The organism is Enterobacter cloacae complex sp. 2021EL-01169 (genome assembly GCF_020733125.1).
GTDB classification, from domain to species: domain Bacteria; phylum Pseudomonadota; class Gammaproteobacteria; order Enterobacterales; family Enterobacteriaceae; genus Enterobacter; species Enterobacter roggenkampii.
The window spans coordinates 226702-283997 of record NZ_JAJFTC010000003.1; the positions used below are offsets into that span (position 1 = coordinate 226702).

At 58.0% G+C, this 57296-nt stretch carries 53 protein-coding genes and 1 riboswitch (2 of these 54 only partly in view); of the genes, 24 read left to right on the top strand and 29 right to left on the bottom strand.

The genetic code is table 11. The annotated features are described in order from the left end of the window. The 8 genes from LLF79_RS12290 to plsY all read right to left on the bottom strand — a co-directional run. Nucleotides 1-127: the 5' portion of a HupE/UreJ family protein gene (locus LLF79_RS12290; RefSeq protein WP_181367552.1), read on the bottom strand. The gene continues 413 nt to the left of window position 1, outside the view; only the first 127 of its 540 coding nucleotides appear in the window; it begins with the start codon at nt 125-127; its stop codon lies beyond the left edge, outside the window. Nucleotides 128-136: 9 nt separating this feature from the next. Continuing rightward, nucleotides 137-601, bottom strand: a complete 465-nt coding sequence (ureE, locus tag LLF79_RS12295) for an urease accessory protein UreE (RefSeq protein ID WP_206805408.1) — start codon at nt 599-601, stop codon at nt 137-139. A gap of 9 nt (nt 602-610) precedes the next feature. Continuing rightward, nucleotides 611-2314, bottom strand: coding sequence for an urease subunit alpha (gene ureC, locus LLF79_RS12300; protein ID WP_227879573.1), 1704 nt, complete (start codon nt 2312-2314; stop codon nt 611-613). After that, nucleotides 2307-2621, bottom strand: coding sequence for an urease subunit beta (locus tag LLF79_RS12305; protein ID WP_024906478.1), 315 nt, complete (start codon nt 2619-2621; stop codon nt 2307-2309). The genes ureC and LLF79_RS12305 overlap by 8 nt, the downstream gene beginning before the upstream one ends. Nucleotides 2622-2631: 10 nt before the next feature. Continuing rightward, on the bottom strand, nt 2632-2934 hold the full coding sequence (locus LLF79_RS12310) for an urease subunit gamma (RefSeq protein WP_003862556.1): 303 nt from the start codon (nt 2932-2934) through the stop codon (nt 2632-2634). Nucleotides 2935-2944: 10 nt separating this feature from the next. Further along, on the bottom strand, nt 2945-3772 hold the full coding sequence (locus tag LLF79_RS12315; protein ID WP_222665208.1) for an urease accessory protein UreD: 828 nt from the start codon (nt 3770-3772) through the stop codon (nt 2945-2947). 208 nt (nt 3773-3980) lie between these two features. Continuing rightward, complete coding sequence (locus tag LLF79_RS12320) at nt 3981-5447, bottom strand: MFS transporter (RefSeq protein WP_139963678.1); 1467 nt, start codon at nt 5445-5447, stop codon at nt 3981-3983. A gap of 90 nt (nt 5448-5537) precedes the next feature. Next, the gene (plsY, locus tag LLF79_RS12325; RefSeq protein ID WP_008502955.1) at nt 5538-6152 is read right to left on the bottom strand and encodes a glycerol-3-phosphate 1-O-acyltransferase PlsY; all 615 of its coding nucleotides are present in this window, start codon (nt 6150-6152) and stop codon (nt 5538-5540) included. A gap of 107 nt (nt 6153-6259) precedes the next feature. Between plsY and folB the strand changes: the two genes are divergently transcribed. Together folB and bacA are read left to right on the top strand one after the other, a co-directional pair. Then, nucleotides 6260-6628 (top strand): bifunctional dihydroneopterin aldolase/7,8-dihydroneopterin epimerase, encoded by a 369-nt coding sequence (gene folB / locus LLF79_RS12330; protein ID WP_008502956.1) that lies wholly within the window; start codon nt 6260-6262, stop codon nt 6626-6628. A gap of 106 nt (nt 6629-6734) precedes the next feature. Next, on the top strand, nt 6735-7556 hold the full coding sequence (bacA, locus tag LLF79_RS12335; protein WP_227879574.1) for an undecaprenyl-diphosphate phosphatase: 822 nt from the start codon (nt 6735-6737) through the stop codon (nt 7554-7556). A 10-nt stretch (nt 7557-7566) separates the two neighbouring features. Here the strand turns inward: bacA and LLF79_RS12340 are convergent, their stop codons facing one another. Together LLF79_RS12340 and LLF79_RS12345 are read right to left on the bottom strand one after the other, a co-directional pair. Continuing rightward, nucleotides 7567-8808 (bottom strand): multifunctional CCA addition/repair protein, encoded by a 1242-nt coding sequence (locus LLF79_RS12340; protein WP_219288507.1) that lies wholly within the window; start codon nt 8806-8808, stop codon nt 7567-7569. A 60-nt stretch (nt 8809-8868) separates the two neighbouring features. Beyond that, a complete protein-coding gene (locus LLF79_RS12345) occupies nt 8869-9489 on the bottom strand; it encodes a TIGR04211 family SH3 domain-containing protein (RefSeq protein ID WP_025912514.1) in 621 nt (206 codons plus the stop codon). 229 nt (nt 9490-9718) lie between these two features. On the opposite strand from LLF79_RS12345, the gene LLF79_RS12350 reads away from it, so the two are divergent. Genes LLF79_RS12350 through hldE form a run of 3 tightly spaced genes read left to right on the top strand, consistent with a single transcriptional unit; the run spans nt 9719 to nt 15368 of the window. Continuing rightward, a complete protein-coding gene (locus LLF79_RS12350; protein WP_021242317.1) occupies nt 9719-11020 on the top strand; it encodes an inorganic triphosphatase in 1302 nt (433 codons plus the stop codon). Nucleotides 11021-11041: 21 nt separating this feature from the next. Next, nucleotides 11042-13897: a bifunctional [glutamate--ammonia ligase]-adenylyl-L-tyrosine phosphorylase/[glutamate--ammonia-ligase] adenylyltransferase gene (gene glnE / locus LLF79_RS12355; protein ID WP_206805392.1), complete on the top strand. Its 2856-nt coding sequence runs from the start codon at nt 11042-11044 to the stop codon at nt 13895-13897. A gap of 40 nt (nt 13898-13937) precedes the next feature. Beyond that, nucleotides 13938-15368, top strand: coding sequence for a bifunctional D-glycero-beta-D-manno-heptose-7-phosphate kinase/D-glycero-beta-D-manno-heptose 1-phosphate adenylyltransferase HldE (hldE, locus tag LLF79_RS12360; protein WP_003862540.1), 1431 nt, complete (start codon nt 13938-13940; stop codon nt 15366-15368). 115 nt (nt 15369-15483) lie between these two features. Here hldE and ubiK read toward each other — a convergent pair whose 3' ends face one another. After that, nucleotides 15484-15780, bottom strand: coding sequence for a ubiquinone biosynthesis accessory factor UbiK (gene ubiK / locus LLF79_RS12365; protein WP_227879575.1), 297 nt, complete (start codon nt 15778-15780; stop codon nt 15484-15486). A 119-nt stretch (nt 15781-15899) separates the two neighbouring features. Next, a riboswitch (FMN riboswitch) is annotated at nt 15900-16050 on the top strand. Nucleotides 16051-16156: 106 nt separating this feature from the next. Between ubiK and ribB the strand changes: the two genes are divergently transcribed. Beyond that, on the top strand, nt 16157-16810 hold the full coding sequence (ribB, locus tag LLF79_RS12370; RefSeq protein WP_008502964.1) for a 3,4-dihydroxy-2-butanone-4-phosphate synthase: 654 nt from the start codon (nt 16157-16159) through the stop codon (nt 16808-16810). A gap of 44 nt (nt 16811-16854) precedes the next feature. On the opposite strand, the gene LLF79_RS12375 is transcribed toward ribB, so the two are convergent. The 5 genes from LLF79_RS12375 to zupT all read right to left on the bottom strand — a co-directional run bounded on the left by LLF79_RS12375 (nt 16855) and on the right by zupT (nt 22854). Next, nucleotides 16855-17916, bottom strand: coding sequence for a type 1 fimbrial protein (locus LLF79_RS12375; protein WP_227879576.1), 1062 nt, complete (start codon nt 17914-17916; stop codon nt 16855-16857). Then, complete coding sequence (locus tag LLF79_RS12380; RefSeq protein WP_206805406.1) at nt 17900-18661, bottom strand: molecular chaperone; 762 nt, start codon at nt 18659-18661, stop codon at nt 17900-17902. The genes LLF79_RS12375 and LLF79_RS12380 overlap by 17 nt, the downstream gene beginning before the upstream one ends. A gap of 9 nt (nt 18662-18670) precedes the next feature. Beyond that, nucleotides 18671-21109, bottom strand: a complete 2439-nt coding sequence (locus tag LLF79_RS12385) for a fimbria/pilus outer membrane usher protein (RefSeq protein ID WP_227879577.1) — start codon at nt 21107-21109, stop codon at nt 18671-18673. Between the two features lie 78 nt (nt 21110-21187). Then, a complete protein-coding gene (locus LLF79_RS12390) occupies nt 21188-21748 on the bottom strand; it encodes a fimbrial protein (protein ID WP_227879578.1) in 561 nt (186 codons plus the stop codon). A gap of 332 nt (nt 21749-22080) precedes the next feature. After that, nucleotides 22081-22854 (bottom strand): zinc transporter ZupT, encoded by a 774-nt coding sequence (gene zupT, locus LLF79_RS12395; protein WP_008502969.1) that lies wholly within the window; start codon nt 22852-22854, stop codon nt 22081-22083. A gap of 196 nt (nt 22855-23050) precedes the next feature. Between zupT and ygiD the strand changes: the two genes are divergently transcribed. Then, nucleotides 23051-23839, top strand: a complete 789-nt coding sequence (gene ygiD / locus LLF79_RS12400) for a 4,5-DOPA dioxygenase extradiol (RefSeq protein WP_032675511.1) — start codon at nt 23051-23053, stop codon at nt 23837-23839. Between the two features lie 82 nt (nt 23840-23921). Here the strand turns inward: ygiD and LLF79_RS12405 are convergent, their stop codons facing one another. The 3 genes from LLF79_RS12405 to tolC all read right to left on the bottom strand — a co-directional run bounded on the left by LLF79_RS12405 (nt 23922) and on the right by tolC (nt 27423). After that, on the bottom strand, nt 23922-25082 hold the full coding sequence (locus LLF79_RS12405) for a glutathionylspermidine synthase family protein (RefSeq protein ID WP_227879579.1): 1161 nt from the start codon (nt 25080-25082) through the stop codon (nt 23922-23924). A 2-nt stretch (nt 25083-25084) separates the two neighbouring features. Further along, the gene (locus LLF79_RS12410; RefSeq protein WP_008502972.1) at nt 25085-25750 is read right to left on the bottom strand and encodes a DUF1190 family protein; all 666 of its coding nucleotides are present in this window, start codon (nt 25748-25750) and stop codon (nt 25085-25087) included. A gap of 194 nt (nt 25751-25944) precedes the next feature. After that, complete coding sequence (gene tolC / locus LLF79_RS12415; RefSeq protein WP_032664451.1) at nt 25945-27423, bottom strand: outer membrane channel protein TolC; 1479 nt, start codon at nt 27421-27423, stop codon at nt 25945-25947. A gap of 204 nt (nt 27424-27627) precedes the next feature. Between tolC and nudF the strand changes: the two genes are divergently transcribed. From nudF to parE, 5 genes are read left to right on the top strand one after another with little or no spacing between them, the layout of a single operon-like run. Next, complete coding sequence (gene nudF / locus LLF79_RS12420; RefSeq protein ID WP_008502974.1) at nt 27628-28260, top strand: ADP-ribose diphosphatase; 633 nt, start codon at nt 27628-27630, stop codon at nt 28258-28260. Next, the gene (locus tag LLF79_RS12425; protein WP_003862516.1) at nt 28257-28679 is read left to right on the top strand and encodes a DUF1249 family protein; all 423 of its coding nucleotides are present in this window, start codon (nt 28257-28259) and stop codon (nt 28677-28679) included. Before nudF ends, LLF79_RS12425 begins: the two co-directional genes overlap by 4 nt. Nucleotides 28680-28706: 27 nt before the next feature. Beyond that, the gene (gene cpdA / locus LLF79_RS12430; protein WP_227879580.1) at nt 28707-29534 is read left to right on the top strand and encodes a 3',5'-cyclic-AMP phosphodiesterase; all 828 of its coding nucleotides are present in this window, start codon (nt 28707-28709) and stop codon (nt 29532-29534) included. Then, a complete protein-coding gene (gene yqiA / locus LLF79_RS12435) occupies nt 29534-30115 on the top strand; it encodes an esterase YqiA (protein ID WP_032675509.1) in 582 nt (193 codons plus the stop codon). Before cpdA ends, yqiA begins: the two co-directional genes overlap by 1 nt. A gap of 28 nt (nt 30116-30143) precedes the next feature. After that, nucleotides 30144-32036, top strand: coding sequence for a DNA topoisomerase IV subunit B (gene parE / locus LLF79_RS12440; RefSeq protein ID WP_008502977.1), 1893 nt, complete (start codon nt 30144-30146; stop codon nt 32034-32036). 83 nt (nt 32037-32119) lie between these two features. On the opposite strand, the gene LLF79_RS12445 is transcribed toward parE, so the two are convergent. Then, nucleotides 32120-34261, bottom strand: a complete 2142-nt coding sequence (locus LLF79_RS12445) for a TonB-dependent siderophore receptor (RefSeq protein ID WP_227879581.1) — start codon at nt 34259-34261, stop codon at nt 32120-32122. A 386-nt stretch (nt 34262-34647) separates the two neighbouring features. On the opposite strand from LLF79_RS12445, the gene LLF79_RS12450 reads away from it, so the two are divergent. The 5 genes from LLF79_RS12450 to LLF79_RS12470 are packed head-to-tail and all read left to right on the top strand — an operon-like array spanning nt 34648 to nt 39321. Continuing rightward, nucleotides 34648-35460: an ABC transporter ATP-binding protein gene (locus tag LLF79_RS12450; protein ID WP_045351661.1), complete on the top strand. Its 813-nt coding sequence runs from the start codon at nt 34648-34650 to the stop codon at nt 35458-35460. Then, the gene (locus tag LLF79_RS12455) at nt 35457-36440 is read left to right on the top strand and encodes an iron ABC transporter permease (protein WP_227879582.1); all 984 of its coding nucleotides are present in this window, start codon (nt 35457-35459) and stop codon (nt 36438-36440) included. The genes LLF79_RS12450 and LLF79_RS12455 overlap by 4 nt, the downstream gene beginning before the upstream one ends. After that, complete coding sequence (locus LLF79_RS12460; RefSeq protein ID WP_227879583.1) at nt 36437-37477, top strand: iron ABC transporter permease; 1041 nt, start codon at nt 36437-36439, stop codon at nt 37475-37477. Before LLF79_RS12455 ends, LLF79_RS12460 begins: the two co-directional genes overlap by 4 nt. Nucleotides 37478-37486: 9 nt before the next feature. Continuing rightward, a complete protein-coding gene (locus LLF79_RS12465; RefSeq protein WP_227879602.1) occupies nt 37487-38437 on the top strand; it encodes an iron-siderophore ABC transporter substrate-binding protein in 951 nt (316 codons plus the stop codon). Next, complete coding sequence (locus tag LLF79_RS12470; RefSeq protein WP_021242303.1) at nt 38434-39321, top strand: MurR/RpiR family transcriptional regulator; 888 nt, start codon at nt 38434-38436, stop codon at nt 39319-39321. The genes LLF79_RS12465 and LLF79_RS12470 overlap by 4 nt, the downstream gene beginning before the upstream one ends. 96 nt (nt 39322-39417) lie before the next feature. Here LLF79_RS12470 and LLF79_RS12475 read toward each other — a convergent pair whose 3' ends face one another. The 4 genes from LLF79_RS12475 to qseB form a co-directional block, all read right to left on the bottom strand. After that, nucleotides 39418-39732 carry a putative quinol monooxygenase gene (locus LLF79_RS12475; protein ID WP_008502984.1) on the bottom strand — a complete coding sequence of 105 codons (315 nt, stop codon included), beginning with the start codon at nt 39730-39732 and terminating at the stop codon, nt 39418-39420. A 31-nt stretch (nt 39733-39763) separates the two neighbouring features. Beyond that, the gene (locus LLF79_RS12480; protein WP_014833281.1) at nt 39764-40345 is read right to left on the bottom strand and encodes an NAD(P)H-dependent oxidoreductase; all 582 of its coding nucleotides are present in this window, start codon (nt 40343-40345) and stop codon (nt 39764-39766) included. Nucleotides 40346-40450: 105 nt separating this feature from the next. After that, entirely contained in the window at nt 40451-41800 is a 1350-nt protein-coding gene (gene qseC, locus LLF79_RS12485) for a quorum sensing histidine kinase QseC (protein ID WP_227879584.1), read from the bottom strand. Beyond that, nucleotides 41797-42456 carry a quorum sensing response regulator transcription factor QseB gene (gene qseB, locus LLF79_RS12490; protein WP_055322133.1) on the bottom strand — a complete coding sequence of 220 codons (660 nt, stop codon included), beginning with the start codon at nt 42454-42456 and terminating at the stop codon, nt 41797-41799. The genes qseC and qseB overlap by 4 nt, the downstream gene beginning before the upstream one ends. Before the next feature lie 138 nt (nt 42457-42594). Here qseB and LLF79_RS12495 point away from each other — a divergent pair, with 138 nt between their 5' ends. From LLF79_RS12495 to ftsP, 4 genes are all read left to right on the top strand, one after another. Continuing rightward, entirely contained in the window at nt 42595-42996 is a 402-nt protein-coding gene (locus LLF79_RS12495) for a YgiW/YdeI family stress tolerance OB fold protein (protein ID WP_106105447.1), read from the top strand. 118 nt (nt 42997-43114) lie between these two features. Further along, nucleotides 43115-45373 (top strand): DNA topoisomerase IV subunit A, encoded by a 2259-nt coding sequence (parC, locus tag LLF79_RS12500; protein ID WP_227879585.1) that lies wholly within the window; start codon nt 43115-43117, stop codon nt 45371-45373. Nucleotides 45374-45536: 163 nt separating this feature from the next. After that, nucleotides 45537-46274: a 1-acylglycerol-3-phosphate O-acyltransferase gene (gene plsC, locus LLF79_RS12505; RefSeq protein WP_008502990.1), complete on the top strand. Its 738-nt coding sequence runs from the start codon at nt 45537-45539 to the stop codon at nt 46272-46274. Between the two features lie 58 nt (nt 46275-46332). Next, nucleotides 46333-47745, top strand: coding sequence for a cell division protein FtsP (gene ftsP, locus LLF79_RS12510; protein ID WP_008502991.1), 1413 nt, complete (start codon nt 46333-46335; stop codon nt 47743-47745). Nucleotides 47746-47776: 31 nt separating this feature from the next. On the opposite strand, the gene LLF79_RS12515 is transcribed toward ftsP, so the two are convergent. Beyond that, entirely contained in the window at nt 47777-49252 is a 1476-nt protein-coding gene (locus tag LLF79_RS12515; protein WP_227879586.1) for a TrkH family potassium uptake protein, read from the bottom strand. 199 nt (nt 49253-49451) lie between these two features. Here LLF79_RS12515 and LLF79_RS12520 point away from each other — a divergent pair, with 199 nt between their 5' ends. Continuing rightward, nucleotides 49452-51626 (top strand): YgiQ family radical SAM protein, encoded by a 2175-nt coding sequence (locus LLF79_RS12520; protein ID WP_046092442.1) that lies wholly within the window; start codon nt 49452-49454, stop codon nt 51624-51626. A 97-nt stretch (nt 51627-51723) separates the two neighbouring features. Here LLF79_RS12520 and dkgA read toward each other — a convergent pair whose 3' ends face one another. Together dkgA and yqhD are read right to left on the bottom strand one after the other, a co-directional pair. After that, nucleotides 51724-52551, bottom strand: a complete 828-nt coding sequence (gene dkgA, locus LLF79_RS12525) for a 2,5-didehydrogluconate reductase DkgA (protein WP_023616907.1) — start codon at nt 52549-52551, stop codon at nt 51724-51726. A gap of 105 nt (nt 52552-52656) precedes the next feature. Then, nucleotides 52657-53820, bottom strand: coding sequence for an alcohol dehydrogenase (yqhD, locus tag LLF79_RS12530; RefSeq protein WP_008502995.1), 1164 nt, complete (start codon nt 53818-53820; stop codon nt 52657-52659). A 194-nt stretch (nt 53821-54014) separates the two neighbouring features. Between yqhD and LLF79_RS12535 the strand changes: the two genes are divergently transcribed. Next, a complete protein-coding gene (locus LLF79_RS12535) occupies nt 54015-54914 on the top strand; it encodes an AraC family transcriptional regulator (protein ID WP_227879587.1) in 900 nt (299 codons plus the stop codon). A 49-nt stretch (nt 54915-54963) separates the two neighbouring features. Here LLF79_RS12535 and yghB read toward each other — a convergent pair whose 3' ends face one another. Further along, nucleotides 54964-55623, bottom strand: a complete 660-nt coding sequence (gene yghB / locus LLF79_RS12540) for a DedA family general envelope maintenance protein YghB (protein ID WP_227879588.1) — start codon at nt 55621-55623, stop codon at nt 54964-54966. Between the two features lie 143 nt (nt 55624-55766). After that, entirely contained in the window at nt 55767-56954 is a 1188-nt protein-coding gene (metC, locus tag LLF79_RS12545; RefSeq protein WP_008499811.1) for a cystathionine beta-lyase, read from the bottom strand. Nucleotides 56955-57205: 251 nt separating this feature from the next. On the opposite strand from metC, the gene exbB reads away from it, so the two are divergent. Next, a protein-coding gene (gene exbB / locus LLF79_RS12550) for a tol-pal system-associated acyl-CoA thioesterase (protein ID WP_021242115.1) crosses the window boundary here: on the top strand, nt 57206-57296 show its start. The gene runs 641 nt beyond the window's last position; the window shows 91 of its 732 coding nt (coding positions 1-91); the start codon lies at nt 57206-57208; its stop codon lies off the right edge, out of view.

Below are 57296 nucleotides of genomic sequence, written 5' to 3' on the forward strand. Positions count from 1 at the left end.
TCAGCAGGTGATCGAGCCCGGTCAGCGGATGGAAAAAACCAGCCTGAAAGCTGTCGGCACCGTGGCCGGGATGCGCGAGCGCGGGAACGGAAAAAGCCAGCAGTAACAGGGGGAGTAACTTGCGCATGATGAGTCCTTAATGTGAATGGGCGTGAGCGTGGCTATGGCTGTGGGCATCGCTGGCATACGCGCCCGCTTCCGGTTCAAACGGCAGGCTGGCGTAGGTCACCTCCAGCCCAAACTGGCGCAGCATATCGTCGAGAACGTGATCGTGGTGATAGCGCAGCTCGCCGGGCATCACCTGCAGCGGCACGTGGCGGTTGCCCAGGTGGTAGCAGGCGCGGGCCAGCAGGAACGGGTCGGCGCAGCGCACCACGGAGACGGACTCAGCCGCTGCGATCACTTCGATCACCTCACTGCCGTCGTCGGTGGTCAGCAGGTCGCCCCCGCGCAGCAGCAGGCCGCGCGGCAGCATCAGCCCGGCTTCGCGCCCGTCGTTCAGCGATACGCGTGCACGGCTTTTCACCCGCACGTCAATCGGCAGCGTGACGCTGGCGGTGATCGGGTGCGCGTGGTCCAGACGTTGGGTTAAATAGATCATCATTACTCCTCAAAACAGGAAATAGCGTTGCGCCATCGGCAGAACGTCAGCCGGTTCGCTGGTAATCAGTTCGCCGTCGACGCGCACCTCGTAGGTTTGCGAATCAACGGTGATGTTCGGTTGCAGAGCGTTGTGGATCATGTCCGCCTTTTTCACCGTCCGGCAGCCTTTCACCACCGCGGTGGCGCTCTGCAGGTTGAGCTGCTGCGGGATGCCGTTCGCACTGGCGGCCTGCGAGATAAACGTCAGCCGTGTGGCGTGGCGCGCGGCGCCCAGCGATCCAAACATCGGACGGTAATGCACCGGCTGCGGCGTGGGGATTGAAGCGTTGATGTCGCCCATCGGCGCGCAGGCGATCATCCCGCCCTTGACGATGGTGGCGGGCTTGACGCCGAAGAACGCCGGGGACCAGACCACCAGATCTGCCAGCTTGCCCGCCTCAATCGAGCCCACTTCATGGGCGATACCGTGGGTCAGCGCCGGGTTAATGGTGTATTTGGCGACGTAGCGCTTCACGCGGAAGTTGTCGTTCTCGCCGGTCTCTTCCGGCAGCGCGCCGCGCTGGACCTTCATGCGGTGCGCGACCTGCCAGGTGCGGATAATCACTTCCCCGACGCGGCCCATGGCCTGCGAATCTGACGAGGTGAGCGAAAACGCGCCGATATCGTGCAGCACGTCTTCCGCGGCGATGGTCTCCCGACGAATGCGGGATTCGGCAAACGCCACGTCCTCGGCGATATCCGGGTCGAGGTGATGACAAACCATCAGCATGTCGAGATGCTCGTCGATGGTGTTCACCGTGTAGGGCAAGGTCGGGTTGGTGGAAGAGGGCAGAATATTCGGGTGCGCGCAGGCGGTGATGATATCCGGCGCGTGGCCGCCGCCCGCGCCTTCGGTGTGGAAGGTGTGGATGGTGCGCCCGCCAATGGCGGCCAGCGTATCTTCGACAAACCCGGACTCGTTCAGCGTGTCGCTGTGCAGCGCCACCTGAATGTCCATCTCTTCGGCCACCTCCAGCGAGCAGTTGATCGCCGCAGGCGTGGCGCCCCAGTCTTCGTGGATCTTCAGCCCGCTGGCGCCCGCGGCAATCTGCTCGCGCAGGGCATCCGGGTTGGAGCCGTTCCCCTTGCCGAGCAGGCCGATATTCACCGGAAGCGTATCGGCAGCCTGCAGCATGCGGGCGATATACCACGGCCCCGGCGTGCAGGTGGTGGCGTTGGTGCCCGCCGCCGGACCGGTGCCGCCGCCGATCATGGTGGTGACGCCGGAGACCAGCGCCTCTTCCGCCTGCTGCGGGCAGATCCAGTGGATGTGGGTGTCGATCCCACCTGCGGTGACGATCTTCCCTTCGGCGGCGATGACTTCGGTTGCGGCACCAATTGGGATCGTCACGCCGGGCTGAATGTCCGGGTTGCCGGCTTTGCCGACGGCAAAGATCCGCCCGTTCTTGACGCCGATATCGGCTTTCACGATCCCCCAGTGATCGACGATCAGCGCGTTGGTCAGCACCAGATCCACGCAGTCGTCTGCGGTCATCTGCCCCTGACCCATGCCGTCGCGGATCACCTTCCCGCCGCCGAACTTGACCTCTTCGCCGTAGATCGTGAGATCGTCTTCCACTTCAATCCACAGCTCGCTGTCGGCCAGCCGCACTTTATCGCCGGTGGTGGGGCCGAACATATCGGCATAGGCCTGGCGCGAAATCTCAGCCATGTTTCACCTCACCCATTACCTCGCCGCGAAAGCCGACAATGCGCTGCGCACCCGTGACCTGAACCAGCGTCACTTCGCGCTTCTGGCCGGGCTCAAAGCGCACGGCGGTGCCTGCCGGGATGTTCAGCCGGTAGCCCCGGGTGACCTCACGGTCAAACTTCAGCGCCGGGTTGACCTCGTAAAAGTGATAGTGCGATCCGACCTGGATCGGCCTGTCGCCGTGATTTTCGACAATCACGGTTTGGGTTTCGCGCCCGACGTTGATCGCAATCGCGCCGGGCTGGATCTGGTATTCGCCTGGGATCATCACGCGCTCCTTAGACGATCGGGTTGTGGACGGTGACGAGCTTGGACCCGTCCGGGAAGGTGGCTTCCACCTGGATATCCGGGATCATCTCCGGCACGCCCTCCATTACCTGGTCGCGCGTCAGGACGTGGCGGCCCGCCTCCATCAGCGAGGCGACGGTTTCACCATCGCGCGCGCCTTCCATGATGAAGGCGCTGATCAACGCGACCGATTCCGGGTAATTGAGCTTTACCCCGCGCGCAAGGCGGCGTTCGGCAACCAGCGCGGCGGTAAACAGCAACAGCTTGTCTTTTTCTCTGGGGGTCAGTTCCATAACGTTTCTCTTATGTCTGCCAGATACGCGGCGAACAGGCGGTTTTGGTGGTGAGGAGCGGGCGAAGCGACTGCCAGATGTCGCGCATCGCCCGCTGGCAAATCAGGTTATCGTGGGAGAGAAAACGCACCGACAGCAGCTCGTCGGTGAGTGTTGCCCCCGCAAAATGGCCCAGAGGCGCGAGCAGCGCGCGCACCGCGTCGAGATGTTCTTCATTGGCCGGATAGAACAGCAGTGTGCCGATCCACGGGTGTCCGGCAACGGGCGTGAGATCGCCGTCGCCGAGGTGCTGGCGCTCTATCAGGCGCGGCTCGTCCTCAACCCAGACTTCAAGGCGGCTCTCCAGCGTGCCGTGGCTGAAGGTCTCGCCGATTACCGGGCGTCCCAGACAGTACAGCTCCCACGCCAGCAGCGTGCTGGAGGCCTTCAGGTGGAAGACGGAGCGCAGCGCGGCATTTGCCCCGGGGAAGATAATGGTGTCCTGCGGCAGCCACTCCAGCGTGGATCCCTCATCGAGATAAAAATGCTGGCTCAGACGCGCCTGCGGGCCGCTGCTGCGATAGAACTTGCTGGCGCCGGGCATGGTGATAAGCGTGTGGCTTTTGGCGTCCAGCCGAACGGAAATGTCCAGCGTATCGCCGCCCACAACCCCGCCCGGCGGGTGCAGCAGGTAAAGGTGGCAGGTCTCGCCTTCAGGGTAAAACGGACGCTGAACGGTAAGCGGCCCGACGTGATGAGCGGAGTGCAGGAGGGTTTTCTCAGGGGTGTGACAAAACTGCAGGGCAAGCGACGCCTGCCAGCCTTTGTACGAATTATCAGTGACCTGAGCTGCTAACATGCTGCATCCATCTGCGCATCATCGGGGTCGTTTCAGTATGCCCTGGCAGAATTGAAGGCTGTCATATGAGTCGCTTATGGATAAAAAACGGCTCATATGAGCCGGTTTCTAACTTTTGATAATCGCCCGGCGGCGCTACGCTTGCACGGGCCTACAAGAGAATGCGCAATGTAGGCCGGGTAAGCGCAGCGCCACCCGGCAGGAAAGGCTAGCGGTAATCCTCCGCATCCACATCATACCCCGACGGCTCCCAGCGGATCGCCAGCAGCGAGGCCAGGCCGATAAACGGCGCCAGCGCAATCACCCAGAACACGGCGGTATCCAGCGAGGCGACCAGCAGCGGGAACAGGAACAGCGACAGCGTCGAGCTGCTGCGCATCAGCGTCTGGTTAAGGCCAACGCCGACGCCGCGCAGCGAGGTCGGGTAGCTCAGTGAGGCAAACGTCATGGTATGCGCGCCCGGGCCGAAGCCCTGGCCGAACAGGAAGAGCGCCAGCATTGCCACGGCAAGCACGCCTTCGGTGGCGCCTTCCGGACGACCAATCAGCCCCAGGCCCAGCAGCGCGACCAGCTGGCAGGCGTAACCCGCCAGCGACATCCGCCATGCGCCGAAGCGCGGCACGTAGCGTACCGCCAGCAGTCCGCCGACGAAGGCAAACAGCAGGTTAAGCACCAGAGAAATCAGGATGGTGGTCAGCATCGACTGGACAAAGAAGCTGGAGATGATCACCGGCAGACCAAACGCCACCGCGTTATAGGCGAACGAAGAGACGACGGACAACAGCGTGGCGAGCGTCGTGCGGCGTAAGTAGACGCCGCGGAACAGGTTCAGATAGTTGGACCATTTCGCTTTATTCACGACGGGAGCTGGCTGGCTGAGCGCATCCTGCGGCACGTGGGCATTGATGTTGTACGACTGACGCAAAATAGACGCCGCCTCCTTCAGGTTGCCCTGATTTGCCGCCCAGACCGGCGATTCGCTCATGTAGCGGCTGCGGATGGCGATAATCACCAGCGCGGGTACCGCGCCGAAGCCAAGGATCAGGCGCCAGAGCCAGTCGCTGTGGCTTTCCGGCAGTACGGCGTAGAAGAACAGCACCAGCAGATAGGAGATACTGATGGCGGCATACCAGGTGGGGCACCACATGGCGACGCTGGAGGCCTTATTGCCGGGGCCTTTTAGCCTGGCGAACTCGCTTAAAAATGCCATCGCCACGGGAAGGTCGATCCCGACGCCAAGCCCCATGACAAAGCGGGCACCCGCCAGTACATATTCGTTCGGGGCTAGCGCACAGGCGATGGCGGCCACCACGAAGAAGAGCATGTCGGCCATAAAGACGCGATAGCGCCCGATTTTATCCGTGAGATAACCGCCGAGCAGCGCCCCGACAATCGCGCCAAACGTAATGGCGGACGCCACCATGCCGGTACCGGCGGGCGTCAGGTTAAATTCGCGGGTGATATCTTTTATGCCGAAGGCCAGCGCGCCCAGATCGTAGGCATCGAGGAAAATCCCGCCCAGCGCGATACCGATCACGATGCGAGCATTGGCCCGGCCCTGAGAACCATCATTAACGAGGCGTGAAACATCCGATGCGCTGCACACCCACTGGATGTCGCCATCGGAACGTTTTCCTGCCGTTGAAAGGGGAGTTGTTTCTGTGATTTCTGCCATTTTCTTCTTATATGGTTGTGTTGTGTCATTAACAGTTACCACAGGCAGAAGGTGACCAAAATCACATTTGGCTATAAGGCATAACTAACCTTACGGGGCGTCTTTTTTCTTCCTCTTGAGCTTCGTCCAGATTTTGGTCTCCTGACGACGCCACAGGCGCTGAATATTGTCGTGATGACGCAGCAGGATAAGGCAGGAGAGCATCGATACCGGGAAGGTGAACTGAGGTTTGAACCACCAGACGTAGAACGGGGCGATCAGCGCGCTGACGATAGCGCCCAGCGACGAATAGCCGCTCAGCAGAATGGTGAGCAGCCAGGTGCCAGCCATCACGCCGGTTAAATCCCAGCCGATAGGCGCAATGGCACCAAAGGCGGTTGCCACGCCTTTGCCGCCTTTAAAACCGAAGAATACGGGCCAGATGTGGCCGACACAGGCAGCAATCGCAATGAGCCCCAGCCAGAACGGCGTGACGCCCAGCGCATACGCGCCCCAGACGGGTAGCATCCCTTTCAGAACATCAAAAATCAAAACCGCTACGGCTGCTCCCTTGCCGCCAATTCGTAGTACGTTGGTCGCTCCCGGATTCCCGGAACCACTTTCACGCGGGTCAGGTAACCCGGCGATGCGGCAGACCAGAATGGCGCTGGAGATTGAGCCGCAAAGATAGGCGAGGAGGATCATTCCAGGCGCGATTGCACTCATAACGCTGTTCCGTTTTGAAAATGTATCTGTATTCTCAGCATCTGTGGATAATACGCATAATTCGCCGGAAGTGGTATCCGGTTTAGCCAAAAAGCAGGCAGGTCGTGATGGATATTGTATTTATAGAGCAACTTTCGGTAATCACCACTATTGGTGTTTACGACTGGGAACAGACCATCGAGCAGAAGCTGGTGTTCGATATCGAAATGGGCTGGGATAACCGCAAGTCGGCAAAAAGCGATGACGTGAACGACTGTCTTAGCTATGCCGACATCAGTGAAACGGTCATCGGCCACGTGGAAGGGCAACGTTTTGCGCTGGTCGAACGGGTGGCGGAAGAAGTCGCAGAATTGCTGCTGAAAAAATTCAACTCACCGTGGGTGCGCATCAAGCTGAGCAAACCGGGCGCGGTGGCGCGCGCGGCCAACGTGGGCGTCATTATCGAGCGTGGCACAAATCTGAAAGGGAAGATTTAACGTCATAATAGCTAAACCATTTTAGGTTATACCGGTCTCAAGACTGTATCTTTATCGGTTGTCCGTACGGGACACCGTTTTTTTATATCTTTTTAGGGGTTTATAGATGAGCGATATGCACTCGCTGCTGGTGGCGGCAATACTGGGTGTGGTCGAAGGATTGACGGAGTTTTTACCGGTTTCCAGTACCGGCCATATGATTATTGTTGGCCATCTGCTGGGCTTTGAAGGCGATACTGCAAAAACGTTTGAAGTGGTTATCCAGCTGGGGTCTATTCTTGCGGTGGTGGTGATGTTCTGGCGCCGTCTGTTTGGCCTGATCGGTATCCATTTTGGCCGTCCGCCGCAGCACGAAGGGATGAGTAAAGGCCGCCTGTCGCTGATCCATATTCTGCTCGGGATGATCCCGGCGGTGGTGCTGGGGCTGGTTTTCCACGACACCATTAAATCACTGTTTAACCCGATTAACGTGATGTACGCGCTGGTGGTGGGCGGCTTCCTGCTGATCGCTGCGGAAGTGCTGAAGCCAAAAACGCCGCGCGCGGAAGGTCTGGATGATATGACGTATCGTCAGGCGTTTATCATTGGCTGCTTCCAGTGTCTGGCGCTGTGGCCGGGCTTTTCCCGTTCAGGCGCAACCATCTCCGGTGGGATGCTGATGGGCGTAAGCCGTTACGCCGCGTCAGAGTTCTCATTCCTGCTGGCGGTGCCGATGATGATGGGGGCCACCGCGCTTGACCTCTATAAAAGCATCGGTTTCCTCACCATGGGCGACATTCCGATGTTCGCCGTCGGCTTCATCACCGCGTTTATCGTGGCGCTGATTGCCATCAAAACCTTCCTGCAGCTGATTAAGCGTATCTCGTTCATTCCGTTCGCGATCTACCGCTTTATCGTTGCCGCTGCGGTTTACGTGGTCTTCTTCTGACCGACTGCCCTCAGTCTTTTGGCTGAGGGCAATGCTTTTCCTTCCACTCTGATACCGCCTGAATCCGCCGTTTCGTCAGTTCTTCGCGAATGTCCGGGCCTTTGAATCCCGCCTCGACAACGTCCTTCGTCGGCACCGCTTTGGCTACCTCCCAGGCTTTACGCAGTAAACGTCCCTGCGGGTAGTCACAGGCTTCAAACCCGGTGCGCCCGCGCACGTCAGCCTCGCTGGTGAGCGCGATCTGCTCCACGCGCTGGGGTTTGCGCCAGGCGTCGATGTTATCGAACAGTTTGACGATGGTGGCCGGTTTCAGGATCGGGAAGGTGTGGATCAGGTCGTGGAACTCGGCCACCAGTTTCGCCAGATCGCGGATTTCGTTCGGCACGCGCAGGCGCTGGCACAGCCCTTCGACGAGCTTCACCCCTGCCGGACCGTGCCCGTGGTGCCGAGGCCAGAGCTCTTTTGGCGTTAAGCCTTTGCCGAGATCGTGGCACAGGGTGGAAAAGCGCACGTCCACGTCAGGGCTGAGCATGGCCGCCATGCTCAGGGTCATCAGCGTGTGCACGCCGGTGTCAATCTCCGGATGCCATTTCGCCGGAGCCGGGACGCCAAACAGTGCGTCTATTTCCGGGAACAGCACCTTTAGCGCGCCGCAGTCGCGCAGCACCTGGAAAAAGACCTGCGGGTTACGCGTGGTGAGCGCATTCTCGGTCTCTTTCCAGACGCGCTCTGGCGTCAGGTGTTCAAGCTCGCCCGCCTCGGTCATGACGGTCATTAGCGCCATGGTCTCATCGGCAATGCGGAAGCTGAGATGGGCGTAACGCGCGGCAAAACGCGCCACGCGCAGCACGCGGAGCGGATCTTCAGAAAACGCCGGGGAGACGTGACGTAAGAGACGGTTGCGCAGATCGTCCTGGCCGCCATAAGCGTCAATAATCTGGCCGTGCTCGTCCTGCGCCAGCGCGTTAATGGTCAGATCGCGACGCAGGAGATCGTCCTCCAGCGTGACGTCCGGCGCGGCATAGCAGGTGAAGCCCGTATAGCCCGAACCTGATTTCCGCTCGGTACGCGCCAGGGCATACTCTTCGCGGCTTTTCGGGTGTAAAAAGACGGGAAAATCGCGGCCTACCTGCTGGTAGCCCGCGTCGAGCATCTCTTCCGGGGTGGCGCCCACCACCACCCAGTCTTTATCTTTGACCGGCAGACCTAACAACGCATCACGTACCGCACCACCGACCAGATAACTCTTCACGCCTGACACTCCCGTTTTCTCTTTTCCAGAATGATACGTAAGTCTGGCAGAGAAGACGAATTAGTTCATCCAGCGATCTTTACGTTTACGGCTTGGGATCAGGTGCGGCAGAACCAGACCCAGCACCAGACCGACGCCCAGCACGCCGCCGCCATACATAAACCACTGCATGATGATGGTGCGCTGTTTGTCATCGAGCTGCAGGTTGGCGGCATTCACTTTCTTCTGCGCGACAATCAGCTCGTTTTTCAGCTTCTGGTTCTCTTCTTTCAGGCCGTTAATCACCCCGTCGCTCTGCGCCACTTTCTGCTGCATCTCGGCGGTACGCTGGTTCCAGGTTCCGTCGATATTGTTCAGCTTGTCGGTCAGGGTTTTCACCTGATTTTCCAGATCCGGTACGCGGGTGCGCAGGCTTGGCACGGTGCTCAGCTCTTTCAGTGGGATCCAGGACGTGCGGCCAGAACTGTCGCGAACCTGACCGTAGTTAGTGTCCGCGTTGGTCTGTAACAGGGTGACTTCCTCGCCGGCATTTACCGTACCCACGAGGCGATAATTATCTCCGGGGCCACTGCGTACCCAGGTGTTCAGTTCGTCAGAAACGTAACGCTTCTCTTCAGCGTGCACTGCGGTTGCGGCGCTAAAAGCGAGTAAAGTAAGTCCAATCAGGCGTAATTTAAGCATCATTAGTCGTTATTTTCATAAATAGTGGAACGATAGTAGTGGCAACAGTGTCTCTACGCAAAGCATTCATCAGCAATCAGAATCATCTGTGTCACGACTCTACACATTTACGCCCGTCAAATTGCTCATTGCATGGCAATTTGGCGCAAAATACTATGTACTGACAAACAAATGGCGAGGAAGTTCGCCCTCATTGACGCGTCTGTGACGCCCGCAAAAGTACAAGGCTATGGCTCAGGAAATCGAATTAAAATTTATCGTCGAAAAAGACAGCGTTGACGCACTCCGCCAGCATCTGCATACGCTCTCCGGCGAACACCATGCACCGGTACAACTGCTTAATATCTATTACGAAACGCCGGATAACTGGCTACGCCGCCACGATATGGGGCTGCGCATCCGTGGCGCGAGTGGGCGCTACGAGATGACGATGAAAATTGCCGGCCGCGTGGTCGGCGGGTTACATCAGCGTCCGGAATACAATATCGACATCAGTCAGCCAGAACTTGAGCTGGAACGTTTTCCGGCGGAAGTGTGGCCGGAAGGCGAGCTGCCTGCCACGCTGGCGGAGCAGGTGCAGCCGCTGTTCAGCACCGATTTCTGGCGCGAGAAATGGCTGGTGACGGAAGGTAAAAGCCGCATCGAAATCGCCCTCGATCTGGGTGAGGTGAAGGCGGGTGAGTACCAGGAGCCGATCTGCGAACTGGAGCTTGAGCTGCTGGAAGGGGACGCAAATGACGTGCTGAAGCTGGCGCGCAGGCTGGTGAACCAGTCCGGATTGCGCCAGGGGAGCCTGAGCAAAGCCGCGCGGGGTTACCATCTGGCCGCCGGAAATGCGCCGCGCGTGCTGAAAGAGACGACCATTTTGCGCGTTGCGCCGAAAGCCAGCGTTGAGCAGGGGCTGGAAGCCGCGCTGGAGCTGGCGCTTTCTCAGTGGCAGTACCATGAAGAGCTGTGGGTACGAAATGTGAAAAACGCCAAATCCCACGTGCTGGCGGCCATTGCCCTGGTGCGCCATACCCTGACGCTCTTCGGCGGTATTGTTCCTCGCAAAGCGAGCGCTCACTTACGTGATCTGCTGACGCAAACCGAAACGCTGATGCTCTCGGACGTATCTGCGCAAACGGCGATCTACAGTCCGCAAGCCGCTTCGGCAAAACTGGCGCTGACCGAGTTTCTGGTGACGCGCGGCTGGCGCGCCTTCCTGGATGCGAAAGCCGAGGCCAAAATCGCGGAAAACTTTAAGCGTTTCGCAGACATTCATCTTTCCCGTCATGCCGCTGAACTGAAGAGCACCTTTGCGTATCCGCTCGGCGATAAGTATGGCGATCAGCTTCCCCGTCTTTCGCGCAACATCGACAGCATGCTGCTCCTTTCCGGTGCCTACGACGGGCCACAGGCGCAGGCGTGGCTGGAAAACTGGCAGGGGCTGAAGCATGCCATCGAAACCCGTCAGCATATTGAAATTGAGCATTTCCGTAATGAGGCCATTTCGCAGGAGCCGTACTGGCTGCACAGCGGAAAACGTTAACTCTGGCAAGGAACCCCTAGAATGCCGCTTTCTTCACCGTTACAGCAGCAGTGGCAGACCGTTTGCGAACGTCTGCCTGAGTCATTACCGGCGTCATCGTTAAGCGAGCAGGCGAAAAGCGTGCTCGTCTTCAGTGATTTTGTGCAGGAAAGCATAGCCGTCTACCCGGACTGGCTGGCGGAGCTTGAGAACGCACCGCCGCAGGCGGACGAGTGGCGGCACTATGCCGGCTGGCTGCAGGCCGCGCTTGAAGACGTCGCGGATGAGGCGACGCTGATGCGCGTCCTGCGTCAGTTCCGCCGTCGTGTGATGGTGCGCATTGCCTGGGCGCAGGCGCTGGAACTGGTGAGTGAAGAGAGTACGCTGCAGCAGTTAAGCGAGCTGGCGCAGACGTTGATTGTCGCCGCGCGCGACTGGCTCTACGCCGCCTGCTGTAAAGAGTGGGGCACGCCGTGCAGCGAGGAAGGGGTTCCTCAGCCGCTGTTGATCCTGGGGATGGGCAAGCTGGGCGGCTGCGAGCTGAACTTCTCCTCCGATATCGACCTGATTTTCGCCTGGCCTGAGAACGGCTCCACGCGCGGCGGCCGTCGCGAGCTGGACAACGCCCAGTTCTTTACCCGCCTCGGTCAGCGTCTGATTAAGGCGCTGGATCAGCCGACGCAGGACGGCTTTGTCTACCGCGTGGACATGCGCCTGCGTCCGTTCGGCGATAGCGGGCCGCTGGTGCTGAGCTTTGCCGCGCTGGAAGACTACTACCAGGAGCAGGGGCGCGACTGGGAGCGTTATGCGATGGTCAAAGCGCGGATCATGGGCGACAGCGACGACGCCTACGCCAACGAGCTGCGCGCCATGCTGCGCCCGTTCGTGTTCCGTCGCTATATCGACTTCAGCGTCATCCAGTCCCTGCGCAATATGAAAGGGATGATCGCCCGTGAGGTTCGCCGTCGTGGGCTGAAGGACAACATCAAGCTCGGCGCGGGCGGCATTCGCGAAATCGAATTTATCGTCCAGGTCTTCCAGCTGATTCGCGGCGGGCGCGAGCCGTCGCTACAGTCCCGCTCGCTGCTGCCGACGCTGAGCGCCATTGAGCAGCTTCACCTGCTGCCGGACGGCGACGCGCAAACCCTGCGCGAGGCCTATCTTTTCCTGCGCCGTCTGGAAAACCTGCTGCAAAGCATCAACGACGAACAGACCCAGACCCTGCCGGGGGATGACCTTAACCGGGCGCGTCTGGCCTGGGGGATGCGCGTGGATGACTGGTCAACGCTGACCGAACGGCTCGATGCCCATATGGCAGGCGTGCGCCGCATCTTCAACGAGCTGATCGGTGATGACGAAAGCGAATCGCAGGACGATGCCCTTTCCGAGCACTGGCGCGAGCTGTGGCAGGACGCGCTCCAGGAAGATGACACCACGCCGGTGCTGACGCATTTAACCGACGACGCGCGCCATCGCGTGGTGGCGCTGATTGCCGATTTCCGTCTTGAGCTGAACAAGCGCGCCATTGGCCCGCGCGGCCGTCAGGTGCTGGATCACCTGATGCCGCATCTGCTGAGCGAGGTCTGCTCGCGGGCAGATGCGCCGGTGCCGCTGTCGCGCATGATGCCGCTGCTGAGCGGGATCATCACGCGCACCACGTACCTTGAACTTTTGAGCGAGTTTCCGGGGGCACTCAAGCACCTGATTACGCTCTGCGCCGCCTCCCCGATGGTGGCCAACAAGCTGGCGCGTTATCCGCTGCTGCTGGATGAGCTGCTCGACCCGAACACCCTGTATCAACCCACGGCGACGGATGCCTACCGTGACGAGCTGCGTCAGTATCTGCTGCGCGTGCCGGAAGAGGACGAAGAGCAGCAGCTGGAGGCGCTGCGACAGTTTAAGCAGGCCCAGATGCTGCGTGTGGCGGCGGCGGATATCGCCGGAACGCTGCCGGTAATGAAAGTGAGCGATCACTTAACATGGCTCGCGGAAGCGATCATCGACGCGGTCGTGCAGCAGGCATGGGTGCAGATGGTGTCCCGCTACGGCCAGCCGAAGCACCTTGCTGACCGGGAGGGGCGAGGCTTTGCCGTGGTCGGTTATGGCAAGCTCGGCGGCTGGGAGCTGGGATACAGCTCCGATCTGGATTTAATTTTCCTGCACGACTGCCCGGTTGACGTGATGACCGACGGCGAGCGTGAGATTGACGGGCGTCAGTTTTATCTGCGCCTGGCCCAGCGCATCATGCACCTGTTCAGCACCCGCACTTCGTCGGGCATTTTGTATGAAGTCGATGCGCGCCTGCGTCCGTCCGGTGCGGCGGGTATGCTGGTCACCTCAACGGAGTCCTTCGCCGATTATCAGAAGAATGAAGCCTGGACCTGGGAGCATCAGGCGCTGGTGCGCGCCCGCGTGGTGTATGGCGATCCGCAGCTCAAAACGCAGTTCGATGCCGTCCGTAAGGAGGTCATGACCACCCCGCGCGAGGGCAGTACGCTGCAGACGGAAGTGCGCGAAATGCGCGAGAAAATGCGCGCGCACCTGGGTAATAAACACCGCGATCGCTTTGATATCAAAGCCGACGAGGGCGGGATTACCGATATTGAGTTCATTACCCAGTATCTGGTGCTGCTCCACGCGCACGACAAGCCGAAGCTGACCCGCTGGTCGGATAACGTGCGCATTCTGGAGCTGCTGGCGCAAAACGACATTATGGACGAGCAGGAGGCGCAGGCTTTAACCCGCGCCTACACCACGCTGCGCGACGAGCTGCATCACCTGGCGCTACAGGAGCAGCCGGGGCACGTGGCGCTGGACTGTTTTGTCGCAGAGCGCGCTCAGGTAACGGCCAGCTGGCAGAAGTGGCTGGTGGAACCGTGCGTAACAAATCAAGTGTGATATTATCGCGCGCAAATTGTGAATCTTTCTGGAGTCAGGAATGAAAGTAACACTGCCAGAGTTTGAACGTGCTGGGGTAATGGTTGTTGGGGATGTGATGCTGGATCGCTACTGGTACGGCCCGACCAGCCGCATCTCTCCGGAAGCACCGGTACCGGTGGTTAAGGTCGACACCATTGAAGAGCGTCCCGGCGGCGCGGCAAACGTGGCGATGAACATAGCCTCTCTGGGCGCGCACTCGCGTCTGGTTGGCCTGACCGGTATCGACGATGCGGCGCGCGCGCTGAGCAAGTCGCTGGCGGACGTGAACGTGAAGTGTGACTTCGTTTCTGTTCCGACCCACCCGACCATCACCAAGCTGCGCGTGCTGTCACGTAACCAGCAGCTGATCCGCCTTGACTTTGAAGAAGGGTTCGAAGGCGTTGATCCCGAGCCGTTGCACGAGCGCATTAACCAGGCGTTGGGCAATATCGGCGCGCTGGTGTTGTCCGACTACGCGAAAGGCGCGCTGGCCAGCGTGCAGACGATGATCCAGCTGGCGCGTAAGGCCAGCGTACCGGTGCTGATCGATCCTAAGGGCACCGACTTTGAGCGCTATCGCGGCGCAACCCTCCTGACGCCAAACCTCTCCGAGTTTGAAGCGGTGGCGGGCAAATGCAAAACCGAGGAAGAGCTGGTTGAGCGCGGCATGAAGATCATTGCTGACTTCGAATTATCTGCGCTGCTGGTGACCCGCTCCGAGCAGGGGATGACGCTGCTGCAGCCGGGCAAGGCGCCGCTGCATATGCCAACCCAGGCGCAGGAAGTGTATGACGTGACCGGTGCCGGTGATACGGTGATCGGCGTGCTGGCGGCGACGCTGGCGGCGGGGAACTCCCTGGAAGAAGCGTGCTACTTCGCCAACGCCGCGGCAGGTGTGGTCGTCGGTAAACTCGGTACCTCAACCGTTTCCCCAATCGAGCTGGAAAACGCGGTGCGCGGCCGTGCTGACACCGGTTTCGGTGTGATGACCGAAGACGAGCTGAAAGTGGCTGTCGCCGCTGCGCGCAAGCGCGGTGAAAAAGTGGTGATGACTAACGGCGTGTTCGACATCCTGCACGCGGGCCATGTCTCTTATCTGGCGAATGCGCGTAAGCTGGGCGATCGTCTGATTGTGGCGGTCAACAGCGATGCCTCAACCAAACGTCTGAAGGGTGAAACGCGTCCGGTGAACCCGCTTGAGCAGCGTATGATCGTGCTCGGCGCGCTGGAAGCCGTGGACTGGGTGGTGTCGTTTGAAGAAGACACGCCGCAGCGCCTGATTGCCGGTATTCTGCCGGACCTGCTGGTGAAGGGCGGGGATTACAAGCCGGAGCAAATCGCGGGTAGCGAAGAGGTCTGGGCCAACGGCGGTGAGGTGATGGTGCTCAACTTCGAGGACGGGTGTTCCACCACCAACATCATCAAGAAGATCCAGAAAGACAGTCAGTAAAAAACGGGCCTATTGGCCCGTTTTTTTATGTCGGGTGGCGGCTGCGCCTTACCCGACCTACGCGTTCATTCAGGCCCGGTAAGGCGTAGCCGCCACCGGGCTCAACAGGCCGCACTTACTCCTGGTTATCCACCGGCGGAATGGCCGGCGCTGGCTTCACTTCTTCCGGCGCATTGCGGTTTTCCAGCTCGGTCAGATGCTGTTCCAGCAGTGCCAGCTTCTCGCGGGTGCGCAGCAGAACCTGGGTCTGCACGTCAAACTCTTCGCGGCTGACGAGATCAAGGCGAACCAACTGCGCCTGCAGCGTCTGGCGGATTTTCTTCTCAACGTCATCACCAAATTCACGAATGCCTTTTGGCATAGACTCGTGAACCTGACGCGCAATTTGCTCAATTTTCTTCGGGTCAATCATTGTCGTTTCCCTTGATGAAAAGGTGTTAGTGTCCATTGTAGCGCGTCATGCCCGGGGTAAACAAAATTGTTTGATGCTTATGCATTGCCCAGGATAATCAATAGCGTTATAGTTATCTCGCTTATTCTCAGGGCGGGGCGAAATTCCCCACCGGCGGTAAATCAGCTTAACGCTGAAAGCCCGCGAGCGCTTTGGGTGAATTCTCAAAGGTCAGCAGATCCGGTGTAATTCCGGGGCCGACGGTTAGAGTCCGGATGGGAGAGAGTAACGATCCAGTCGGGCATGGGCCCGCTCACGTTATCTTTTTGCCGCTTATACGGCGCTCCTAAGACTGCCCTGATTCTGGTAACCATAATGTTAATGAGGTTTTTTTACCATGAATCAGACGCTACTTTCCTCTTTTGGCACTTCAACTCAACGTGTTGAACATGCACTGGATGCACTGCGCGAAGGCCGCGGTGTGATGGTGCTTGACGATGAAAACCGTGAAAACGAAGGCGACATGATTTTCGCCGCCGAAAACATGACCGTTGAACAGATGGCGCTGACCATCCGTCACGGCAGCGGCATCGTATGCCTGTGTATTACCGAAGATCGTCGTAAGCAGCTCGAGCTGCCGATGATGGTCGAAAACAACACCAGCGCCTTTGGTACCGGATTTACCGTGACCATTGAAGCGGCGCATGGCGTGACCACCGGTGTGTCTGCGGCTGACCGTCTGACCACCGTACGTGCCGCGATTGCTGATGATGCGAAGCCATCCGATCTGCATCGTCCAGGCCACGTCTTCCCACTGCGCGCGCAGGCGGGTGGCGTGCTGACCCGCGGCGGTCACACCGAAGCGACGATCGACCTGGTGACGCTGGCAGGCTTCAAACCTGCGGGCGTGCTGTGTGAACTGACCAACGACGACGGCACCATGGCGCGTGCGCCAGAGTGCATCACCTTCGCACGTCTGCACAACATGCCGGTGGTAACGATTGAAGATCTGATCGAGTATCGCCAGGCGCACGAGCGCAAAGCCAGCTGAAATGGCTGATGTGAAAAAGCCGGGGAAACCCGGCTTTTTTGTCTCTAGTGATAGTTAATTTTGAACAGCACCACCGTTTCGAACGGGCCGGACTGGATCGCTTTTCCTTCGACCGGCGACAGCTCTGCGGTGTATTGCTGCTCATGCTCAAGCGTGCTGCCCGTAAAATCCACGTATTCGTTGTAGTGGTTAAAGGTGTAGGGCTCGGTTCCGTTAAGGATCCTCAGCTTCAGGCCATTGCCTATCAGCAGTGCGGTATCGTTGGCGGTAAGCGCTTCATTTGTATAGAACGACGAGTCCATTTTGAAGCCATCTGAACATTGGGCATCCTGCACTTTCGTCGTCTTCACCGAAAAGGTCCGTTTACGCGTCTGTTGATTCACGATATCGCGTGCGCTAAAGGTGCCGAAATCAATCTCCTGGTTCTCAGGGTAAATACTGAACTTTGCCCCGCAGTCCAGAACGGTAATATTTTGCAGCCCGTTGATGTGATATTTGAGGTTTTTCGCATCCGACATCTGGTTCACGCCGCCTTTTCCGTCAAACTGGACAACGATGTAATCGCTCAGCGAGCTGACGTAGCCGTGAGGCGGCATGGCTTTAATTTTTACGTATAAGCGCAGACGAGCAATGAAGGTTCGTGAAGTGTGGATATCATCCGGGTTACCGGAACAGATACGATTTTCCCATCCCATTTGTCGGATCTGCTCGGGGGTATAAATCGTGATGTTTTGGTTGTCCAGACACTGTCGGGTATCGACGCCGTTAGGCTGGCCTTTTGCATCGTAGTCTATCCCTTCATAGGTTACGCCCAGTTCATAATAGGGATCGGAGGTTGAAGGATAAGGATTCACCCAGCCAAAAATATCCTCCGGTTGAAAGCTGCTTGTGACATTGTGGTTGCATGTCACCGGGATTTTGATGTCATCCGATTCCCAAATTTTCTCACCTGCCTGTGCATTACTGGGGATAGCAAACGGCGAGATCGTTTTAGTTTCTTCTACGGGGCCGCCCGAACCGCCCAGGTAGCAGTCGAGCGCCAGCGCTTCTCTTAAAGGCAGCACTGAGAGCAGCACTATGAACAATACGTTAGCGAGATTGCGCATCTTTTTCGATCTTCCGTTCGGTGAGCGAGCACTGCGCCGTTCCCGCGCACTGTACGTCGACCTTTTTCAGCGCGCCGTAATCGTCGATATAACCGATGCTGTAATAGTTACCGTGGTAGTCACCGGTAGAGGTTGTTGCTGTCGCGTAAGGCGCAAGCATCAGGCTGTCGAAGCCCGGCAGCATGGTTCTGGCATTCTTACTGAGCCACGCCAGCGTGATGTAGTACGGCGTCGGGTTATGTATGGTCAGCCCTTTCGCAGTAGCTGAAATTTCCATCCGCATTTCCGCCTGCTCGCCGGGTTTTTTGGTAATCGCTTTAGGGCGCCAGAACAGCTTGATCCTGCTCTGCATCGCCACCTGCATGACGCTGCGTTCATCGCTGGCGCTGGTGCTTTTCGGCGGCACTTCGCGCAGGTTGAAATAAAACAGGGATTCTCTGTCTTTCGGTAACTGACTGGTGGCCGCTTGCTTAACGATCCTGACCTGCGATGCGGAACCCGCTTCAATGCGTTGAATCGGAGGCAGCGCCATGAAATACCTGTCTTCTTTACGGCCTTTCTCATCTTCAATCCAGGAGAGCGCCAGATAGGGCAGCGCTTTACTCTGGTTTTCAATCTTCAGGCTGCTGGCCTTGTCGCTTTCCGGAAAGACAATGCGCGTGCGGTCCAGGTTTACGGCCGCGTGAGTGGTGAATGCTGTGCCGACCAGCATCAGGCACAGGCTTTTGAGTAAGGTTAATTTCATCATGATTTCTTACTGACATGGCAGTATCAACTGCATACTGTTTTCAAGGTGTGAAGGTAACGTGAAGCGGCACTGCTGATTGTCTCCCCACGTCACGCGAAACTGTTGTTCTGGCTCTACGGCGCCGAGCCAGACGTGGCCGTCATCGGCGACCATGGCAATCTGCCGATCGTCTTCCAGCTGGCGAACAACGGCGCCCAGCGGCGGTATGCCAGAGGCAGTTCGTAAGATGCCTGCGATATCATTGCCTGCACGCGTCGCAATCTGACGGTACCCGATGGCACCTTCCGTCCAGGTTGAGGTGACGACGCGGGTGTCAACGTCTACGCCATCGGGCAGGTTGTTCATATTGACCTGCACGCTGGAAGGCGAATAGCTGGAGATGGACGGTAAAACGCCAATCCCGAAGCGATTGGTTTCATCCCGCGACATGTTCAGCGGGATGTTGCCTACGCCATCGGTACTGACCATCACGCGCGGCTCGTTACCGTAGCTGCGGCGGTGCAGCGCAGCGCCTTTAGCCGTCGAGGTGAATGAACCGGTCCAACTGGCACTCAGGGAATTGTATTCGTTAGCCTTAACACTCCCGGAGAGATTCAGGTCGCCATAAGGAGAATAATGTTGATAGTTGCCGCTCACCTGCGCGCCGGCATCTGACTGCTCGCTTTCGGTACCTGCCGAAACGCCCCAGGTGTTGTTGCGGTCTGATGTGTCATACCACGATACGTTCTGGCTCAGACTGTCGCTGTTGCGCAGGTCGTAATTCAGACGATGATCGGGATCGAGCGGTACGCTCAGTGAGAGATAGAACTGCGTATCGTCGTCTTCGTCTTCATAGTGGGTTTTACTCCACGACACGGTGAGGCCCAGATTTTTCCAGCGACCGATATCAAAGTTATAGCCTGCGGTCACGCTGCCCGTCGTGGAGGAGGAATCGTTCCACCAGGTTTGACGCAGCATGTTCACATAGAGGTTGAGCGATAGCGCCGAAATGTACTGGCTTGCCGTCACGCTGAGCGTCTGTTTTTCTGACTGCCGATCGTTATTGTCATCATCCAGAAAACGGGCGTAGCTGAGAAACTGCGGGTCGGAATAGCGATAACTGGCGAGCGTAAGCTGGCTGCCGGTGGTATCGAAACGCTTACTGTAGTTGAAACGGTAGCTGTAACCTGTCTGGCTATTCTGATTGGGCAACTGGCTGGTTGCCTGCGTCACGTCAAAAGAGAGCGCGCCCAGGTACTCCATGTTTTGACCTATTCCGGCGGCAACGGACCGGTAGCGATCGCCATCGGCGAGCGTACCGCCGTAGAGGGAGGTTTGTGACAGCATCCCCCAGGAGAATTCGCCGCTCATAAACGCGTTATCTTCAACGTCATGCGAGGCGTCTTTGCGTGCTTTTCCTGCCGCCAGCTTATAGCGAACCTGACCTTTGCGGGTTAAAAAAGGCACCGATTCCGCAGAAACCTGGAAGGTGCTTACGCGCCCATCTTCTTCTGCCACTTTGACGTCCAGCGTACCCTGTACAGACTGGTTTAGATCCTGAATAACAAACGGCCCTGGCGGAACGTTGCTTTGGTAAATGACACGGTCAGCCAGGCTAACCGTTACCGTGGCGTTAGTTTGCGCGAGGCCGGTAATTTGTGGCGCGTAGCCGCGCAGCGACCATGGCAGCATGCGCTCATCGCTAATCAGGGAGGCTCCGGTATAGGTGAAGGCATCAAAAATAGCGGACTGGAAATCCGTTTCACCCAGTGTGAGTTTGGCTCCGAGCGAGGGGAGAGGACGGAACATATAGAGGCGTGAAAAGCGTCCGTCATTCTCTGAACCTGCGTCGGTATGGGTTTGAGTATACTGATAATCACCGCGCAGTCGCCACGCGCCCATATTCGCGCCGGCAGTGCCATAAGTGTTGACGTTATCCGTGCTGCTGCCATCGTTCGGCTGGTAATGACTGGCAAAAAGATTGTAATCCAGTAGTACGCCCGGCACGCCGTTGTCCCAGGTTGAAGGGGGCATCCAGTCTGCGGCACGGTACTGTAACCAGGCCTGAGGTATCGTGACCTTCAGCGTCTGGCTGGATTGCTCAAAATTAAATTTAATATCCGGTTTTGATGAAAAGTCGACGCACCCATCTTTTTCCGCCAATGCGCTACGGATATTGTCCTGCAGAGCAAATGTATCGGCCAGTTCAGGTGGAATACAGACTTGTACGCTCTTGTCTATCTCCTGCCAGCGGAGCTGCCAGCCATTTGCCAGCGGGATATCATTAATTGAAACGGTAACAAAATAGTCGCCTGGTGTGATCGATATTTGATCTTTAAAAAGAGATAAATCAACGCTGCCACGCTGATCTTTATCGATGGCATTGATGTTAAATTCGGTAGCGGAGGCAAGCTCCACCATAAACAGGGACGTCATAATAATTATGCATTGTAATTTATATGTCATCGCCCTGTTACTCAAATAAATACATTCAACGCCGGCTGACATTAAATGCCAGCCGGTTTAATTTGAAACATGGCGTAGTTATTTATACGCCAGAATATAGTTGGCTGTAGCTTCCACCTGGCCAGCAGTCGCCGTTTTACCCGTTACCACTTCCATTAATGCTTTGAAGTGCAGCGTTTGAGTCGTTGAGCCTGCCAGCAGAGCAACCTCATTAGCAGCACCCAGCGTGATGTTGGCTTCGGCGTTATTCAGAAGACGAACGCCCACGTTCTGTGCACCACTAGCATAGGTATTGGTCATCAGACTGGTGTCGGTCGCGTCTGTCGCTGAGCTGGTAAACGTGACATCGACTTTGGTCACTGGTGTGTCAGTCTCGTCGGCCGGATCGTCGAGCTGGCAGTTTTCCAGATTGATATCAACCGGAACAGCGGAGGACTTCTTGTTGGCATTGATCACGGCTGTGGTCACTTCACCGAGATCGATTTCTTTATCAACGCTGTCTGGTGCAATGCTGCAAGGCGCATCAATAACAACGCCTTTGAATTTGATTTTTCCCGACCCCTGCTCGGCAGCAAAGGCGGAACCCGATACTGCGGCAGCGATAGTTACAGCTAATAGAATTTTTTTACCCATATACATGAAAATATCCTTTTTCAAACGAATTCATACTCTGAATATAAGTTTCAAAACGCAAATGGAGTATATGGGAGGACGAAGGGGAGATGCGATTACTGCATCTTAAAGCTATTTTAAGATTATATTAATATATAATTAATGTTGATTGTAAGCATCGGCTAACATTCATAATATATGCAGTAACTCAGATAATAGACTGATAAAGTTTCATCATTCTATTTCTATGAGCTATATATTTTGCAAGGGCTTTGTAGGCAACAAAATAACGTATCATTTCTATCTATATCTTAACGTTTCGAAAGTCTGCCTCCGTATTATACGGAGGCAGACTAATCCTAACCGATACCTGCAGATTGCAATAACACCAGGCTTAAGCCCATGACCGACATTCCGCACAGCACGCCATAGCTGGGGTTGTTATTGGGATCGATCTCTTTCGCCAGCGGCATTAATTCATCGACGGAAAGCGCCACCATAATCCCGGCAACTGTGGCCATAATGGCGGCCATCACGACAGGGGAGACCAGGCTTCCGAGAATCAACCAGGCCAGGACACCGCCGAGGATTTCAGCCATCCCGGAAATTCCTGCCCAGAATACCGCGGTACGTTTCGAGCCCGTGGCGGCATACACCGGTCCGGCGACCGCCAGTCCTTCAGGAATATTGTGTAAGGCCACCGCCAGCGCGATGCCAAAGCCCATTTCCAGATTGCTGCTGGCCGTCACGTAGGTCGCGACCCCTTCCGGGAAATTATGCAGGCTAATCCCCAGCGTGAGCAGAACCGCCGTTCGCTTAATATTCCGCGGCACAGGCGTTACGTTTTTCTGCATTAAATCCTGGGGATGCGCGTGGGGCAGCATCCGGTCGAGGGCAAAGTAACCCAGCAGGCCAACGACAAACATGCCGTAGCCCAGCAGGGGAGACATCCCGTCGGTGCCCAGCGCAGCAGGGAGCATCTCCATCAGGGAGATAAGCAGCATGATCCCGGCAGCAAAGCCCAGCGAGAAGGCCAGCACGCGGTTTGACGGCTTCTGACCAAGCACGCCGAGGATTGCGCCGATAAAGGTCGCGGCGCCCGCCAGTATGGTCAGGATCAGAGGGACTGACATGGATTGCTCCTTATGATAATGATTATCATTAATATAAATGATTCATTTCTGGCAAAGCGAGGGGCGACCCCCGGCTTTACACATTCCTTACATTCAAAATTCCTGATGATGATCTTCACGCTTATCAGCGTTCATCTTTGTCCGATTGCGCGTAATGTAGCACCATTAAATTGACACCTTCTGTAAGGATATCATCATGACTTCTTCCCGTATGCCAGCCCTGTTTTTAGGCCACGGCAGCCCAATGAACGTTCTGGAAGATAACGTCTATACCCGCGCATGGCGTCATCTGGGCGAGACGCTGCCGCGTCCAAAAGCGATTGTGGTGGTATCTGCGCACTGGTTCACCCGCGGCACGGGCGTGACCGCCATGGAAGCGCCAAAGACCATTCACGATTTTGGCGGCTTCCCGCAGGCGCTGTATGACACGCATTATCCGGCCCCCGGCTCGCCTGAGCTGGCACAAAGGCTGGTGGAACTGCTGGCGCCTGTTCCGGTTGCGCTGGATAAAGAAGCCTGGGGCTTTGACCATGGCTCATGGGGCGTGCTGATAAAAATGTATCCTGATGCGGATATCCCGATGGTGCAGCTGAGCATCGACAGCACCAAACCGGCTGCCTGGCATCTGGAGATGGGGCGCAAGCTGGCGACGCTTCGTGATGAAGGCATCATGCTGGTGGCAAGCGGCAACGTGGTGCACAACCTGCGTACGGCGCGCTGGCATGGCGAAAACACGCCATATCCGTGGGCGACCGCTTTTAACGACTACGTCAAAGCGAACCTGACCTGGCAAGGCCCGGCTGAGGCGCATCCGCTGGTGAACTATCTGGGGCACGAGGGCGGTTCGCTCTCTAACCCGACGCCGGAACACTTCCTGCCGCTGCTGTACGTGCTTGGCGCGTGGGACGGTCAGGAGCCGGTTACGATCCCGGTCGATGGAATAGAGATGGGAAGTCTGAGTATGCTGTCGGTGCAGGTAGGGTGAAAACATGCCGGGTGGCGGCTTCGCCTTACCCGGCCTACAGGTCGCGCGTGGGCCCGGTAAGCGTAGCGCCACCGGGCAAGTTTTACTCCACAAAAATATGCGGGTAGAACCGCGACAGATCCTGCGTGATCAGCGCGCGATCTTCGCGAATGCCAATTCCGGCAGGTTGATCGTTAATGAGCCAGCTGCCAATTAGCGTATAGCTGTCGCCAAATTTCGGCAGTTGATAGAACGCCTGGACGATCATCCCTTCCTCGCCGTAAGGCCCTTCAACCGCTTCCAGCGTTTTACCGTTTTCGATGATCGACACGTTCGCGCCTTCGCGGGAGAAGATCGGCTTAACGACGTATTTCTCCATCTGCGGGTAATCATCTTCCGCAAAGTACGCTGGCAGCAGGTTAGGGTGATTCGGGAACATCTCCCACAGCATCGGCAGCAGGGCCTTGTTGGAGATAATGCTTTTCCAGGCCGGTTCCAGCCAGCGCACGCCCGCATCTTCCAGCTTGGTGGAGAACATCTCGCGCAGCATGTACTCCCACGGGTAGAGCTTGAACAGGTTGCTGATGACCTGATCCTGCATGTCCGTAAACTGACCTTTTTCACCCAGGCCGATATCCTCGATATAGAGGAACTCGGTCGCCACCTCCGCCTCGGCGGCGCAGTCCTGCAGATACTGAACCGTGCCACGATCTTCTTCCGTGTCGCGGCAGCAGGCGAGATGCAGCAGGTTGAAGCCAAACTGCTCGCGCAGCTCGGCAAAGCGCTCGATCAGCTTCTCCTGCAGGCTGTTGAACTGGTCGCTGCCTTCCGGCAGGTTTCCGGCGTTCATCTGGTCTTCCAGCCAGATCCACTGGAAGAATGCCGCTTCATAGAGGGAGGTTGGCGTATCGGCGTTGTTTTCTAAAAGCTTCGGTTCACCCACGCCGTCCCACGCCAGATCCAGGCGAGAGTAAAGCGAAGGCTGATTCGTTTTCCACGACTGGCGGACAAAGCTCCAGGTGTGCTTTGGAATACGAAACTTGGCCATCTGCTCGTCGCTGTCGATGACTTTTTCCACCACCTTGAGGCACATCTGGTGCAGCTCAGCCGTGACCTCTTCCAGCTTCTCAACCTGGGCCAGGGTGAGCTTGTAGTAAGCGTCTTCACACCAGTACGGCTCGCCGTACATGGTGTGGAAATTAAAGCCGTACTCGGTGGCTTTTTCGCGCCAGTCCGGGCGCTCGGTAATACTGACTCGTTCCATGATTAGCCGCCCATTGAGCGAGTAGAGGTGCCTGATGCACTGCGCTGCATGCTGGTCTGTTTCGCCACAGACTCACCGAACCCGCCGCGGGTGATGGTGCTGGTGGTCGCAGGCTTCGGCGCCATCGCGGTTTTCGGTACGGTTACGGTGCGGCCCGGAGTCGCTGCACCGTAGCCTTTACCGCTGGCATCGGTATATTGACCGTAAGCCGGGCTGGCCGGGTTTTTCGAGCTAAACAGCGGCTGCTGCTGGTAGCCCGCACCGCCGCCCATCAGACGGCCCATCATGTAGCCTGCCATCAGCGGCATCCAGAAGCTGCCGCTGGACTGCGCCTGTGCCTGATTTTCAGGTGCCGTGCCTGCCTGAGCCGGTGCCTGCTGGCACTGACCTTCACCAAATTCCGCTACGCAGTCTTCGCGTGAGGCATATTTCGGCGCGGTGCGTTCCGCTTCTTTCAGCGCGTTGGTGTAGGCCGTTTTACATTCGGCCGCTTTGCCGGTTGCGGCGGAGCAGTCGTCCGCGTTTTGATACAGCGAAACCGTTTCATCGTTTTTCTCACAGCCTGCCAGCATAAAGACAGCGGTAACCGCCAGCGCAACAGGGGTGAGGTGACGTGCATTCCAGCTCTTGCGGAACGACGCGTGATTGATCGTTTTTGTCCGTTTCATGTTTGTCTTCCAGGACCCAGTGGTAATAACGCTCAGGATAGAGGATGAGTGGTTGAAAATGAAGCGAAGAGGGGCGGAATCAGGGGGATCTTTACGTTGGCTTACGTTCGAGGGGGATTTTGCGCCGGGTGGCGCTGCGCTTACCCGGCCTACGATTCAGTAGGCCCGATAAGCGAAGCGCCATCGGGCAATGCTTAGTTACGGAACGGATTGTTGCCCTTGCTGGCAGGCGCTGTGGTGCGCGCGGCAGCAGGCTGTGCAGCAGGGGTAGTGCCGTTAGCGTTGAAGTTATCAACCGCGGCAACCTGCTCCGGGTTCTCCGGTGCAACGCTGTCCGGAGAGGTGGAGACCGGCTTGCCCAGTGCGCTGTTCAGCATCTGCAGGTCTTGCTCGTTCAGCGTACCCAGAGCCTGCTTAATGTTCAGCTGGTTAATCAGGTACTGATAACGCGCGCTGGAGAGCTGCTGCTTCGCGTTGTACAGCGTAGTGGTGGCGTCGAGCACGTCAACGATAGTACGTGTACCGACCGAGTAACCCGCTTCCATCGCGTCCAGGGAGCTCTGTGCAGACACAACGGCCTGTTTATAGGCGTTGATGCTGCTGATTGAGGCGTTCACGTTGTTGAAGGATGAACGTACGGTCTGCACCACGTTACGATGGGCGCTTTCCAGCTGCTCGCTCGCGCCAACAAAGTTGTACTGCGCCTGTTTCACCTGGGAGTTAACCTGACCGCCCTGATACAGCGGCAGGGAGAAGCTCAGGCCCACTTTGTTCTGACCCATATTGCTGTCGTCATACTGGGCAGAATTGGTTTTAGAGCCACTGTAGGTGGTGTCAGAAACGCCGGTAGAGGCGCTCAGGCTCAGGGTTGGCAGATGGCCGTCCTGCGCCTGACGAATCTGCTCGCGGGCCAGGTCCTGGTTCAGACGCGCCTGCAGCAACGTCAGGTTGCGGTTTTCCGCCTCTTTCAGCAGGGCGTTAACGGCCTGCGGCTTATCCGTTTTGAAGCTGTCGACGTTCAGGGAGGCCAGCTCAGGATAGTAGTTCCCGGTCACCTGGCGCAGGGATTCCAGCGCGTTGTCGAGGTTATTACGCGCGGTCACTTCGTTGGCCAGCACGGTGTCGTACTGTGAACGGGCGTTCTGCACGTCGGTGATCGCCACCAGACCCACGTTGAAGCGCTGGGTGGTTTGATCTAACTGACGGTAAATGGCCTGTTTCTGCGCTTCGGTGTAGGAGAGCGCGTCAATGGCGCTCAGCACGTTGAAGTACGCCGTAGCTGTGTTCAGGATCAGCGTCTGCTGGTCGGTCTGATAGGTCACATCCTGGATGCCCGCGCTCTTTTCCTGCAGGGTCAGGGCACGCCATTTGGACATATCAAACAGCGTCTGTGTTAATTGCAGTGAGGCACTGGTAGCATTGGAGTTTACGCCGTTAGCGTCGCGGAAACCGTTGCTGTAGGTATAATCTGCACCTAACCCTAACTGTGGCAGCAAGGGGCTACGCGCTTCGTTAATCTTTTCAAACGCAGCATCACGATCGGCCGCTGATTTACGTAAATCAGGGTTGCCCAGACGTGCCTGCTGGTAGACCTGTAACAGGTTTTCCGCCTGGCTCATTGCACTGAAGCCCGTCAGGCTCAGGCCGATAAGGATGGGGAGCAATTTCTTCATTTGCATTCCTTGTTGTGAAGCAGTATTAGCGCTGATCTAATTAAAAAATAATTGCCGATTCTAACAGAATCATCCACACCAAAAGGTTGGCGTTACGTGCCATCTGGCGGTAATTTGCACCAATCTACCATATAGCCTTACAAACGGCAGCCAAACAGCCTTGAAATTCACAATTTCATCACCATTGCTACCAGGACTCGACTCATGCAAAAACCAGAAAAGTTGCCCGTGACATTCGCCAAAAACGATGTAGAAATTATTGCACGAGAAACGCTTTATAGCGGTTTTTTTTCAATGGATCTTTACCGTTTCAGGCATCGCCTGTTTAACGGTGAAATGAGCGGCGAAATCAGACGCGAAATTTTTGAGCGCGGGCATGCGGCAGTCTTGCTACCCTTTGACCCAGTGCGTGACGAAGTCGTGCTGGTGGAGCAGATCCGCATCGCCGCTTATGACGTCAGTGAGAGCCCGTGGCTACTGGAGATGGTGGCCGGGATGATCGAAGAAGGCGAGACGGTTGAAGACGTCGCCCGGCGCGAGGCGCTGGAAGAGGCGGGGCTGGTGGTGGGCCGCACCAAACCGGTGTTGAGCTATCTGGCGAGTCCGGGTGGCACCAGCGAACGCTTATCCATTATGGTGGGCGAAGTGGACGCCACGACCGCAGAAGGGATTCACGGTCTGGCTGATGAAAACGAAGATATTCGGGTTCATGTGGTGAGCCGGGAACAGGCTTATCAGTGGGTAGAAGAGGGGAAAATCGACAACGCAGCGTCTGTCATCGCCCTGCAATGGCTGCAGCTGCATTATCAGACATTACGAAACGAGTGGAAAAAATGAAGCGCTATACGCCTGACTTCCCAGAAATGATGCGCCTGTGCGAAACGAATTTTGCACAATTGCGCCGCCTGCTGCCGAGAAACGACGCACCCGGCGAAACGGTAAGCTATCAGGTGAGCAACGCGCAGTATCGATTAACGATAACAGAATCAACGCGCTACACTACGCTGGTGGAGATTGAGCAAACGGCACCCAGCATTAGCTACTGGAGCCTGCCGTCGATGACGGTACGCCTCTATCACGACGCGATGGTCGCTGAAGTGTGTTCAAGCCAGCAGATCTTTCGTTTCAAGGCGCGGTATGATTACCCGAATAAAAAGTTGCATCAACGCGACGAAAAGCATCAAATTAACCAGTTTTTAGCCGACTGGCTAAGGTATTGTTTAGCACATGGAGCAATGGCGATTCCGGTTTGTTAGCGTCATAAACCTACCTAAGGACACCATTTGGAAAGCCTGTTGAACCTGACTGTTGCTGGTGGGGCGCCAGTCAGGATATTACAAATCACCGATACCCACCTTTTTGCCGAAAAGCATGAAACGCTGCTGGGGGTGAATACCTGGGAGAGTTATCAGGCGGTACTGAGCGCCATTCACGCTGAAAACCGTGCATGCGATCTGATTGTCGCAACGGGCGATCTGGCGCAGGACCAATCTTCCGCGGCCTACCAGCATTTTGCTGAAGGCATCGCGAGCTTTAGCGCGCCCTGCGTCTGGCTGCCGGGTAACCACGATTTTCAGCCCGCAATGTACAGTTCTCTCCAGGATGCGGGGATTTCTCCGGCGAAATGTGTTTTTGCGGGTGAACAGTGGCAGATCCTGCTGCTGGACAGCCAGGTGTTTGGCGTCCCGCACGGTGAGTTAAGCGAGTTTCAGCTCGACTGGCTTGAGACCAAACTGGCGGCTGAACCTGAACGTCACACGCTGCTGTTGCTTCATCATCATCCTCTGCCGGCGGGCTGCAGCTGGCTCGATCAGCACAGCCTGCGCAACTCCGCGGCGCTGGATCGCGTGCTGGCGAAGTTCCCGCGGGTGAAAAATCTGCTGTGTGGGCATATTCACCAGGAACAGGATCTCGACTGGAACGGACGCCGCATGCTGGCGACGCCGTCGACCTGCGTTCAGTTTAAGCCGCACTGCGCCAACTTTACGCTGGATACCATCGCGCCAGGCTGGCGCTGGCTGGAACTGCATCCCGACGGCACGCTGACCACGGATGTCTGCCGTTTGACCGGCGCACAGTTCCGCCCGGACACCGCTTCAGAAGGCTATTGATGTCTACGCTCCTTTATCTGCACGGATTTAACAGTTCGCCGCGCTCCGCAAAAGCGACACAGTTTCGCCAGTGGCTGAGCGCGCATCACCCTGACGTTGAGATGATTATCCCACAGCTGCCGCCTTACCCGGCAGAAGCCGCGGAAATGCTGGAATCCATCGTGCTTGCGCACGGCGGCGAAACCTTTGGTGTGGTCGGTTCATCGCTGGGGGGATATTACGCCACCTGGCTCTCGCAATGCTTTATGCTGCCCGCCGTGGTGGTTAATCCGGCGGTACGGCCATTTGAGCTGCTGCGGGACTTTCTTGGCGAAAACGAGAACCCCTACACCGGCCAGCAATATGTGCTAGAGTCACGCCATATTTACGATCTCAAAGTTATGCAGGTCGACCCGCTCGAGGCGCCGGATCTCATCTGGCTGCTGCAGCAGACGGGTGATGAAGTGCTGGATTACCGCCAGGCAGTGGCGTATTACGCCTCCTGCCGCCAGACTATAGAAGAGGGCGGAAACCATGCTTTCACGGGCTTTGAGAATCATTTCACCCAGATTGTCGATTTTCTTGGACTGCACAGCCACTGACAATCAATGCGAATTGCTAGTTTAAATCATGACGCAAACCTATAACGCTGATGCCATTGAGGTCCTCACCGGGCTTGAGCCGGTTCGCCGCCGCCCGGGGATGTACACCGATACGACGCGCCCAAACCATCTGGGCCAGGAAGTTATTGATAACAGTGTGGACGAAGCGCTGGCGGGCCATGCCAAACGCGTTGACGTCATCCTGCATGCCGATCAGTCGCTGGAAGTTATTGACGACGGGCGCGGCATGCCGGTGGATATCCACCCGGAAGAGGGCGTCCCGGCCGTTGAGCTGATCCTCTGTCGTCTGCATGCGGGCGGTAAGTTCTCCAACAAAAACTACCAGTTCTCCGGCGGCCTGCACGGCGTGGGGATTTCCGTCGTCAACGCCCTGTCCAAACGCGTGGAAGTGAACGTCCGTCGCGATGGTCAGGTCTACAACATCGCGTTTGAAAACGGCGAGAAGGTGCAGGATTTGCAGGTTGTCGGCACGTGCGGCAAACGCAACACCGGCACCAGCGTCCACTTCTGGCCTGACGAGAGTTTCTTCGACAGCCCGCGCTTTTCCGTATCCCGCCTGACGCACCTGCTGAAAGCCAAAGCGGTGCTTTGCCCGGGCGTGGAAATCACCTTTAAAGATCACGTTAACAATACCGAGCAAACCTGGTGCTACGCCGATGGCCTGAACGACTACCTGTGCGAAGCGGTAAACGGCCTGCCAACGCTGCCGGAAAAACCGTTCGTCGGCAACTTTAGCGGCGATACCGAAGCGGTGGACTGGGCGCTGCTGTGGCTGCCGGAAGGCGGCGAGCTGCTGACCGAAAGCTACGTTAACCTGATCCCCACCATGCTCGGCGGGACCCACGTCAACGGCCTGCGTCAGGGGCTGCTGGACGCGATGCGCGAATTCTGTGAATACCGTAATATCCTGCCGCGAGGCGTGAAGCTGTCGGCGGAAGATATCTGGGACCGCTGCGCCTACGTGCTCTCCGTGAAGATGCAGGATCCGCAGTTTGCCGGTCAGACCAAAGAACGTCTGTCGTCACGCCAGTGCGCGGCGTTCGTCTCCGGCGTGGTGAAAGATGCCTTTACCCTTTGGCTGAACCAGAACGTTCAGGCGGCGGAGATGCTGGCCGAAATGGCGATCTCCAGCGCCCAGCGTCGTCTGCGTGCGGCGAAAAAAGTGGTGCGTAAAAAGTTGACCAGCGGCCCTGCGCTGCCGGGCAAGCTGGCAGACTGTACCGCGCAGGATCTCAACCGTACCGAACTGTTCCTCGTGGAAGGGGACTCGGCGGGCGGGTCGGCCAAGCAGGCGCGCGATCGTGAATACCAGGCGATCATGCCGCTCAAGGGTAAGATCCTGAACACCTGGGAAGTGTCTTCAGACGAAGTGCTGGCCTCGCAGGAAGTCCACGATATCTCGGTCGCGATCGGTATCGATCCGGACAGCGACGATCTGAGCCAGCTGCGCTACGGCAAGATCTGCATTCTCGCGGATGCGGACTCCGATGGTCTGCACATCGCCACGCTGCTGTGCGCGTTGTTTGTGAAGCACTTCCGTACGCTGGTGAAAAACGGTCACGTCTACGTGGCGCTGCCGCCGCTGTACCGTATCGATCTCGGCAAAGAGGTGTACTACGCGCTGACGGAAGAAGAGAAAGCGGGCGTGCTGGAACAGCTGAAGCGCAAGAAGGGCAAACCGAACGTGCAGCGCTTTAAAGGGCTGGGCGAGATGAACCCGATGCAGCTGCGCGAAACGACGCTGGATCCGAACACGCGCCGTCTGGTGCAGCTGACGATCAGCGATGAAGACGAACAGCAGACCAACGCCATGATGGATATGCTCCTTGCCAAGAAACGTTCGGAAGACCGTCGTAACTGGCTGCAGGAGAAAGGCGATATGGCGGATATTGAGGCTTGATGCCCTCACCCTAACCCTCTCCCGCAGGGAGAGGGAATGGATCGCAGGCCCGGTAAGCATTAGCGCCACCGGGCTTTTTTACATCAAAACGCCATCTTCACCGTAAACTGCACTTCGCGAGGGTCGCCAATCTGGTTGCCCAGGTTGTTGGTCGCAATGGACGAGGTGTAGTAGGTCTTATCAAACAGGTTCTTCACGTTCACCTGCAGCGTCACCGGATACTGCAGCTTCATCTTATAGGCCGCAAAGGCATCCGCCACAAAATAGCCCGGCAGATAATAATCCGCGCCGTTGGTCGCTGAACGACGGCTCACGCCGTGTCCGCCACCGCCCAGCGTCAGGGTATTCCCGGCAAACGCATTGTGAATATCGTACGTCAGGAACAGGGAGCCGGTGTGGCGCGGCACGTTCGGCAGCGGTTTGCCCGCGTAGTCCGGGTCTTCCAGCACCTTCGCGTCGGTGTAGCCGTAGCTGGCGATAATATTGGTGTTCTCGGTCAGCGATCCGGCAAGATCCACCTCCACGCCCTGGGATCGCACGCGGCCCGCCGTTTTGGCAATGGTTTCACCTCCCACGCTTTCGTTGTACAGCACGTTGCGTTTGTGGATATCAAACAGCGCGATATTGGCGGTAACGCCGTCGAACAGGTCGAACTTCGCGCCCACTTCGTAGGCGTTTGAGGTTTCCGGCGGCAGGTCGCCAATGTAACTTGCAATGGACGACTGCGGCATAAACGTCTGCGAGTAGTTGGCAAACAGCGAGACGGATGGCGTGAGCTTGTAAACCAGCCCCAGCTTTGGCGTCCACTGTTCGTCGCGGCTGTCGGTGTTGACGTTGAACGGACGACCTTTGCCCGCGTACTGGGTGTAATACTGATAGCGCATCCCGGCGACGGCGATCCACTTATCCGTCAGGTACAGGGCATCCTGCGCGTAGGCCGAATAACTCTCCTGTTTGAGCGTCTGGTCGCTGTCTGCGGCGGAGACGGTTGTACACTTGTTGAGTTTGCCGTAAACCGGATGGTAGATGTTGAAACCTTTGACGTTCTTACAGCGCATCATGTCCGTACGCAGCAAATCGTAATTCTCATACGACACGCCGGTCAGGATCTCATTGTAAAAGCCTGCAATATCCACATTCCCCTGCAGGTCCGCGCGGGTGCTGTGCATGCGCTGTGTCGAGCCCTGGGTCGCATCCACCCGGCGGGTCAGGGTGCCGGTTTTTGCATCGTAGGCCATCACGCGGGCCTGGTTGTCGCTGTATTTATCCTGGCTGTAGCTGTAGTCGAACTTCGCGGTCCACTGGCTGTTGAGGCGGTATTCCGCGTTGAGCTGCGCCAGATCGGACTGACCATCGGTCACGTTAAACGGCTCGTCAAAGCGGGTTTTGCGATCGACATCAACGGCCTTTTTGGTGTTGAGATCGAAGATCGTTCCGCGATCGAACGGCGTTTTATAGTCGCGATGCGAATAGAGCACGGTCACGGTGGCATCATCGCCGAACCAGGTGAGCGACGGGGCGATAAAGGTGCTGCGTTCGTTGCCAAAATTACGCCAGTAATCTTCGTCCTGATACTCACCCGTGAGGCGATACGCCAGGCGCGTACCGTCGATCGGGCCGGTCACATCGACCTGTCCGGTGCCGCCGCCAAAGCTGGAGGAGGTGGCGGACAAAGAACCACCGAAGGTTCTCTCCGGGCGTTTGGTGACGACGTTAATCAGGCCGCCCGGATCGAGAATGCCATACAGCGTTGAGGCCGGGCCTTTAAGCACCTCCACGCGCTCGGTGGCGGCGTTAAAGCTGCGCGGCAGGACGGTGCGCAGGCCGTTGGTCATGATCGAGCCGTCCCGGTTCGCGCCAAACCCGCGGCGCACGAAGGCATCCTGCGTACCGCCGAGGGTATTCGTCTGGACCACGTTGCTAACGTTGTAGAGCGCCTCATCCAGCGTGGTGGCGTGCTGATCCTCCAGCACTTTATCGCTGACGGTATTCACCACCTGCGGGATATCCAGCATCGGCATGTTGGTCAGCGTTGCGGTGGAGGTGTTCAGCGGCTGGTAGCCGTTGGTGGCTTCCGCCGGCGTATTTGGATCGGCAGTGACGGTAAGCGTTTCGCCGTCTTTAGCCGCGGTGGTGTCCGCCGCCTGGGCCAGCGGCGCCATAAACAGCAGTGAAAAGAGCGCGCGCCCTTTTACCCCAGAGAGTGAAGGTGTGAACGTAGCCATTACATCTGTTTTCCCAAAATATCCGTGAATCACCTTCACGGAAGAATGTGTGAGTCATTGCCCTTTTATGCTCTGCTCGTTAGCCAGAACCGGCATCGAACATGTAATTGAGAATCATTCAATCATGCGGGAATGTAGTAGTAAATGAAAAATGATAAAAATCGGCTACATGCATGAAACGCAACGGGAAAGTACAAGGGTAATGAATTATTTAATTGAAAAATAATGATTTGTTAATTTTGTGGTCTGCATGGTAACGCTCCGTTACCCCTGGTTTTTTCAGGGTGTTTCTTCGCTTGACTACTACATGGCGTGGCGTCAAACTCTCAAAAGAGAATGATTTTTATTTATATTTGTTGCGCTTTTTTTATTACGTTGGCGTTCACGTGGCTCACAACACAAAACAACCGGGACTGGTTCTGGAGAACCTCTCTGCGGGCTATCAGAAAAAAATCATCGTTGATGATATCTCCCTTGCCATCCCTCAGCAGAAAATGACGGTGCTGGTAGGGGCGAACGGCTGTGGGAAATCCACGCTGTTGAGCACTATCGCGCGGCTGCTGCAGCCGCTTGGGGGAACCGCGCTGCTGGACGGTAAAGCCATTCACGAGCAGCCGACCAAAGCCGTCGCCCGCCAGCTTGGTATTCTCCCGCAGTCCCCGCTGCTCCCGGAAGGGTTAACCGTTTTTGAGCTGGTCTCGCGCGGGCGCTTTCCCTGGCAAAACGTTATGCGCCAGTGGAGCGACGAGGACGAACTGGCGGTGGAAGAGGCCCTGCGCCTGACCGGCACGGCAGCGTTTGCCCATATGCCGGTGGAAAGCTTATCCGGCGGCCAGCGTCAGCGCTGCTGGATCGCCATGGCGCTGGCGCAGCAAACGCCGTATATCCTGCTTGACGAGCCGACGACGTACCTCGATCTCCGCTATCAGGTGGAGATCCTGGAACTACTGCACGCCCTGACCCGCCAGCATGGGCGTACCGTCGTGGTGGTGCTGCACGATCTCAACTTTGCCGTGAACTACGGTGATTCCCTGGTCTTTTTACGCCAGGGAAAAGTCGAGGGGGTGTTACATGAAGGCGACGCCTGCACGCCGGAGCTGATCAAAGCGGTGTTTGATGTGGACGTGCATATGTCGATTAACCCGCTAACCGGCAAACCGTTCTTTATGCCGTTTCGCCAGAGCATTCAGAAGCCATGATGCGCATCTCTCTAGCTTTCCTGATTTTCACCCTGCTGTTGGCAATGGGGGCGATTGCTCATCTGGGGATCGGTGCACGCTTTATCGCCCCGCAAACGGTAGTGGAGGCACTCTTTCACTTCGACCCGCGCAATTTCGACCATAACATCATCATCAGACTACGGCTGCTGCGCCTCTGCGCCGCAATGGTGACAGGCGCCGCGCTCGGCGTGGCGGGCGTGCTGCTGCAGTCCGTGATCCGCAACCCGCTCGGCGAGCCGCATATTCTGGGGCTCAACGCCGGGGCAGCGCTCGCGGTGGTGGTGACCAGCGCGCTTGGGCTTTCGCTGCCGTTTGGTCGTCCGCTGATTGCCGCCGCCGGTGCCGCCGCGCTGTTTCTGCTGGTGCTGATGTTCTCCTCGACCGGTCGCACCGGGCTCACGCCGATGAAGGTCACCCTGTGCGGCGTGGCGATGTCGGCGTTTGCCTCGTCGATTACCGCCGCGGTGTTAATCCTAGATGAACAGACGCTGCTCTCTCTGCGCACCTGGCTGGCGGGTGATATCGCCGGGATCAACGCGCAGATGCTCCAGAGCGCCCTGTGGGCTGCAGCCGCTGGTTTTGTTCTTGCTATCGGGCTGTCGCCCTCGCTCAACATGCTGGCGCTGGGCGACAGAATGGCGCAGGGGCTTGGCGTGTCGCTGCTGAAAACCCGCCTCCTTGCCCTGCTGGCCATTGCGCTGCTCTGCGGCGCGGCCGTCTCCATCGCCGGACCGATTGGCTTTATCGGCCTTGTGGTACCGCAGCTCATTCGCCGTCTGGTGTCGGTCGATTTACGCGCGATGGTGCCGCTGTCGGCCCTCTGCGGTGCGCTGGTGCTGCTGCTGGCGGATATCGCTGCCCGCACGCTGTTTACCCCCTGGGAGCTGGCAACCGGCATCATGACGGCCCTTGTCGGCGCGCCCGTGTTCATCCTTATGGCCTCGAGGATGTTCAAATGAACCGGGCCGGACTCCGCGCGATCCGCGTTGGCCGCCTGTCGGCGCTGGTTCGCCCGAAGGCGCTGGCGTGCCTGTCGCTTTTCGCGCTGATGGCGCTAGGCCTGCTGGGCTTTGGCCTGACGCACGGTTCTCTGCCCATTCCCGCCTCTGCCATCGGGCGGGCGCTGTTTTCGCCTGAAAGTCTGACGGCGGAGACGCGCTACGTCGTGATGGATATCCGCCTGCCGCGCCTGCTGATGGCAGTGCTGTGCGGGGCGATGCTCGGGATGGCGGGGGCGGCGATGCAGTCCATCACCCGCAACGGTCTGGCTGACCCGGGGCTTATCGGCGTGAAGGAGGGCTGTAGCGCGGCGGTACTGCTGCTGATTTTTCAGTTCCCGGCGCTGAGCCTGGCCTGGCGTCCGCTGGTTGGCATGGCCGGCGGGCTGCTCACCGCGCTGCTGGTGATCGTCCTCGCGCGCGATATCTCGCGCCCGCGGTTCATTCTGATCGGCATCGGCGTGTCGTGGGCGTTTGCCGCGGCAATGGGCGTCTTTATGACCACCGCCGACGTGCGCGACGTGCAGACGGCGATGCTGTGGCTGGCGGGCAGCCTGCACGCGGCAAACTGGACGCTGGTGGGGCTGGCCGCGCTCTGGGCCGCCCCCGCGTTTGCGCTGCTGCTCTTTACCGCCCGGGCCGCGGACGTGGCGTTGCTCGGCAATCAGGCCGCTACGGGCCTTGGCGTGCGCACAACCCGGCTGGCGCTGCTGCGGGTTCTCGCTCCGGTGGTGCTGACGGCGGCCTGCGTCTCCTGCGTGGGCAGTATTGGCTTTGTGGGGCTGATTGCCCCGCACATGGCGCGCCTGCTGCTGCGCGGTGGTCAAACCGCGCTCCTGACGGGAAGCGCCGTGCTGGGCGCGCTGCTGGTGCTGCTGGCGGATAACGTCGGACGTCTGGCATTCCTCCCGCTGCAGCTGCCGGCGGGGATTGTGATTTCATTGATTGGCGGACCGTTTTTCCTGCTGCTGCTCTGGCAGCGCCGGGACAGATTTTAGGGGATTATGATGCGCGTACTGTTTTCGATGCTGTTGCTGGTGGGGTTCGCGGTGAGCGCGGCGGAGCCGACGCAGGTCTTTACTGACGATCTGAACCGAAAGGTGGTGGTGCCGGTTCATCCGAAGCGGATTGTTTCATTACACGATCTGGACATCACCATTCCGCTGATTGAGCTTGGCGTGCCGCCGGTGGCGAGCCATGGCCGTACGCGGCCGGACGGCAGCCATTTTCTGCGATCCAGCGGCATGTTGACCGGCGTCGACTTCGATAATTCCGATATCAAATTTATCGGCACGGCGGATATCGACATCGAAGCCATCGCCGCCGCCAAACCTGACCTGATCGTTACCGAGCCGACCCGCAACACGCCGGTGGAACAATTAGCGAAAATTGCCCCGACGGTGAGCATCGATCATCTCGACGGCGGCGCGCCGGAAATCTACCGCAAGCTGGCGCAGCTCACGGGCACGCAGGCAAGGCTCAAGGTTCTGGAGCGGCGATATCAGGAGCAAATCAAGGCGCTGAAGGCGACCATCGACACGCGCAAAATCACCGTATCGGTGATTCAGGCCAATCAGGGGAAAATCAACGCCATGCACAGCTACCACTCGCTGGGCCGCGTTCTGCGCGACGCCGGATTCAAATTCCCGCCACTGATTGAGTCCATCCCGGAAGGGGGGCGCATCGACGTCAGCGCCGAGCGCCTGCCGGAGCTGGATGCCGATTTCGTCTTTGCTACCTGGCGCGGGGATACGGGCGGTAAACCGCAGGACGAGCTGGCAGCGATGGAGGCGGTGATGCCGGGCTGGTGTCAGTTCCTGAATGCCTGCCGGCGCGGGCATTACGTGTTGATCTCGCGTGAAGAGGCGATCTCGAATTCGTTCGCGTCTTTAGGGCTGATGGCCGCGCAGGTGCAGTCACAGATTGCCGGGCGTCCGCTGCCGGAGGCATCACGGTGATCCGCAAAGAGAAGGGGCGCGTGGATGTCTATGGCGACCGCTTTCGCGCGCGGGCGCATCAGCTGACGCCGCGTCTGCTGCAGGTCGCACGCTATATCCATGACAACCGCGAAGCGGTGATGGAGCAGACCGCCATGGAGATTGCCGCCGTAGTGAAAACCTCGGATGCCACGGTGGTCCGCGCCATACAGGCGCTGGGGTTCGCCGGGCTGCGCGATCTCAAGCAGACGCTGGAGCAGTGGTTTGGCCCGGTGGTCACCTCCAGCGAAAAGATGTCCACCACGGTGAACACGCTCGCCAGCGACGTCAACGCGAGCATTGATTTCGTGCTGGAGGGACATCAGCACACCTGCGAGGTGTTATCCGAGCCCCACAACCGCTACGCGATGGCGCAGGCGGTCTCACTGCTGGCGCAGGCAAGGCAGGTCGCCATATTTGGCATTGGCGCCTCCGGTATTCTGGCCGAGTACACCGCCAGGCTGTTCAGCCGTATGGGGTTACCCGCCACGCCGCTTAACCGTACCGGGATCGGGCTTGCCGAGCAGCTGATTGCGCTTCAGCGCGGTGACGTGCTGGTGATGATGGCGCAGAAATCCGCGCACCGGGAGGGGCAAACCACCCTGCGTGAAGCAAAACGTTTGGGCATTCCCACCATCCTGCTGACCAACGCCCTCGATTCGCGTTTCAGTAAGGAAGCCAGCGTGGTGATCCACGTTCCGCGCGGTGGCGAAAAGGGTAAAATCCCGCTCCACGGCACGGTGCTGCTGTGCCTGGAGATGATCATTTTATCCGTCGCCGCCACCGAACCACAGCGCGCCATCAAGTCGATGAAGCGCATCAACGAGCTCCATCGCGGGTTAAAGCCGGGGAAGAAGAGCAGCTAAAAACAACAAAGCCCGGTGGCGCTAGCGCTTACCGGGCCTACGGTTCAGGTTTTGTAGGCCGGGTAAACGCAGTGCCACCCGGCAAATTCCACGAACTTAAACCCCTTGCTCCAGAATGCGGATGTGGGTTTCCAGCACGTCGCCCTTCACCGCGTCGCTCCACGCTTTCATGTGCGCGGTCTGCAGATGCGCTTCAAGATGCGCGACGGTTTCCCACTGCTCAACCATGATGATCGAGTCCGGCGCGGTCGCCTGGAAGCTGGCGTCAGTGGCGGCATCCACCATCGGCGCGTAGCCGTGGCAGCCTTCTTCTTTCAGTACGGTCGGGATAATTTTCGCGAACTGATCCAGCACCGCCTGGCGGTGATGTTGACCTGGACGAGTACGGATTTCTGCGATAACGGTAAGCATGTTTACTACTCCTTTAATTCCAGGCTACCAGTTAAGCAAAAATTTCCGCGAGATGCTTGCGATATTCTGCGATATAGCGCGGGACATCAGGCATTTTAATCACGTCGTTGACGATAAAGGTCGGCAGCGGATCCATGCCCAGGAACTGATTCGCCTTGTGGAACGGCAGATAAGCACCGTCTACGCCCACGCCTTCGAAGAACTGATCTTTCTCGGTGAAGGCTTCCAGCGGCGCGTTCCAGGTCAGTGACAGCATATATTTTTTGCCCTGAATCAGGCCGCCTGAACCGTATTTTTTGGACGCGTCAGAGCGGGTGCGGCCATCGCTGGCATACAGCGAACCGTGACCTTCCGTGAACACGTCGTCCATGTATTTTTTCACGGTCCACGGCGCGCCCATCCACCAGCCTGGCATCTGCCAGATCACCACGTCAGCCCACAGGAAGTTCTGCACTTCGGCTTTCACGTCGTAGTGGCTGTCTGCACGCACGACCTTAACATCATGCCCGGCGTCGCGCAGGAAACCGTCCGCGACCTCGGTCAGGGTGTCATTCAGCTGGCCTTTAGAGTGCGCAAATTCTTTTGCACCGTTAATAATCAGAATGTTGCTCATTTTTTGTCCTCGACGATGAGAGTATGCCGGGTATTCTACGCGCGAGGACGGAGCGGAAAAATGAGCAAAATGTGCAAAGTCTTTTGCTGGAGATGCAATAATCCGCTACCAGCTGACCTTCACCTCAAAGCCGCCTTCCGCCGCATTGCTCAGCGAGACGCGCATTCCGTGCAGCGCGGCAATGCGCCTGACGATAGAGAGTCCCAGCCCGCTGCCCGTGGCGTTCTGGCCCGGTGGACGATAAAAACGCTCGCCGATGCGCGCCAGCACCTCGGGGTCAACGCCGGGACCGTTGTCGCGCACGCTAAAGCTACGCGCGTCCAGCGTAACGTCCACCACGCTGCCGCGCGGACTGTAGCGGATGGCATTGTCCAGCAGGTTGCGCACTAGCAGGCTGAGCAGCAGGGGCTGTCCCTGACGCTTGACCTGCGGGGCATGGTTGTTGAGGCGAATATCAATCCCTGCCTGCTGCGCCGGATGCCAGATATCCAGCACCGCCGACTGCAGTAAATCGGCAAGCGTTATCGGTTCGACATCGTCCAGGTTGTCCAGCGAGTCCAGACGCGACAGCGTGAGGAGTTGGTCCACCAGCCGGGAAGCGCGGTCGATTCCCGCATGCAGCTGTGCCAGCGCTTTTTCCCGCGCCTGCGGATCGTCCTGCGAGAGCTGCGCCACGTCAGTTTGCACCTTCAGGGCCGCCAGCGGGCTGCGCAGCTCGTGGGCGGCATCGGACGTAAAGCGGCGCTCGCGGGTCATCATCTCCTGGGTACGTGCGAAGAGGTGATTCAGCGCGTCGAGCAGGGGGCGTACTTCCGTGGGCACACCCTGAAGCACAAGCGCATCGGTCGCATCCGGCGAGCGGGAGCGCAGGGTCTGCGCCAGCTTTTTGAGCGGCCTCAGCTCCCGGATCAGGAGGAGAACCAGCAAAAGCAGCATCACCGGCAGCGCCACCAGCCAGGGCGTGAGCTGCGAGCTGACCACGTCCAGCGCCATATCCTGGCGGTACTCCCACTCCTGACCGACAACCACGCGGTATTTCCCGTCGGGTGAGGTCAGCCACAGGAAACGCCATTCGTCGTTGTCGTCCTGGAGCTGCCCGTTAGCAAACCCGTCGCGGCGATAGTGATACGGAATATCGCGCCCGTTCTCGCCGTCGTTCAGCAGCATTTTGCCCTCGACGCTGTAAATGGCGAAAGCCAGCGCGTCGTCATCGAGACGGCCATGCTTCACTTTTTTTGGGATCTCGCGCATCCGCTCGGGGGCGCGGATCTCGTCCAGATCCATCGTCAGCAGCCGTTTGGCAAACAGCATCTGCTGCGTGTCAAAGAGCTTATCCAGCTTGTGGGTGGTCTGCTGCCAGGCCACCAGGCTGGCGGCAAACCATGCCGTCAGGGAGAGCGCTAAAAAGAGGAGCGTCAGGCGCAGCTTCAGGCTCAGGCGTTGCGTCAGCTTCATGCGTCACCCAGGGTATAGCCGATGCCGTGCACGGTGCGGATAAACTCGCTGCCAAGCTTGCGGCGCAGATGATGAACGTGGACTTCTACCGCGTTGCTGGAGACGTCGTCGTCCCAGGTATACAGTTTTTCCTCAATCGTCTTGCGAGGGAGCACGCGGCCTGCATTGCGCATCAGCAGTTCCAGCAGCGCGAACTCTTTCGGCTTCAGCGTCAGCAGTTCACCGTCCAGCGTGGCGACGAGACGGGTCGGATCGAGCGTGACCTTGCCGTGGCGTAGCTCGCTATGCGTCTGGCCGTGGCTGCGGCGGACCAGCGCCTCGAGGCGGGCACCCACTTCAATCAGCGCGAACGGCTTGCAGAGATAATCATCCGCGCCAAGACGCAGCCCTTCCACGCGCTGGTTAAGCGCATCCCGCGCGGTCAGGATCAATACCGGCTCGCTGCGCCCGCTTTCGCGCCACGCGCGCAGGATGTCCAGACCGTCGATTTCCGGCAGCGTCAGATCCAGCACCACGGCATCATAGGGTGCAGACGCGAGCGCGGCCTGACCGGTTTTACCGTCGGTAAACCAGTCCACGCTAAAGCCCATTTTGCTTAAACCCGCCCTGATACCGTCGCCGATTAGCGTGTCGTCTTCTACCAGTAAAATGCGCATATTCCCTCCTTGATGCCGTCAGTAAACCCTCTGTAAGCGCCTGCTGTACAGCAATAATAAATAAATTTTTCCCTTAAGAAGTTGTTAAGGATTACCCTGTTTAATGGACTGCGAAACCAGATTAAAGGGAGAGTTAATATGAAAAAATTCGCTGCCATTGCCGCCATCATGATGATGACCACTGCCCCCGTTTTTGCTGCGCAGGGCGGATTTAACGGCCCGTCCGCCACGCAAACCCAGCCCCAGACGCAGGCAGGCGGTTTTGTCGATAACGACGCCAACCTCACCACCGCGGTGAAGGTGAAAGAGATGAAGGACGACAGCTGGGTGAAGCTGCGCGGGAACATCACCCAGCGCCTGTCCGATGACCGCTACACCTTCCGCGATGAGACCGGCACGGTGAACGTGGAAATTGACCACAAGCGCTGGAACGGCGTGACCGTCACCCCGCAGGATAAAGTGGAAATCCAGGGCAAGGTCGATAAAGAGTGGAACGATTTTGAAATCGACGTGAAGCAGGTCATTAAGCTGAACAAATAACCCGAAAAGGGCCGCATAAGCGGCCCTTTTTCTTTGTGACTCAACTCGTCAGATAGGGTAGTATCTGCGGCAATATTGCCTGAAACCCTTCGGTTTCTGAGTTGAGGAATCACACGTAATGAGCGATATGGCAGAGCGCCTCGCGCTACATGAATTCACGGAAAATGCCTACCTGAACTACTCCATGTACGTCATCATGGACAGGGCGTTGCCGTTTATCGGGGATGGCCTGAAGCCCGTTCAGCGCCGCATCGTGTATGCGATGTCCGAACTGGGGCTGAACGCCACCGCCAAGTTCAAGAAATCCGCCCGTACCGTCGGTGACGTGCTGGGTAAATACCATCCGCACGGCGACAGCGCCTGTTATGAAGCGATGGTGCTGATGGCGCAGCCGTTCTCTTACCGCTACCCGCTGGTGGATGGTCAAGGGAACTGGGGGGCGCCGGACGACCCGAAATCCTTCGCGGCGATGCGTTATACCGAGTCCCGCCTCGCTAAATATGCCGAAGTGCTGCTGGGCGAGCTGGGCCAGGGGACCGTTGACTGGGTACCGAACTTCGACGGTACGCTGCAGGAGCCGAAGATGCTGCCCGCGCGTCTGCCGAACATCCTGCTGAACGGCACCACCGGGATCGCGGTCGGTATGGCGACGGACATTCCGCCGCACAACCTGCGTGAAGTGGCGAAAGCCGCCATCACCCTGATTGAGCAGCCGAAAACCTCGCTCGACGATCTGCTGGATATCGTGCAGGGTCCGGATTTCCCGACCGAAGCCGAAATCATCACCTCGCGTGCGGAAATCCGCAAAATCTACCAGAACGGTCGCGGCTCCGTACGCATGCGTGCGGTGTGGAATAAAGAAGACGGCGCCGTGGTGATCACCGCGCTGCCGCATCAGGTTTCCGGTGCCAAAGTGCTGGAGCAGATCGCCTCCCAGATGCGCAATAAAAAGCTGCCGATGGTGGACGACCTGCGTGACGAATCTGACCACGAGAACCCGACCCGTCTGGTGATCGTGCCGCGTTCTAACCGCGTGGACATGGAGCAGGTGATGAACCACCTGTTCGCCACCACCGATCTGGAAAAAAGCTACCGCATAAACCTGAACATGATCGGCCTCGACGGACGCCCGGCGGTGAAAAACCTGCTGGAGATCCTCACCGAATGGCTGACGTTCCGCCGCGATACGGTACGCCGTCGTCTGAACCATCGTCTGGAGAAAGTGCTTAAGCGCCTGCATATCCTCGAAGGTTTGCTGGTGGCGTTCCTCAATATCGACGAGGTGATTGAGATCATCCGTACCGAGGACGAGCCGAAGCCCGCCCTGATGTCGCGCTTTGGCATCAGCGAAACCCAGGCCGAAGCGATCCTCGAGCTGAAGCTGCGCCATCTCGCCAGACTGGAAGAGATGAAGATCCGCGGCGAGCAGAACGAGCTGGAAAAAGAGCGCGATCAGCTGCAGGCGATCCTCGCGTCCGAACGCAAGATGAACACCCTGCTGAAGAAAGAGCTGCAGGCTGATGCCGACGCGTTTGGTGACGACCGTCGTTCTCCGCTGCACGAGCGCGAAGAAGCGAAGGCGATGAACGAGCACGACATGCAGCCGTCCGAGCCGGTGACCATTGTCCTGTCGCAGAGCGGCTGGGTGCGCAGCGCCAAAGGCCACGATATCGACGCGCCGGGGCTCAGCTACAAAGCGGGCGACAGCTTTAAAGCGGCGGTGAAAGGCAAGAGCAACCAGCCGGTGGCGTTTATCGACTCCACCGGTCGCAGCTATGCCATTGACCCGATCACGCTGCCTTCCGCACGCGGGCAGGGTGAACCGCTGACCGGCAAGCTGACGCTGCCGCCGGGCGCGACGGTTGACCATATGCTGATGGAAGCCGATGACCAGAAGCTGCTGCTGGCGTCTGACGCGGGCTACGGTTTTATCTGTACCTTCAACGATCTGGTTTCCCGCAACCGTGCCGGTAAGGCGCTGATTAGCCTGCCGGACAACGCTCACGTAATGGCACCGCTGGTGATCGAGAACGAAAGCGACATGCTGCTGGCGATCACCACCGCCGGGCGTATGCTGATGTTCCCGGTCAGCGATCTGCCGGAGCTGTCAAAAGGCAAGGGCAACAAGATCATCAACATCCCGTCGGCGGAGGCCGCGAAAGGCGAAGATGGCCTGGCGCACCTCTTCCTGCTGCCGCCGCAGAGCACGCTGACCATTCACGTCGGCAAGCGCAAAATCAAGCTTCGTCCGGAAGAGCTGCAGAAGGTGGTGGGCGAGCGCGGTCGCCGCGGCTCGCTGATGCGCGGCCTGCAGCGTATCGACCGCGTGGAGATTGACTCTCCTGCACGCAGCGCGGCGGGTGACAGCGAAGAGTAATGTCGTGATATCCCCCTCTGTCCGGAGGGGGAATTTCAATAAAATTTCCCGTAAAATCGTTGTTAATTCGTGCGTTGCGATTAACAATACGCGCTCGTAATAAAGTCCTTACCTGGCCACAGGTGAAGTATAATTGTCAGCTGTCAGGGCTTCAGAGGTCGCTATGCTATATATTGTTCGTCTTATTCTTACCGTTATCTACTGTATTCTGGTCTGTATTTTCGGCTCTATTTATTGCCTGTTCAGCCCGCGTAATCCGAAGCATGTCGCCACCTTTGGCCATATGTTCGGGCGTCTTGCGCCGCTGTTTGGTCTGAAAGTTGAAAAACGCCTGCCGGAAGGAGCGGAGAATTTCGGTAACGCCATCTATATCGCCAACCATCAGAACAACTACGATATGGTGACGGCCTCCAATATCGTGCTTCCACCGACCGTGACGGTGGGCAAAAAAAGCCTGCTGTGGATCCCGTTTTTTGGTCAGCTGTACTGGCTTACCGGTAACCTGTTGATTGACCGTAATAACCGTGCAAAAGCGCACGGCACCATTGCAGAAGTGGTGAATCATTTTAAAAAGCGCAGGATCTCAATCTGGATGTTCCCGGAAGGGACGCGCAGCCGCGGCCGCGGCCTGCTGCCGTTTAAAACCGGTGCGTTTCATGCCGCAATTGCGGCAGGTGTTCCAATTATTCCTGTGTGCGTTTCCAATACTTCGAATAAGATTAATCTTAACCGCCTGAATAACGGGCTGGTGATTGTCGAAATGCTGCCACCCGTCGATACCAGCAAATACGGTAAAGATCAGGTGCGCGAGCTGGCAGCGCACTGCCGTGATCTGATGGCTGAGCATATTGCGCTGCTCGACAAAGAAGTCGCAGAGAGAGAAGCCGCCGGTAAGATCTAACCCGGCGTTGAAGGGAAAACGAATTCCCGCGTTGTTAGTCGTTTCAGATGGAGCTTATATGTCACTCAGTCGGCGTCAGTTTATTCAGGCTTCGGGGATCGCCCTTTGTGCGGGTGCGATGCCGCTGACAGCCAGCGCCGCCGGGCAGCAACAGCCGCTGCCTATTCCGCCACTCATTGAATCCCGTCGCGGCCAGCCGCTTTTCCTGACGCTGCAGCGCAGCCACTGGTCCTTTACCCAGGGGACGCGTGCGCCGGTCTGGGGCATTAACGGACGTTACCTTGGGCCGACCATACGCGTGTGGAATGGCGATGACGTAAAGCTCATCTACAGTAACCGTACCCCTGAAAATGTCGCCATGACCATCAGCGGCCTGCAGGTGCCTGGCCCGCTGATTGGCGGCGCGGCGCGCATGATGTCACCCAGCGCCGACTGGGCGCCCGTTCTGCCGATTCGCCAGAGCGCGGCAACCCTGTGGTATCACGCCAACACCCCTAACCGCACGGCGCAGCAGGTCTATAACGGCCTGGCCGGCATGTGGCTGGTGGAAGATGAAGTCAGCAAATCCCTGCCGATCCCGAACCACTACGGCGTGGATGACTTCCCGATTATCATCCAGGACAAACGTCTGGATAATTTCGGTACGCCGGAATACAGCGAACCGGGGAGCGGTGGCTTCGTTGGCGATACGCTGCTGGTTAACGGCGCGCAGAGCCCGTATGTCGAAGTGTCCCGTGGCTGGGTGCGCCTGCGCCTGCTCAACGCGTCTAACTCGCGCCGCTATCAGCTGCAAATGAGCGATGGCCGTCCGCTGCACGTGATCTCCGGCGATCAGGGTTTTTTACCGGCACCGGTGTCCGTCAAACAGCTGGCGCTCGCGCCGGGTGAGCGTCGCGAAATTCTCATTGATATGACCAACGGGGATGAAGTCTCTGTGACCTGCGGCGAAGCGGCAAGCATTGTTGACCGTATTCGCGGGTTCTTTGAACCGTCGAGCATTCTTGTCTCGACCCTGGTGCTGACCCTGCGTCCAACCGGCCTGCTGCCGCTGGTGACCGATAGCCTGCCCATGCGCCTGCTGCCGCAGGAGATCATGAGCGGCTCCCCGGTGCGCAGCCGTGATATCAGCCTGGGCGACGATCCGGGCATCAACGGTGCGCTGTGGGACGTCAACCGCATCGACATCACCGCGCAACAGGGCACCTGGGAGCGCTGGACGGTGCGTTCAGATATGCCGCAGTCGTTCCATATTGAAGGGGTAAGCTTCCTGATCCGCAACGTTAACGGCGCGATGCCGTTCCCGGAAGATCGCGGCTGGAAAGATACCGTCTGGGTGGACGGTCAGGTTGAACTGCTCGTCTACTACGGCCAGCCTTCGTGGCCGCACTTCCCGTTCCTGTTCCACAGCCAGACGCTGGAGATGATGGACAGGGGGTCCGTAGGGCAAATGCTGATCAACCCCGCGCCATAACCTCTGACATTCCCGGTTCGCCGGGAATGGTTTATGCCCGCCAGAAAAAGCGCGAGAACAGAATCAGCACCGGGTAAATTTCCAGACGCCCTAAGATCATTGCCGCACACATCAACAGCTTAGCCCCTTCTGTTAACGTGCCGAACGTCGACGCCGTCTCGCCAAATCCCAGCCCCATGTTGTTGATACAGGCGGCGACCGTCGCGAATGACGTAAACAGATCGTAGCCCATCAGATTAAGCGCCCAGACAAAAAAGCCCGTGATCATCACGTAGAGAAAGAAGAAGCTCCAGACCGAGCGCAGGACGCGTTCATTCACCACGCTTTTGCCCACCTTAATGCTCAGCAGCGCGCGCGGATGCGCCAGCTGGTTCATCTCCTGAATACTCTGCTTGAACATAATCAAAAAACGCAGGGCTTTGATCCCGCCGCAGGTCGAGCCTACGCAGCCGCCAAAAAAGCTGGCGCTCAACAACAGGAAGATGGTGTGGGTGGGCCATTGGGCGTAGTCGGCGGTCGACAGGCCGTTATCGGTCATCATCGAACTGGCAAGGAAGAAGGCGTGCACCAGGCTATCCGTGGGGCTGTACATGCCTGCATGCCAGACCTGCCAGGCGGTGATGAGGATAATCGCCGCAGCGGCGCTCAGGAAGAATTTAACCTCCGGGCTGCGACGAATCGGCTTCAGGGTGCGTCGGACAATGGCGACGTACCAGAGGGTGAAGTTAAACGCGGAGAGCAGCGAAAACGCCCCGGCAACCAGCTCGATTGCGTGGCTGTCATAAAAACCAATGCTCTCGCTGCGGGTGGAGAAGCCGCCCAGTGACACGGTCGAAAGCCCGTGACAGACGGCGTCAAAAAAGGACATTCCCGCCAGCCAGTAGGCCAGAGTGCAGGCCACGCCCAGCGCGAAGTAGGTCGCCCACAGCGTGCGCGCGGTATCGGCAAGGCGGGGCGTCAGACGCTCCTCCTTGAACGGCCCCGGCATCTCTGACTGATAGAGCTTCATGCCGCCAATGCCCAGCAGCGGAAGGACCGCGACGGCCAGCACGATGACGCCTAACCCGCCAATGAAATTCAGCTGAGCGCGGTAATACAGGTACGACTTAGGCAGGGCGCTGACGTCCCCGATCACCGTCGCTCCGGTAGTGGTGATCCCGGAAACCCCCTCAAAGAGCGCGTCAGCAAAGGAGAGCTGAAGCCCGTCATCCATCCAGAGCGGCATGGCGCTAATCAATGAAAAAAGCAGCCAGAACAGCACGATAATCACGAAACCGTCGCGGGTGCGCAGCTGGATGCCGGCGTGGCGGGTTGCCCGCCAGGTTAAGCCTCCGAGACTAAAAAAGGTTAAAAAAGTGGTCAGGAAGGCAAAGTAGGTCCGCTCTTTGTTCAGCAGGGCGATAACCATCGGCGGCAGCATGGAAAGGCTGTACAGCAGCACAAGGAAACCGCAGAGGTGCAGGACAACCCGCAGCTGGGAGACATGTAACGAATCGTTGGGCTTCACAACTGAGCTCCGCACAAAAACGCATTCCGGGGCAAATCACCGGAAAATAGAGTGAATATTATGATCCAAAATTATCAGGGCGGCATATTTTAACGACTTCCGTGAATATCTGCCTGCTTCCTGCATCCTTTTCTTCAAATCTGGCGGATGAACAGCGTATAATCCCGCTCCTTTTGTTTATTTTTTCTTCGGAAGCATTATGAGCGCAATTTCCCTGATCCAGCCGGATCGTGACCTCTTCTCCTGGCCCCAGTACTGGGCGGCCTGCTTTGGACCGGCGCCATTCCTGCCGATGTCCCGGGAAGAGATGGACCAACTGGGCTGGGACAGCTGCGATATCATTCTGGTCACGGGCGATGCCTACGTTGACCACCCGAGCTTCGGCATGGCCATCTGTGGCCGTATGCTCGAAGCGCAGGGCTTCCGCGTGGGGATCATCTCCCAGCCTGACTGGAACAGCAAAGACGACTTCATGCGTTTGGGAAAACCGAACCTGTTCTTCGGCGTGACCGCAGGCAACATGGACTCGATGATCAACCGCTATACCGCCGACCGTAAGCTGCGCCATGACGACGCCTACACGCCGGATAACGTGGCGGGCAAACGTCCGGACCGCGCAACCCTCGTCTACACCCAGCGCTGCAAAGAAGCCTGGAAAGACGTGCCGGTGATCCTGGGCGGCATCGAGGCGAGCCTGCGCCGCACCGCACACTACGACTACTGGTCAGATACCGTGCGCCGCTCGGTGCTGGTGGATTCCAAGGCCGACATGCTGATTTACGGAAACGGCGAGCGTCCGCTGGTGGAAGTGGCGCACCGCCTGTCGCAGGGCGAGCCGGTGAGCAGCATCCGCGACGTGCGCAATACTGCGATCATGGTGAAAGAGGCGCTGCCGGGCTGGCGCGGGGTAGATTCCCGCATCATCGATATGCCGGGCAAAATCGACCCGATCCCACATCCGTACGGCGACGATCTGCCGTGTGCCGATAACAAACCGGTAGAGCCAAAGAAGGCGGAAGCGAAGGCGATCGTCGTGCAGCCGCCGCGTCCGAAGCCTTGGGAAAAGACCTACGTACTGCTGCCCTCCTACGAGAAGGTGAAAGCCGACAAGGTGCTCTACGCGCACGCGTCCCGTATTCTGCACCATGAAACCAACCCGGGCTGCGCCCGCGCGCTGATGCAGAAGCACGGCGAGCGCTTTATCTGGATCAACCCGCCAGCGATCCCGCTCTCCACCGAAGAGATGGACAGCGTCTTTGCGCTGCCGTACAAGCGCGTGCCGCACCCGGCGTACGGCAACGCCCGCATCCCGGCGTATGAGATGATCCGCTTCTCGATCAACATCATGCGCGGCTGCTTCGGTGGCTGTTCCTTCTGCTCCATTACCGAGCACGAAGGGCGCATTATTCAGAGCCGCTCTGAAGATTCGATCATCAATGAGATCGAAGCCATTCGCGACTCCGTGCCGGGCTTTACCGGCGTGATTTCCGATCTTGGCGGCCCAACCGCCAACATGTATATGCTGCGCTGCAAATCACCGCGCGCGGAACAGACCTGTCGTCGCCTCTCCTGCGTCTATCCGAGCATTTGTGAGCACATGGACACCAACCACGAGCCGACGATCAACCTCTACCGCCGCGCGCGCGATCTGAAAGGCATCAAGAAGATCCTCATCGCGTCCGGGGTGCGTTATGACATCGCCGTGGAAGATCCGCGCTACATCAAAGAGCTGGCGACGCACCACGTGGGTGGCTATCTCAAGATTGCGCCGGAGCACACCGAAGAAGGCCCGCTGTCGAAGATGATGAAGCCGGGCATGGGCAGCTACGATCGTTTTAAACAGCTGTTCGACACCTACTCGAAGCAGGCGGGCAAAGAGCAGTATCTGATCCCGTACTTCATCTCCGCCCACCCGGGCACGCGTGATGAGGACATGGTCAACCTGGCGCTGTGGCTGAAGCAGCGCCGCTTCCGCCTGGATCAGGTGCAGAACTTCTATCCGTCACCGCTCGCCAACTCGACGACCATGTACTACACCGGCAAGAACCCGCTGAGTAAGATTGGTTATAAGAGTGAAGACGTGGTGGTGCCGAAAGGGGATAAACAGCGTCGTCTGCACAAAGCGCTGCTGCGCTACCACGATCCGGCCAACTGGCCGCTGATCCGCCAGGCGCTGGAAGAGATGGGCAAAAAGCACCTGATCGGCTCGCGCCGCGACTGTCTGGTACCGGCCCCGACGCTGGAGGAGATGCGCGAAGCGCGTCGCCAGAATCGCAATACGCGCCCGGCGCTGACCAAGCACACGCCGATTGTGCATCAGCGTTCGAACGGTGGAGCGGGAACGAAGAAGAACGTAAAACGTAAGATCGGTTAAACCTGTAACAAAGCCCGGTGGCGCTAGCGCTTACCGGGCCTACTGGTCAGCGCGTAGGCCGGGTAAGGCGCAGCCGCCACCCGGCTTTTTTACTCCATTATCCGCCAAACTGATCCGGGTCTGGCCCAAGCCGCTTGCCCTTATCCAGCTTCGCAATTTCCCCCAGCTCATCTTTGTCCAGACGGAAATCCCAGACGTCGAAGTTCTCGGCGATGCGCGATGGCGTGACCGATTTCGGGATCACCACCAGGCCGTTGTCCAGATGCCAGCGAATGACGATCTGCGCCGGGGTTTTGCCGTATTTATCCGCCAGGTCGCGGATAATTTTCTGATCGAATACCCCTTCACCGCCCTGAGCCAGCGGGCTCCAGGATTCGGTCTGAATCTTATGCGTGGCGTTCCAGGCGTGAAGCTGGCGCTGCTGCAACAGCGGGTGCAGCTCGATCTGGTTAATCACAGGCGCGACGCCCGTCTCGTCAATCAGCCGCTGCAGGTGATGAACCTGGAAATTACAGACGCCGATGCTTTTCACCAGCCCCTCTTTTTGCAGTTCAATCATCCCTTTCCAGGCATCAACGTAATGGTCGATGGCCGGAACCGGCCAGTGCATGAGATAAAGGTCGACGAAATCGAGCTGGAGCTTCTCCAGACTCTCCTGCAGGGCTTCGCGGGGACGCTTTTGATCGTCATTCCACAGTTTCGTGGTGATGAATAACTCATCGCGGGGGACACCGGCGCTGACCAGTGCGGTCCCCACGCCGTCCTCGTTTTTGTACGCGGCGGCGGTGTCAATCGACCGGTAGCCGACTTCCAGGGCTTTATGAATGGCGGAGACGACCTCGTCGTTACCGGCTTTCCATACACCTAGCCCCAGCTGGGGCATCACGTTGCCGTCCTGCAGCTTGATTACGGTTTGGTTTGCCATTTTTCCTCCTTCAGGTGCGCATCGCCGGAGGGAGACTCCGGCGATGGGGTGTGCATTAAGTCTGGACGAAATGTCAAAAAACGAAAGTCGGGGGGACAAAAACGCTTAGCGTGCCGCCTCGTAAATACGGCGGCTGACGTCCAGGGTGATGTCGCCGTGCTCGCCCAGATGGGTCATGCCGTGCTCTTCGAGTTTCGCCAGCAGGGCAGGGATAGAGCTGCCGTCCAGACCGTAGCCAGACAGACGCGTTGGCACGCCCAGACCTTCAAAGAAGCTGCGGGTCGCTTCGATAGCGGCATCAATACGCGCATCGTCAGAACCCTCGGTGATGTTCCACACGCGCTCAGCGTACTGCAGCAGTTTGGCGCGTTTGGTATCACGTTTTTCATTCCACAGCGCAGGCAGCACAACGGCCAGCGTCTGCGCATGATCCAGACCGTGCATCGCCGTCAGTTCGTGGCCCAGCATGTGGGTCGCCCAGTCCTGCGGCACGCCAGCACCGATCAGGCCATTCAGCGCCTGGGTGGCGGCCCACATCACGTTGGCGCGAACGTCATAGTTTTCCGGCTCTTTCAGCGCTTTCGGACCTTCTTCAATCAGCGTCAGCAGAATGCCTTCCGCAAAACGATCCTGGATTTTGGCATTCACCGGATACGTGACGTACTGCTCAACGGTATGAACAAAGGCATCGACCACGCCGTTCGCGACCTGACGCGCAGGCAGGGTGTAGGTGTAAACCGGGTCCAGGATGGCGAACACGGGCTGAACGTGTTCGTTCATGAAGGCCTGCTTGTCGCCGGTGGTTTTACGGGAGATCACCGCGCCCTTGTTGGATTCAGAACCGGTGGCCGGGAGGGTCAGCACGGAGCCCATCGGGATGGCGCTTTTGATGTCGCTGCCGCGGGTTTCCAGAATGTGCCACGGATCGATGCCGTCAGCATAGTGCGCTGCCGCCGCGATGAATTTGGTGCCGTCCAGCACGGAGCCGCCGCCGACCGCCAGCAGGAAGGTGATGTTTTCTTCGCGGGCGATTTTCACCGCGTTCATCAGCGTTTCGTAGGACGGGTTTGGCTCAATGCCGCCGAACTCACGCACGTCCAGACCGTCCAGCGCGCTGTAAACCTGATCCAGCACGCCGGTTTTTTTCACGCTGCCGCCACCGTAGGTGATCAGCACGCGGGCGTCAGCAGGGATCTGTGCGCGCAGGTCAGCGATAGCGTCTTTACCAAACAGAATGCGGGTTGGGGTGTGAAGATTAAAGTTGTTCATTGCTCGTTCCCTTTAGTGGGTGAAAAACCGTGGTGCGCAGAGGGCGACCTGATGCTGCACATTGTGGCCGTCCGGGGCTACGCCCTCAATGCACATTCCTGCCGATGTCTTGCCCATTTCTACAGAGCGCTGGAGAAAGCACGGAAAACAACGCACACTGTTAACGTCGAAAACCGCACCCGGAGTAACGCAAGATGAACCGTGAGGCTATCTGTCAGCAGCTCACTGCGCAGATTAAGTGTTTGATAGATAATGAAAATTTTGCCAGCGATCTGCTGCCGGACATTCGCCTGCTCTACGGCACGCAGCCCGGAACGCGCACGCCGGTCATGTACCAGCCGGGCATCGTTTTTCTCTTTTCAGGCCATAAAATTGGCTATATCAACGAGCGCGTGTTCCGCTACGACACTAATGAATATCTGCTGCTGACAGTACCTTTACCCTTCGAATGTGAAACCTTCGCGACAGAGGCGGTTCCGCTGGCAGGGATCCGCGTCAATGTTGATATCCTCCAGCTGCAGGAGCTGCTGATGGAGATTGGCGAAGACGAACTCTTCCAGCCTTCGATGGCCTCAAGCGGGATCAACTCGGCAACGCTGTCGGAAGAGATCCTTTGCGCCATTGAACGTCTGCTGGACGTCATGGAGAGGCCGCTGGACGCGCGCATACTGGGCAAGCAGATTATCCGAGAAATTCTGTACCACGTGCTGCTGGGCCCGGGCGGCGGCGCGTTACTTGCCCTGGTGAGCCGACAGACCCACTTCAGCCTGATAAGCCGCGTGCTCAAGCGTATCGAAAGCCAGTACACCGAAAACCTCAGCGTCGACCAGCTGGCGGCGGAAGCCAATATGAGCGTCTCGGCGTTTCACCATAACTTTAAATCGGTGACCAGCACTTCGCCGCTGCAGTACCTCAAAACCTACCGGCTGCATAAGGCGCGAATGCTGATGATCCACGACGGCATGAAGGCCAGCGCGGCGGCGATGCGGGTGGGCTATGAAAGTGCGTCGCAGTTCAGTCGGGAGTTTAAGCGCTATTTCGGCGTCACGCCGGGAGAGGATGCGTCGCGTATAAGAACGATGCAGGGAGCCTGAGGGGAAACGTAGGCCGGGTAAGGCGTAGCCGCCACCCGGCAATTTTTTATCACGCGCTGCAGTACTTCTTCTTAATCACTACCGCGATGGTTCCCACCAGACCCGCCACCAGCAGGAACATCGGCAGCACCATCAGGAAGGTCATCACCTGATCTTCGTGGTGTTTCACGAAGGGGATCATATTCAGCGCGTAGCCGAATGTCGTCACCACGCCAACCCAAAGCAGGGCGCTCAGCCAGTTGAAGAACTGGAAGCGGCGGTTCGACAAACCGGAAATGCCCGCCATCGTCGGCAGAAGGGTGCGAACGAACGCCAGGAAACGTCCGGCCAGCAGCGCAAGCAGGCCGTGCCGGTCAAACATGCAGGTCGCGCGCTGATGATATTTATGCGGCAGCTGCGCCAGCCAGCTTTTGACGACGCGCGTGTTCCCCAGCCAGCGGCCCTGCAGATAGCTCAGCCAGCAGCCCAGGCTGGCAGCGGAGGTCAGGATAACCATCGTTGGTGTGAAGTCCATGACGCCTTTACCGATTAACGCCCCGGCAAGTAAAAGCAGACTGTCACCGGGTAAAAACGAGGCTGGCAGTAATCCATTTTCCAGAAACAGAGTTGCGAACATCACGAAATAGACGATACCGACGACGTGAGGATCCGCCAGCGCGGCAAAATCGTGGTGCCAGAGCGCCGCGATAATATCTTGAATAACAGCCATGGACTTTCCTGTGGAACAGCAGATATAGCGCTATTGTACTCCCTAATTCGCCCGTCGGGTTTGATCCCGGGCGCAACTCATGCAGACTTTTCTGCTTGCGGTGTCCACAAAAGCGTCCAGAGAGTACATTTTCAGCCAGCACTCTACACGATACGCTCGAACCCTGCTGCTAAATCCGCAATCAGATCGTCAACATTTTCTAAACCGATATGCAGTCGTATTAGGGTACCGCTGAAGTCCACTTCACCGCCGGGGCGCAGGGCCGCGATCTGCTCCGGCTGGTTAGCCAGGATCAGGGATTCAAAACCGCCCCAGGAATAGGCCATGCTGAAGAGGCTAAAATTATCCAGATAGCTTGCCAGCTCGTCATTATTCAGCCGTTTTTTCAGCACAAACGAGAACAAACCGCTGCTGCCCGTAAAGTCACGTTGCCAGAATTCATGCCCCTTACTGCCCGGCAGCGCCGGATGGTTTACGCGCTCAACCTGCGGATGCTGCGCCAGCCATTCGGCCACCTTCAGGCTGCTTTCGTGGTGCTGTCGCAGGCGAACGCCCAGCGTGCGGAGTCCGCGGCTGGTCATGTACGCCGTGTCGGCATCCACCATCTGGCCCATCAGATAGGCGTTTTCACGCAGCTGATCCCAGCAGCGCGCGTTGGAAACCGCAGTACCAATCATGCCGTCAGAGTGGCCAATCAGGTATTTCGTCGCCGCCTGGATGGAAATATCAATGTCGAATTCCAGCGCTTTGAACAGCACGCCTGCCGCCCAGGTGTTGTCGATCATAATGATCGCCTCTGGCGCTTTGCTGCGCACGGCCTTGACGATAGCCGGCACGTCGTGAACTTCCATGGTGAGCGACCCCGGCGATTCCAGGAACACAATGCGCGTGTTTGGCTGAATAAGTTCGGCAATACCTTCACCAATCAGCGGGTCGAACCAGCCGGTCGTCACGCCGAGCTTGCTGAGGATTTTGGTACAGAAGTCCTGGCTGGGTTCATAGGCGGTGTTGGTCATCAGGATATGGTCGCCCTGTTCCACAAACGCCAGAATGGTGTTGGCGACCGCCGCCGCGCCGCACGGGAACAGCGCGCAGCCTGCGCCGCCTTCCAGCTCGCACATCGCTTCCTGTAAAGAAAAATGGGTTAGCGTGCCGCGACGGCCATAAAACAGCCCGCCTTTTGCGCGGTTGCGCGTGGCGTTTTTTTTCTCCTCAACGGTGTCAAACACCAGCGAGGAGGCGCGTTGAATCACGCTGTTGACCGATCCCTGGGTATATTTTTTGCTGCGTCCTGCCTGTACCAGCGTGGTATCAAGATGCTTCGTTGTCATGTTCGCTAACCCTGTTTTTATACGTCTGGACGTCCAGACTACCACGATTGGAAAAAACTGCACCCGCAGGCTTATCGAATAAGCAGAAAATATTAGCAAAAAAGCGCATAAGAAATTTTTACTGCGTAAGCGCAAGGAAAGTGAACGAAAATTGCGGCACTATGCAAATACTAATGAGAACTACTATCAATTCGACGGTGTTTTGATATTATTACGTTCAGATTTTGTGATTTGCGTCCTGGAGATACAGAGTGGGTAATAATTTGATGCAGGCGGATCTCTCCGTTTGGGGCATGTATCAGCATGCTGACATCGTGGTTAAGATTGTGATGATCGGCCTGA

Bases quoted from the DNA above. Each gene is read 5' to 3' on its own strand.
- ureE (WP_206805408.1), bottom strand. From the start codon at position 601: ATGATCTATTTAACCCAACGTCTGGACCACGCGCACCCGATCACCGCC.
- ureC (WP_227879573.1), bottom strand. From the start codon at position 2,314: ATGGCTGAGATTTCGCGCCAGGCCTATGCCGATATGTTCGGCCCCACC.
- LLF79_RS12305 (WP_024906478.1), bottom strand. From the start codon at position 2,621: ATGATCCCAGGCGAATACCAGATCCAGCCCGGCGCGATTGCGATCAAC.
- LLF79_RS12310 (WP_003862556.1), bottom strand. From the start codon at position 2,934: ATGGAACTGACCCCCAGAGAAAAAGACAAGCTGTTGCTGTTTACCGCC.
- LLF79_RS12315 (WP_222665208.1), bottom strand. From the start codon at position 3,772: ATGTTAGCAGCTCAGGTCACTGATAATTCGTACAAAGGCTGGCAGGCG.
- LLF79_RS12320 (WP_139963678.1), bottom strand. From the start codon at position 5,447: ATGGCAGAAATCACAGAAACAACTCCCCTTTCAACGGCAGGAAAACGT.
- plsY (WP_008502955.1), bottom strand. From the start codon at position 6,152: ATGAGTGCAATCGCGCCTGGAATGATCCTCCTCGCCTATCTTTGCGGC.
- folB (WP_008502956.1), top strand. From the start codon at position 6,260: ATGGATATTGTATTTATAGAGCAACTTTCGGTAATCACCACTATTGGT.
- bacA (WP_227879574.1), top strand. From the start codon at position 6,735: ATGAGCGATATGCACTCGCTGCTGGTGGCGGCAATACTGGGTGTGGTC.
- LLF79_RS12345 (WP_025912514.1), bottom strand. From the start codon at position 9,489: ATGCTTAAATTACGCCTGATTGGACTTACTTTACTCGCTTTTAGCGCC.
- LLF79_RS12350 (WP_021242317.1), top strand. From the start codon at position 9,719: ATGGCTCAGGAAATCGAATTAAAATTTATCGTCGAAAAAGACAGCGTT.
- glnE (WP_206805392.1), top strand. From the start codon at position 11,042: ATGCCGCTTTCTTCACCGTTACAGCAGCAGTGGCAGACCGTTTGCGAA.
- hldE (WP_003862540.1), top strand. From the start codon at position 13,938: ATGAAAGTAACACTGCCAGAGTTTGAACGTGCTGGGGTAATGGTTGTT.
- ubiK (WP_227879575.1), bottom strand. From the start codon at position 15,780: ATGATTGACCCGAAGAAAATTGAGCAAATTGCGCGTCAGGTTCACGAG.
- ribB (WP_008502964.1), top strand. From the start codon at position 16,157: ATGAATCAGACGCTACTTTCCTCTTTTGGCACTTCAACTCAACGTGTT.
- LLF79_RS12375 (WP_227879576.1), bottom strand. From the start codon at position 17,916: ATGCGCAATCTCGCTAACGTATTGTTCATAGTGCTGCTCTCAGTGCTG.
- LLF79_RS12380 (WP_206805406.1), bottom strand. From the start codon at position 18,661: ATGAAATTAACCTTACTCAAAAGCCTGTGCCTGATGCTGGTCGGCACA.
- LLF79_RS12385 (WP_227879577.1), bottom strand. From the start codon at position 21,109: ATGACATATAAATTACAATGCATAATTATTATGACGTCCCTGTTTATG.
- LLF79_RS12390 (WP_227879578.1), bottom strand. From the start codon at position 21,748: ATGTATATGGGTAAAAAAATTCTATTAGCTGTAACTATCGCTGCCGCA.
- zupT (WP_008502969.1), bottom strand. From the start codon at position 22,854: ATGTCAGTCCCTCTGATCCTGACCATACTGGCGGGCGCCGCGACCTTT.
- ygiD (WP_032675511.1), top strand. From the start codon at position 23,051: ATGACTTCTTCCCGTATGCCAGCCCTGTTTTTAGGCCACGGCAGCCCA.
- LLF79_RS12405 (WP_227879579.1), bottom strand. From the start codon at position 25,082: ATGGAACGAGTCAGTATTACCGAGCGCCCGGACTGGCGCGAAAAAGCC.
- LLF79_RS12410 (WP_008502972.1), bottom strand. From the start codon at position 25,750: ATGAAACGGACAAAAACGATCAATCACGCGTCGTTCCGCAAGAGCTGG.
- tolC (WP_032664451.1), bottom strand. From the start codon at position 27,423: ATGAAGAAATTGCTCCCCATCCTTATCGGCCTGAGCCTGACGGGCTTC.
- nudF (WP_008502974.1), top strand. From the start codon at position 27,628: ATGCAAAAACCAGAAAAGTTGCCCGTGACATTCGCCAAAAACGATGTA.
- LLF79_RS12425 (WP_003862516.1), top strand. From the start codon at position 28,257: ATGAAGCGCTATACGCCTGACTTCCCAGAAATGATGCGCCTGTGCGAA.
- yqiA (WP_032675509.1), top strand. From the start codon at position 29,534: ATGTCTACGCTCCTTTATCTGCACGGATTTAACAGTTCGCCGCGCTCC.
- parE (WP_008502977.1), top strand. From the start codon at position 30,144: ATGACGCAAACCTATAACGCTGATGCCATTGAGGTCCTCACCGGGCTT.
- LLF79_RS12445 (WP_227879581.1), bottom strand. From the start codon at position 34,261: ATGGCTACGTTCACACCTTCACTCTCTGGGGTAAAAGGGCGCGCGCTC.
- LLF79_RS12455 (WP_227879582.1), top strand. From the start codon at position 35,457: ATGATGCGCATCTCTCTAGCTTTCCTGATTTTCACCCTGCTGTTGGCA.
- LLF79_RS12460 (WP_227879583.1), top strand. From the start codon at position 36,437: ATGAACCGGGCCGGACTCCGCGCGATCCGCGTTGGCCGCCTGTCGGCG.
- LLF79_RS12465 (WP_227879602.1), top strand. From the start codon at position 37,487: ATGCGCGTACTGTTTTCGATGCTGTTGCTGGTGGGGTTCGCGGTGAGC.
- LLF79_RS12475 (WP_008502984.1), bottom strand. From the start codon at position 39,732: ATGCTTACCGTTATCGCAGAAATCCGTACTCGTCCAGGTCAACATCAC.
- LLF79_RS12480 (WP_014833281.1), bottom strand. From the start codon at position 40,345: ATGAGCAACATTCTGATTATTAACGGTGCAAAAGAATTTGCGCACTCT.
- qseC (WP_227879584.1), bottom strand. From the start codon at position 41,800: ATGAAGCTGACGCAACGCCTGAGCCTGAAGCTGCGCCTGACGCTCCTC.
- qseB (WP_055322133.1), bottom strand. From the start codon at position 42,456: ATGCGCATTTTACTGGTAGAAGACGACACGCTAATCGGCGACGGTATC.
- LLF79_RS12495 (WP_106105447.1), top strand. From the start codon at position 42,595: ATGAAAAAATTCGCTGCCATTGCCGCCATCATGATGATGACCACTGCC.
- parC (WP_227879585.1), top strand. From the start codon at position 43,115: ATGAGCGATATGGCAGAGCGCCTCGCGCTACATGAATTCACGGAAAAT.
- plsC (WP_008502990.1), top strand. From the start codon at position 45,537: ATGCTATATATTGTTCGTCTTATTCTTACCGTTATCTACTGTATTCTG.
- ftsP (WP_008502991.1), top strand. From the start codon at position 46,333: ATGTCACTCAGTCGGCGTCAGTTTATTCAGGCTTCGGGGATCGCCCTT.
- LLF79_RS12520 (WP_046092442.1), top strand. From the start codon at position 49,452: ATGAGCGCAATTTCCCTGATCCAGCCGGATCGTGACCTCTTCTCCTGG.
- dkgA (WP_023616907.1), bottom strand. From the start codon at position 52,551: ATGGCAAACCAAACCGTAATCAAGCTGCAGGACGGCAACGTGATGCCC.
- yqhD (WP_008502995.1), bottom strand. From the start codon at position 53,820: ATGAACAACTTTAATCTTCACACCCCAACCCGCATTCTGTTTGGTAAA.
- LLF79_RS12535 (WP_227879587.1), top strand. From the start codon at position 54,015: ATGAACCGTGAGGCTATCTGTCAGCAGCTCACTGCGCAGATTAAGTGT.
- yghB (WP_227879588.1), bottom strand. From the start codon at position 55,623: ATGGCTGTTATTCAAGATATTATCGCGGCGCTCTGGCACCACGATTTT.
- metC (WP_008499811.1), bottom strand. From the start codon at position 56,954: ATGACAACGAAGCATCTTGATACCACGCTGGTACAGGCAGGACGCAGC.